Source organism: Tepidimonas fonticaldi (assembly GCF_001675355.1).
Lineage (GTDB): Bacteria > Pseudomonadota > Gammaproteobacteria > Burkholderiales > Burkholderiaceae_C > Tepidimonas > Tepidimonas fonticaldi.
Genome location: NZ_LZDH01000065.1, coordinates 56,049 through 110,788 on the forward strand (window position 1 = coordinate 56,049; position 54,740 = coordinate 110,788).

The window sequence follows — 54,740 nt, forward strand, 5'->3', positions numbered from 1 at the left end:
GCCGCCGACGAACTCGATGTCGAAATCCACGCCGCGGGTGTAGGCCACCACGCAGCCGGTATCGACCCGCAACAGCTCGCCCGCGGCCAGCGTGCGCTGGAGCACCGTGCCGCCGGAATGGCAGAAGGCCAGCCCATCCCCGTCGAGCTTTTGCATGATGAAGCCCTCGCCGCCGAAAAAGCCCGTGCCCAGCCGGCGCTGGAAGGCAATGCCCAGCGACACACCGCGCGCGGCGCACAAAAAAGCATCCTTCTGGCAAATGATCGTGCCGCCGTGCTGCTGGAGGTCGAAGGGGATGATCTTGCCGGTGTAGGGCGCGGCGAATGCGACGCTGCGCTTGCCGCTGCCCTTGTTGACGTACACGGTCGTGAACAACGACTCGCCCGTGATGAGCCGCTTGCCCGCGCCGAGCAGCTTGCCGAACAGCCCGCCCTGCGCCGCGCTGCCATCGCCAAACACGGTCTCCATCTGGATGCCGTCTTCCATGTACATCAGGCTGCCCGCCTCGCCGATCGCCGCCTCGCCGGGGTCCAGCTCCAGTTCCACCAGCTGCATGTCGTCGCCGTACAGGCGGTAGTCGATCACGTCCATGGCCATGGTTGTCGTCCTTTCATCGAAAATCAAAAATGATTGACTCAAGGTGCCGACTGGCCGGGGGCCAAGCCCCCTTCGACCGTCAGCGAAAACCGCAGTTGCTCGATCGGCGGGCAACCGTCCCGATCCGGCCGCCCCAGACGCACCGATTCGATCTGCAACCGACCGCGGCCATAACTGGCGATGCGCTCGGTGGAGGGCGGCTCGCGCATGTCGGCCACCGCCGGCGAAAAGATGAACTGTCGCGGATTTTCCGGCCCGGCCTCGGCCTGATAGGGGCGACTCTTGCAGCGTCGCGGATTCTTCATGAAGTGCCAGCCTTCGATCTCGCGCGGGTTGGGCTGAAAATGCAGCGGCGGGGTCAGCCGCGCCAGGTTGTCGGCCTCGGGCCGGCGCGGATCGGCCACCATGATCTCCCAGCCCCAGGGACGCGGCTCCAGCACCACGTCCAAGCCGTCGGGCAGGCGCTGCTGCCAGCGCTCGCCGGCCTGCAGCGTCGCACGCCAACGCAATGCATAGCGGGGAGCGCTCACACGTTCGCGCAGCTCATCGAGCGGCCAGCCGCCCGGATGGCTGGTCGATAGGGCGCGACCGTCAACGATGCGCACGGCGTGCTCACCGCAATGCGACAAGGCGTGGCCTTGGCCCGATTTGGCACCCGGCCCGTCGAGCGCCAGCACCCATTCGCTGCCGACCGGGAAATCCGCCAGCGGCGGCCGGCAGTTCGCCCCATCCCCCATGCCCACCACCAGCCCGCTGTCCAACAAACCACCGTGCCACAGCTCGAGCACTTGCACGACCATCTGCGCACGCGCGGGCTCATGACGCACGACCCGCGCACGCACGATCAACGGGGAACGGGCCGCCTGCTGCAAAAAATCACCTTCGTTGCTGCAGGAGCAGGCCGCCGCCGGCAACGGCGCCAGCCAGCCGGCGAGCAAGGTCAAAAGGCTCAACACGGCGCGGACGCTCCACCCCATGACAAGGCGTTCAAGGAGTCTGTAGTTCATCAGCCATACACCGGCAAAGCGCCTGGCGAGCGCCAAGCTGGGGACAGGCCTCGAGCGCCCGCTGGCGGGCATCGCGGGCCTGACGCTGCAGATCGGGGCGCAAGGCCGGATCGAGGTCCGGCGCTGCTAGCGCGGCGATCAGACGATGGGCTTGCAGCAGGTGCAGGAAAGGCGCCAGGGCGCTATCGGGCCGCTCGGCCAGCCACGCCTGCACGTAGCGCGCCTCCGTGAGCGGCGCCTCGGCCTTCCCTTCCCATTCGATGTGCAACGGAAACGCCGCGGCGAAGGCCTGGGCCAGCGCATGCACCTGCGCACCGAGCAGCCATTCGATCTGTGCGGCGAGCTGCGCGCGGCGCGCCGGCAGCGCCCGCTCGGGGCCGGCGGCGGACGGATCGTGCCACAAGGGCGAGGTGGCCGGCAGCGTGGCCAGATAGTCGCGCACGCAGGCCGACTGCGCGGCCAGCGGTTTCAGGTCGCTGGCCGGGCGCGCCGCGCGCAGCACGAAGTCGGCCAATCCTATCGGCGGCTCTGCATGCGCCAAGCCCGCCGCCAGCAGCAGCGCAAGCCATGCGGGGCCAAAGTGTTTCATCACGGCGACTCCCGCGTATCGCCATCGGCCCAGCGGCGCGAACCGAAGGTGAACATCGGCAACACCAGCGGCAGCATCCAGACCAACATCCAAGGTGTCAAGGCATCGCCAGATGGACGATCGCCAGCCAAGCCATGCCACGCCCAGAACACGGCCAGCAGCTCCAGCAGCAAGGGAGCCATCATCAGCCGCCAATACCGGGTTTGCGGATGGCGCCAGGGCGCGCCGCGCACCACCGCCAGCGCCGCCAGCAGCACGATCACCAGGCCGCCCAGCGCAACCGCCCATTTGGCCTGGATCGCAAACACCAAGGCAAGCGCTGCCACCCAGGCAAAGCCGCCGGCCCAGCCCAGCGACCAGCCCAGCTTTTCCCCACGCCTCGCGTCCATGTCTCGGCCCCTTTCGTCACGAGGTTTGCCATGACGGATTCTGAGACACTTTGGCCCGAAACGCGCGCCAGCGCCTGCCCCCACCGCCTCGATGAAAACCTTCCACAACCCCCACCACGCCCTGCATCAGGGCCGGCACGAGATGTTTCGCGGGCGCCTCGTTGCGTGTCACGAGGTGCCCGCGCGGCTGGACCATGTGCGCGCGGAGCTGCAGCGCCGGGCGCTGGGCAGCCTGCACGAGCCGGTGATCGACGATGCGGCGCTGGATGCCGCGATCGCCCGCGTGCACGACCCGCGCTACGTCGCTTTTCTGGCCCATGCCTGGGACGAGTGGGTGGCCCTGGACCCGAGCAATGCCCAGCGCGACGCCCTGCCCTCGGTGTGGCCGCTGGGCAACCCCCATGCCTTTCGGCGCGACCGCCCGCCGGCCAACTTTGCCGCGCGGCTGGGCCTGTACGCCTTCGACGCCGGCACGCCGTTGATGGCGGGGACCTGGACCGCCGCCCGCAGCGGCGCGGCCTGCGCGCTGGCGGCCGCCCGCGCCGTGCAGGACGGACAGCGCGCCGCTTTTGCGCTGACACGCCCGCCCGGCCACCACGCCGGCCCCGACTTTTTTGGCGGGTACTGCTTCCTCAACAACGCCGCCATCGCCGCGCAGGCGCTGCGGGATGCGGGCCGGGCGCGCGTGGCCGTGCTGGACATCGACTACCACCACGGCAATGGCACGCAAACCCTGTTTTACGAGCGCGCCGACGTGCTCACCGTGTCGCTGCACGGCGACCCCCAGACCGAATACCCGTTCTTCCTGGGACATGCCGACGAGCGGGGCGCCGGCCCCGGCGAGGGCTTCAACCTCAACCTGCCGCTGCCGCGCGGCACCGGCTTTCCCGCGTGGCGCGCGGCGCTGGAGCGCGCCGTTCGCGCCGTGGCGGACTTTCGCGCCGACGCTCTGGTGGTACCCATGGGCATGGACACGTTCGAGGGCGATCCGATCTCCGGCTTTTTGCTGCGCAGCGCCGATTACACGACCGTCGGGCGCCTGCTGGCCGAGCTGGGCTTGCCGACGGTCTTTACCTTTGAAGGCGGCTACGCGGTGGCCGAGGTAGGCATCAACGCCGTCAACCTGCTCGAGGGCTTTTGGCAGGCGGCCTGAGCCGCACCCCATCAGCGCGTCAGCGCGGCATAAAGCATCGGCAGCGTCTCCGGCAGGCGCTCGACCCGATCGATCACGCGGTAGTGCCGCCCCCCGAAAATGCGGCTCACATAGTCGTCGGCGCGCGGGTCCAGGCTGAGGCAAAAGGTCAGCACCCCCTGGCGCGCCGCCGCCTCGACGGCTTTGCGCGCGTCCTGTCGCAGGTACGAGGGATCGCGCACATCCACGTCGGCGGGCTCGCCGTCGGTCACCACCAGCAGCAGCCGTCGGCGCTGGGGCCGGCGGGCCAGGGCCGCCGTGGCGTGCCGGATCGCCGCGCCCATGCGGGTGGACAGCTGGCCCTGCATGCCGGCCAGACGCGCCTTGGCCAGATCGTCGTAGGGCTGATCGAAGTCTTTGAAGCGCCAGTAGTGCACATCGTGCCGGCCGTCGGAGCAAAAGCCGTGGATGGCAAAGGGATCGCCCACCTTCTGGATGGCGTCGGCCAGCAAGGCGCAGGCCGCGCGCGTGAGCTCCAGCACCGTGTGGGTCTGCCCCGCCACCCGGTCGTTGGTGGACTGGGACAGGTCCAGCAACACCAGCACGGCCAGGTCGCGCGTCTTGCGCACGTGGCGCATCATGATCCGGGGATCGGGCATGCACCCCAGCCGCAGGTCGGTCAGCGACGACAGGGCCGCATCCAGATCGATGTCGTCGCCGTCCTCCAGGGGGCGGATGCGCTGCACGCCCTGCGGCTGGAGCGCCTCCAGGATCCGCTTCATGCGTGCGATCAGGCGCCGGTATTCGAGCAGAATGCCGTCGATCACGGCCGGATCCCCGGACGGCGCCCGGCGCTCCTGCAGCGTCACCCAGGCCGGGCGTTCGAGCTGAATCTGGTGGTCCCACTCGCCGTAGTGCACGGGCGGCAGCACGGGCTCGCGGCCTTCGCTCTCGTTGTAGGACACGCCCAGGTCTTCGTAGGGGAAGAGCTCCGTGCCCAGCACCCAGACCTCCTGCGCGTCATCGCCCGCGGTCTCCACGTCCAGCTCGTTGACGAACTCCATCACCGACACATGCTTGCGCACCTGTCGCGGGGCGCCTTGGGCCATGGCGGCGGCGTGCTCGGCGTCCCACCCCACAAAGGCCCAGAAGTAGCGGTTGTCGTCGCGGTACACGACGGCCGACTCGTCCGCCCGCGGGCGGAACTCGGGCCCCTGGGCCAGCGCGCGGTAGTGGTGCGCCAGCGCCACGCCGATATTCCACGACACGGTGTTGTCGTACGGCTGGGCCAGGATGCGCGGCTGCGCGTCGGCCCACAGCGTGCGCCCCAGCGCAATCCAGGGGTGGTCGTCTGCATGGCCGGGGTCGATCAGCGCGCGCGCCAGTCGGTCCAACCAATCCCTCGCGGTCTCGGCTCGGCCGTTGGGCGTCACGGTGTGCAGCCGCGCCCACAGCGGCCGCAGACCGGGAAAGCGCGCCAGGGCCAGGGCTTCGACGCGCGCATCCTCCACCACGCCGATCAGGGCCATTTGCCACGGCGTCAGCCCCTCGGCCGAGCTGGACTGGCGGGTGAACACCAGATGCGCGGCGGCGTGCGCAGCGGCCGCGCGGTACAGCTCCGCCGCGGCCACCGTGCCGGCGGGCCCCTCGACCGCGTCGTAGGCATCGGGCAGGTGGATGATGCCGTCCTCGATGAAGGGGCGAGCGCCTTCGCGCTGCTCGAAATCGGCCGCCGTGGGCCGCAGATAAAAATCGCGCCCCCACAGCGCCCGCAGGTACATCTGGATGCGCCGCTGCACGTCCACCAACAGGGTGCCCTTGCGCTCCTGTTGCAGCATCGCCAGGGATTCGCGGGACTGCAGATCGAAGTACGCGGTCAGCTCCTCCGGCTGGGTGCGGTGCGCCTGCACGCCCCAATGCGCCCAGCGGCGCAAGCCCCCCAGGCTGAACTGCCCCAATAGCGTGTCGAGCCGGCCCAGCATGGGCCGCAAACCGCGCGGCGCCTGCGCCGCGAGCGTGCCCAGAAACTGCAGGTACTGCAAAAACAGCGCCGCATCGGCCAGCCGGCGCGCCGCCGTGGGTGCGGTCGACAACACCCGCTCGATCACCGCGCCCGAGGTTTTGGATGCCAGCCGCAGTGCGGCGCTGGCCAGCTCGGCCACGGCGTCCTCGCCCACCTCCCGCGCCACCTGCGGCGCGGCGTCGATCCAGGCCTCGACCACGGCGTCGCCGCGCCCCAGGCCCTGCAGCGCCACCGCGCCCCCCACATAGCGGTCCAGCCCGTGTGCCGAAAAGACCTTGGTGGCTTCGGTCCAGCGCTGCTCGATCCGCTGGCGTAGCCCCGACGGCAGTGCCGCGGCCTGCTCGCCCAGATCGTGCAAGGGGGCGCCCATGGCCGCTCAAAAAAAGGTCGCCACGGCCGCGTCGAGCGCGTCGCGCATGTCCGGGTCGTCCGTGATGGGGCGCACCAGCGCCACGCCACACGCCGCCAGGGGCGACACGCCCTGGGCGATCAGGCTGCCCGCATGGATCAACATGCGCGTGGACAGGCCTTCGTCCAGGCCGTGGCCCTTGAGGTTGCGCGCGCGCTCGGCAATCGCCACCAGCTTGTCGGCCACCTCGGCGCTCACCCCTGTCTCGTGGGCGACGATCTCCGCCTCCACCGCATGCTCCGGGTAGCCAAAGTCCAGCGCCCCGAAGCGCTGCTTGGTCGATTGCTTCAGGTCCTTCATCAGGCTTTGGTAGCCCGGGTTGTACGAGATGACGATCTGGAAATCCGGATGGGCCCGCACCAGCTCGCCTTTCTTTTCCAGCGGCAGCACGCGGCGGTTGTCGGTCAGCGGGTGGATGACGACCGTGGTGTCCTGGCGCGCCTCCACCACCTCGTCCAGGTAGCAGATGGCCCCGTGCCGCGCGGCCAGGGCCAGCGGCCCGTCCTGCCAGCGGGTGCCGCTCGCCTCGAGCAGAAAGCGGCCCACCAGGTCCGAGGCCGTCATGTCCTCGTGGCAGGCCACGGTGATCAGCGGCCGCGACAGCTTCCAGGCCATGTACTCGACGAAGCGGGTTTTGCCACAGCCGGTCGGGCCCTTGAGCATCATGGGCATGCGCACCGAGTACGCCGCCTCGAACAGGGCCACCTCGTCGGCCACGGGTCGGTAGTACGGCTGGCGCGTGACGCGGTAGCCAGCCAGAACGTCATCGGCCATGGCTCGGCACCCTCACACGGTCTTGCCGCGGTAGATGACCATCGAGGCGCCCTGCGACTGCTTGAAGTTGTCGTAGCCGATCAGGCGCACATGGTGGTCGGGGTTGGCGCGGTGGCAGGCCTCGGCCTCGGCCAGGATGCGGTCGATATCGGTCTCGCCAAACATCGGCAGCTTCCACATGTACCAGTACGAGTCCATCATGTACTGGGGCTCGGTGTGCTCGATGGCCGGGTTCCAGCCCCGGCTGACGATGTAGGCCACCTGTTTGCGGATCTCCTCCGCGCTCATCGGGGGCAGGTACGAGAAGGTCTCGAACTTGCGGCTGGCCGGGTCGGAGAGCCGGGAGTGGTAATCCATCACGTCGGACATGGCGTTTCCTTTCGCTGGGTGGGGGGACGGTCGAACGGTGGGGTCACTTGTGGGCGACGTCGAGCTTGTCCACGGTGTCGAACTCGAAGCGGATTTCCTTCCAGGTCTCCATCGCGATGCGCAACTCCGGCGAATGGCGCGCGGCCTCGGTGAGCACGGCCTTGCCTTCCTTCTCGACGGCGATGCCCTCGTTGCGGGCCTTGACGCAGGCCTCCAGCGCCACCCGGTTGGCACAGGCGCCGGCCGCGTTGCCCCAGGGGTGCCCCAGCGTGCCGCCGCCAAACTGCAGCACCGAGTCGTCGCCAAAGATGGACACCAGCGCCGGCATGTGCCACACGTGGATGCCCCCCGAGGCCACCGGCATCACCCCCGGCATGGAGCCGAAGTCCTGATCGAAGAAGATGCCGCGGCTGCGGTCCTCCCGGATGAAGCGCTCGCGCATGATGTCGATCCACCCCAGGGTGGAGGCGCGATCGCCCTCGAGCTTGCCGACCACGGTGCCCGAGTGCAGGTGGTCGCCGCCGGACAGGCGCAACGCCTTGGCCAGCACGCGGAAATGGATGCCGTGGTGCGGATTGCGGTCGATCACCGCGTGCATGGCGCGGTGGATGTGCAGCAGCACCCCGTTGCGGCGGCACCAGTTGGCCAATCCGGTGTTGGCGCAAAAGCCGCTGGTCAGGAAATCGTGCATGATGATCGGCATGCCCAGCGACTTGGCGAACTCGGCGCGCTCGTACATCTCCTCCGGCGTCGGGGCGGTCACGTTCAGGTAGTGCCCCTTGCGCTCGCCGGTCTCGCGCTCGGCCTTGTGGATCGCCTCGGCCACGAACTCGAACCGCTGGCGCCAGCGCATGAACGGCTGGCTGTTGACGTTTTCGTCGTCCTTGGTGAAGTCCAGCCCGCCGCGCAGGCACTCGTAGACGGCGCGGCCGTAGTTTTTGGCCGACAGGCCCAGCTTGGGCTTGATGGTGCAGCCCAGCAGCGGCCGGCCGTATTTGTTCATGATGTCGCGCTCGACCTGGATGCCGTGCGGCGGCCCGCCGCAGGTCTTGACGTAGGCGATGGGAAAGCGCACATCCTCCAGCCGCAGCGCGCGGATCGCCTTGAAGCCGAACACATTGCCGACCAGCGAGGTGAACACGTTGACCACCGACGCTTCTTCGAACAGGTCGATCGGATAGGCCACGAAGGCGTAGAAGCAGGTATCGTCGCCGGGCACGTCCTCGATGCGGTAGGCGCGGCCCTTGTAGTAGTCCAGGTCGGTCAGCAGGTCGGTCCACACCGTGGTCCAGGTGCCGGTGGACGATTCGGCCGCGACGGCGGCGGCGGCCTCCTCGCGGTCCACCCCGGGCTGGGGCGTGATCTTGAAACAGGCCAGGATATCCGTGTCCTTGACCGTGTAGTGCGGCTCCCAGTAGGTGCTGCGGTACTCCTTGACGCCGGCGTTGTAGGTTTTCGCGGCCATGCTGACTCCTCGGGCTGGTGGTTCGGTCGTCCCGCGATGCGGGGCTGGAACGGATTCTGGACGCCCAATTCGTTGATGAAAAGTAAAATATCAAAACGATATTGTTTTATTTGAATAAACATGAATCCCCGCCACCTCACCCTGCACCAGTTGCGCATCTTTCTGGCGGTGGCGCAACACGGCAGCTTTGCCCGCGCGGCCGAGGCCCTGCACCTGGCGCCGCCCACCCTGTCGCTGCAGGTCAAGCAGCTGGCGCAGACCGTGGGGCAGCCGCTGTTCGAGCAGATCGGCAAGCGCATCTACCTGACGGCGGCCGGGCACGCCATGGCCGATGCCTGCCGCGACATCGAAGACCGGCTGCAGCGGCTGGCAGAGGACGTGGCCGCCCTGCAAGGGGTGGAGCGCGGACGGCTGCGCCTGGCCATCCTCACCACGGCCAAATACGTGGTGCCCAAGCTGCTTGGGGGGTTTTGCGCGGCGCACCCGGGCATCGAAGTGGCCATGGTGGTGGGCAACCGCGAAACGCTGGTGCAGCGCCTGGCGCAAAACCAGGACGACCTCTACGTCCTGGGCCAGCCGCCGGAGCACCTGGACGTGGTGTGCGAGGCGTTTGCCGACAACCCCCTCGTGCCCATCGCCCCACCGGGCCACCCGCTGGCGGGCGTGCGCGCGATCCCGCCACAGCGGCTCGCGCAGGAGCCTTTCATCCTGCGCGAGCCGGGCTCGGGCACGCGGCTGACGACCGAGCGTTTTTTTGCGGCGCACGGGGCACGCCTGCGCACCCGGCTGGAAGTGGGCAGCAACGAAGCCGTCAAGCAAACCGTGGCGGGCGGGCTGGGGGTGGCCGTGCTGTCGGCACACACGGTGGCCGCCGAGCTGGCGCTGGGCGAGCTGATCGCGCTGGACGTGGCGGGCTTTCCGCTGCTGCGGCGCTGGCAGATCGTCTATCCGCACGGCAAGCGGCTGTCGCCGGCGGCGCTGGCCTTCAAGGCGTGGTTGCGGGACCACCGCCCGACGGCGGCGGTGCCGTCGCCCTCTGCGGCCGGATGAGCACCTCGTCGATGCGGCGGCCCTCGGTGGACCGCACCTCGAACACCCAGCCGCCGATCTCGACCCGCTCCCCCGGCGTCAGCAAGCGGCCGGCCACCATCAGCATCAGCCCGGCCACGGTGTGGTAGCGGTCCTTGTCCTCGTCGGGCAAGGCATCGATCTCGAGCCGGGCCTTGAGCTCGTGCACCGGCATGCTGCCATCGACCCGCCAGCTCCCGTCGGACAGCGGGGTGGCCCAGGCCTCCTGCGGCTCGTCGGCCGACAGTTCGCCCGTGATCGCCTCCAGCAGATCCAGCGGCGTGAGCATCCCCTGCACCACGCCGTACTCGTCCACCACGAACACCATGCGCATGGCGCGGGCGCGAAACTGCTCCAGCAACTCCAGCCCGCTCAGCGTCTCGGGCACGAAGGTCGCCGGCAGCGCGTCGCGCGCCCAGTCGGTCTCGCGCCCGCCGATCTCGTCCAGGGCCATCAGGTGCGTCAGCGCCACCACGCCTTGCACATGGTCCAGCCCGCCACGGGCCACCGGATACCACGAGTGCCCGCTCTGGCGCGCGCGGCGCAGCACCTCGGTCAGCGGCTCGCCCGCCTCCAGCCAATCGATGTCCGAGCGCGGCACCATCAGGCTGCCCAGCTGCCGGTCATCCAGCGCCAGCACATTGCGCACCATGCGGTGCTCCTGCCGCTCGATCACGCCGGCGCCCAAGCCTTCGCGCAAGCTGGCGTGGATCTCCTCCTCCGTCACCGCGCGGGCCGCGTCGGTGTCGATGCGCAGCAGACGTAGCACCGCATGCGTGGTGGCCGACAGCAGCAGCACGAAGGGCTTGGCCACCCGGGCCACACCGGCCATGGGCCGTGCCACCCAGCGCGCGACGGCCTCCGGGTAGAGCTGGCCGATGCGCTTGGGCACCAACTCGCCAAAGACGATTGTCAAGAACGTGATGGCCGCCACGACGATGGCCGTGGCGGACACCGAGGCCGTCACGTCGGACCACCCCCAACCGCGAAACCGGTCGGCCAGCCCGTCGCTGAACGCCGCCTCGCCCACGATGCCGTTGAGCATGCCGATGGAGGTGATCCCCACCTGCACGGACGACAAAAACTGCGTCGGGTTGTCCAGCAGTTGCAGTGCGGCGCGGGCCCCTTTGTCCCCCGCGTCGGCCAGGGCCGACAGTCGCGCCCGGCGGCTGGCCGCCAACGCCAGCTCGGACATGGCAAACGCCCCATTGAGCAGGGTCAGAAAGACGATCAGCAGGATATCCATAATGTGCGCCCATGGCACTGTACCTGATTGGCGACGTCCAGGGCTGCGACGGCGCGCTGCAGCACCTGCTGGACGAAATCGGCTTTTCCCCCAGCCGGGACCGCCTGGTCCTGCTGGGCGATCTGGTCAACCGCGGCCCGGCATCGCTGGCCGTGCTGCGCCGGCTGCAGGCGCTGGAGGGTTCGGCCGATGCCCTGCTGGGCAATCATGACCTGCACCTGCTGGCCGTCGCGGCCGGCGTGCGGCCGCCGCACCGCAACGACACGCTGGACGGCATCCTCGGCGCGCCGGACCGCGCGGCCCTGCTCGACTGGCTGCGCCAGCGACCGCTGGCGATGGCGCTGCACGGCTGGCTGCTCGTGCACGCCGGCGTGCTGCCGCAGTGGTCGGCGGCGCAGGTGCTGTCGCTGGCGGCAGAGGTGCAAGCCCTGCTGCGCGGGCCCGACCTGACCGACTGGCTGCACCAGATGTACGGCAACCAGCCCGACCGCTGGAGCGACGACCTGCAGGGCCCTGCGCGCTGGCGCGTCATCGTCAATGCCCTGACGCGGCTGCGCTTTTGCACCGCCGAGGGGGTGATGGAATTTGCCACCAAAGACAGCGCGGCCGACGCCCCCGCCGGGTACCTGCCGTGGTTCGACGTACCCGGGCGCCGCTGTGCCGGCACGCCAGTCGCGTTTGGCCACTGGTCCACCCTCGGGCCGCTGCAACGCGCGGACCTGCTGGCGCTGGACACGGGCTGCGTCTGGGGCGGGCAGCTCAGCGCGGCCTGCCTGCCGCACGCCCCCGTGGCGGACGCACGGCAGGTCGAAATCATCCGGATACCGTGTCCGCAGGCTCAGGCACCGGGTCGGGGGATGTGAGCGCCGGCAACGGCGCACGCAACAGGGCCGGCACCTTGCGCTTGGGCCGGATGTAGGCCGACAGGCCTTTGGGCGCGGGAGCCTTGGCCGGTTGCTCCCATTCCGGTTGGGCATCGGGCGGCAGGGACGGCTCGTACGGGCGGTCGTACAGCGGGTCTGCCGGCGCGCGCCGCTCGGCCGCCGGGCGCATCGGCCGGCCGGGACGCGCCGCAGGCTCGGCGCGCGCAGGTGCCTCACCGCCTTCGGCCTCGGGCGCCTGCCACAGGCGCTGGCCGTCGTTGTGGCGCGCAGGCCGGCCGCGCGGGCGGCGCTCGTCTTCGATCTCCAGCGGCTCGACCTCCGCCTTGCGGCCGATCAGCTTCTCGATATCCGCCAGGGAGCGGGCATCGCGACCGCTGACGAAGGAGATCGCCAACCCCGACGCGCCTGCCCGCCCGGTGCGCCCGATGCGGTGCACATAGTCCTCGGCGTTGAAGGGGATATCGACGTTGAAGACCGCGGGCACATCCTTGATGTCGAGGCCACGTGCGGCGACGTCGGTGCACACCAGCAGATCGACCTGCCCCTGCTTGAAGGCGTCGAGGGCTTTGAGACGCTCGTCCTGGCTTTTGTCGCCGTGCAGCGCCGCCACGCGCAGGCCGTCGCGCTCCAGCGACCGGGCCAGGCGCGCGCAGCCCAGCTTGCTGTTGACGAAGACGAAAGCCTGCTTGACCTGCTCCTGCCGCACCAGTTGCTTGAGCGCCTGGCGTTTGTCGTCCTCTTCCACCCGGTAAAAGCGCTGCTCCACGGTCGCCGCCGTGGTGTTGGCGCGCGCCACCTCGATCACCACCGGATCCTGCAGATAGCTCGATGCCAGGCGCTTGATCTCGGGCGAGAAGGTGGCGGAAAACAGCAGCGTGGTGCGCTGCTTGGGCAGGTAGGACAGGATGCGTTGCAGGTCGGGCAGAAAGCCGATGTCGAGCATGCGGTCCGCCTCGTCGAGCACCACATACTCGACCTGATTGAGCACCGCCGTCTTGGCCTCGATGTGGTCGAGCAGCCGGCCGGGCGTGGCGACCAGAATCTCCACCCCCTTGCGCAGTTCCTCGACCTGCGGCTTCATGTCCATGCCGCCAAAGACGACCGCGCTGCGCAGCGGGGTGTACTTGGCGTACAGCTTGACCTGCTGCGCTACCTGGTCCGCCAGTTCACGGGTCGGCAGCAGCACCAGGGCACGCACAGGGTGCCGCGCCGGCGAGGTGGACGTATTGGCGTGGCGCAACAGCCGTTGCAGCAACGGCAGCGAAAACGCCGCGGTCTTGCCGGTGCCGGTCTGGGCGGCGCCCATCACGTCACGGCCCTGCAGCACGACCGGAATGGCCTGTGCCTGAATGGGCGTCATGGTCGCGTAGCCCATCTCGGCCACGGCCCGGGCCAGCGGCTCGGCCAGATTCAGTTCGGAAAAAGCTTGTGTCATGTGGTGTTATTGTCGCACCGCAGCACGAAAGGCGCCACCGATGAACGACGAAGGGCCCTGCGGGCCCCTCGTTCGCACCGGTGGCGCACCCCGCACGGGCGGCACCTATCCGTCAGGCAAAGGACGGCGCGGGGTCGCTGGTCGGGCGCCCGTGGAAATCGGTCCAGCAGCGCCGCGTGAAGTCGTACAGCTTGCAGCGGCGCGCGGTGTCGAAGTACCAGCGCCAGCTGAAGCGCTGGATGATGATGCGCCCGGGCAGCATGTCCTCCAGCTTCTTTTGCGCCTGCTTGAGCTTGTACAGCGGCACGCTCATGTCCACATGGTGCGCGGTGTGCTCCATGATGTGGTGCATCAGCGCGCCGATCTTCAGCGGGAACTCCAGGTGCACCGTGGTCGACACGAACGGAGCCGCCTTGGCCCAGGCCACCTTGTCATCGTGCCATTGCACCGCTGGGTGCGTGTGATGCACGTACACCACGAAACCGATCATCGCGTTCCAAAACACGAACGGCACGACGAAGCCCATGACCACCTGCAGCCACACGGATTGCCCCGTGGCCAGCGCGGCCCCGACCATGCCGCCGATCCACAACAGCGCGACGCCCAGCACGAACACCCCGTCCCACATGAACTCGGGACGGCGCGTGCCCATGTAGGTCTTGCGCGGGAAGAACATGCGCAGCCACCACATCTCGATGAAGTAATACAGCGCGGGCCCCCAGCCGCTGCGGTAGATGCGCTCGAGCAAACGGCGCCCCGGCGACAGGGCATCGAACTCCGCCTTGGTCAGCGGCGCCCAGACGAAGTCCACCCCTTTCAGGTTGGTGTAGCCGTGGTGCACGACGTTGTGGCCGACCTCCCACAGGCTGTAGGGGGTGAGCGACGGGATCATCGCGATGCGGCCCAGCAGCTTGTTCAAGCCGCGGTGGGGCGTGTAGCTCTGGTGGCAGGCGTCGTGACCGATGATGAACAGCCGCCCGATGGTGAAGCCGGCCGCCAGCCCGCACAACAGCTTGGCCCACCACGCCTCGAAGGCAATGGTGCCGACGATCAGCGCCGCAAAAATCGCCCAATCCAGCACCAGCAAGGCGATCGCGATGGGCGTGCGGCGTTCGCCCAGCGGTGTGATCCAGCCACGGATGACCTTGCGGTGGGGCAACGGCTGCCCCGGGGGGATGGGTTGGGACGCCTCGGGCGCGGACACGATTTCGGTGGCGGACATGACAAATCGTTGGGACAGGGCTGACGCTGATGAGCCGGCGCAAGTATGCCCGATGATGCCTGCCCCCGTTTGATACAGGTCAAGCGACAACCGCCGATATCACCGCGCTGTTGCGTTCCCCACAAAGACCCACCGCGTCTTATAATGGCAGGCTTTGCTGGCAACATCCACCAATCCCAGAAGGAATTCAGCCCATGGCAACCAAGTCGAAGAAGTCGCCGCGCCTGGCCTCCGGCCGCAAGCGCGCGCGCCAAGACGTCAAACTCAACGCCCACAACGCGTCGCTGCGCTCGCAGTACCGCACCGCCGTCAAGAAAGTGGAAAAGGCCGTCGCCGCCGGCGACAAGGCCAAGGCCACCGAGCTTTTTGCCCAGATGCAATCGATCGTCGACTCCGTCGCGGACAAGGGCATCTTCCACAAGAACAAGGCCGCTCGCGACAAGAGCCGCCTGTCGGCCAAGGTCAAGTCCCTGGTCGCTGCGTCCGCCTAAATCCCGGACACCCTCGCCCGGACCCCGCCGGCGGCCAGCCGGCCGGAATGTCCGCCTTGGAACGGGTGCGCTGCCAGCAAAACCCCATCTCAACGCCGCCGTGGCCTACGCCCGGCGGCGTTTTTCATGGGGCACGCGTCATGGGGCGCGCAGATCCGAAAAACGGCGGCAGCGCGGATCAGCCGCGCGGCGGATCGGGCAGCAGACAGGCCTCGGTCACGACCAGGTCGTTGTCGCGCGCAAACCCCATCACGAAATCCCATGCCCGCTCGTCGTAGTCGCGCAACGCGCGGTTGACGACGACGCACTTGACGCCATTGATGACGGTGGGGATCACCCAGGGCGAGTAGCACAGGTGGGCGCCGTGCCCCTGCGCGGCCTGGGGATGAAACGGACTCATCACGCCCGCCAGGCGCTCGGCCCAGTCGCTGGGGCGAAACGTGCGGCCACTGCGCGTGACCCCCTGGATGAAGATTTCTTGGGCGTTGGGCGTGACCATCGCGCGGACGGCCGCGGCCGGTGGGCGCGCGGCGACAGGGAGGGTGGGTGGACGACCCCGAACACGGGGCGGAGGTGGCGCGAGGATCGCCCGGCCACGTGGAAAATTGTATCTTATATAAGACTTCGCCGCGTCCATCGCGGGTCCGCCAACCATCGACGGGCAGGCCCTAGAATCGCGCTTTCCCCGGCTGGCCCCTGCCCAACCCTTCACGCTGGATGCCCATGAACGCCACCCCTGCCCCGACCGAGCCGCACGTGATGTCCACCTACGGACGCGTCCCGATCCTGCTGACGCACGGGCGTGGCTGCCGGGTGTGGGATGCCGACGGCCGCGAGTACCTCGACGCGCTGGCCGGCATCGCGGTCAACACGCTGGGCCACGCGCACCCGCGGCTGGTGCGCGCGCTGCAGGACCAGGTGGCGCAACTGATTCACGTCAGCAACTACTACCACCACCCCTGGACCGAGCCGCTGGCCGCCGCCCTGTGCGAGCGCTCCGGCCTGGACAAGGTGTTTTTCTGCTCCAGCGGGCTGGAGGCCAACGAGGCGGCGCTCAAGCTCGCCCGCAAGTTCGGCCACGACAAGGGCATCGCCCGGCCGCAGATCGTCGTGTACGAGCGCGCCTTCCACGGCCGCTCGATCGCGACGCTGTCGGCCACCGGCAACCCCAAGGTGCAGGCGGGCTTCGAGCCGCTGGTGGAGGGATTCATCCGCGTGCCGATCAACGATCTGGAGGCGCTCAAGCGCGCCACCGACGGCAATCCCGACGTCGTGGCGGTGTTCTTCGAGGCCATCCAAGGCGAAGGCGGCGTGCACCCGCTCGAGCCGGACTACATGGCCGGCGTGCGTGCCCTGTGCGACGAGCGCGACTGGCTGCTGATGATCGACGAGGTGCAGTGCGGCATGGGCCGCACCGGCAAGTGGTTCGCCCACCAGTGGGCCGGTATCCGGCCCGACGTGATGCCGCTGGCCAAAGGGCTGGGGTCGGGCGTGCCGATCGGCGCGGTGGTGGCCGGTCCGCGCGCGGCCCAGATCTTTCAACCCGGCAACCACGGCACCACCTTCGGCGGCAACCCGCTGGCCACGCGCGCGGGGCTGGAGACCATCCGCATCATGGAGGACGAGGGCTTGCTCGACAACGCCGCCGCCGTGGGGACGCACCTGCACACCCAGCTCTGGGCCGAGCTGCACGGCCTGCCCGGCGTGCGCGAGGTGCGCGGCAAGGGCCTGATGATCGGGGTGGAGCTGGATCGCCCCTGCGGCGTGCTGGTCAACCGCTGCGCGCAGGCCGGGCTGCTGCTGTCCGTGACCGCCGACCGGGTGATCCGCCTGGTGCCGCCGCTGATCCTGTCGCGCGCCGAAGCCGACGAGATCGTGGCCAAGCTGGTGCCCCAGGTGCGCGCCTTCCTGAACGAGACCTCCGCATGAAACACTATCTGCAATTCAAGGACCTGCGCGCGGACGAGTACGCCTATCTGTTCGAGCGGGCAGACTTCATCAAGCGCAAGTTCAAGGCCGTCGAAAAGTACCAGCCCTTCGCCGATCCGGACCGCACGCTGGCGATGATCTTCGAGAAGGCCAGCACGCGCACGCGCGTCAGCTTCGAGGCCGGCATGTACCAGATGGGCGGCTCGGTGGTGCACCTGACCACCGGCGACAGCCAGCTCGGCCGCAGCGAGCCGATCGAGGACACCGCGCGCGTCATCAGCCGCATGGTGGACCTGGTGATGATCCGCACCTTCGAGCAGAGCAAGATCGAGCGCTTCGCCGCGCACTCGCGCGTGCCGGTCATCAACGGCCTGACCAACGAGTTTCACCCGTGCCAGATCCTGGCCGACCTGTTCACCTGGCTGGAGCACCGCGGCCGCCGCAGCGACGGCACACTGGATCCGGGCGCGCTGCGCGGCATCACAGTGGCCTGGGTCGGCGACGGCAACAACATGGCCAACACGTGGCTGCAGGCGGCGCAGATCCTGGGCTTTCGCGTGCACATCAGCACGCCGCGCGGCTACGAGGTCGACCCGGCCGTGGCCGGCGTGCCGCGCGGCGACTTCTGGCAGGTGTTCGACGACCCGATGGAAGCCTGCCGCGGCGCCGACCTCGTCACCACCGACGTGTGGACCAGCATGGGCTACGAGGCCGAAAACGAGGCGCGCCAGAAGGCCTTCGCCGCCTGGCGCGTGACGCCGGCGATGATGGCGCAGGCCAAGCCCGAGGCGCTGTTCATGCACTGCCTGCCGGCGCACCGCGGCGAGGAGGTCGACGCCGAGGTCATCGACGGCCCGCAATCCGTCGTCTGGGACGAGGCGGAAAACCGCATGCATGTGCAGAAGGCGCTGATGGAATACCTGCTGCTCGGCCGGCTGTGAGTGCGATGAGCGAGTGTCAGCGTTGCGGCGCATGCTGCGCCTGGTTCCGGGTCGATTTTTCGGTGTACGAAACGCAGGACGGCGGCGGCCAGGTGCCGGACGGGCTGACCGTGCCCGTCACTGGCACCACCGTGCGCATGCGCGGCACCGACCACTGGCCCCCGCGCTGCACCGCCTTGGCGGGGCGCGTGGGCGAACAGGTGGCCTGCGGCATCTACGAGTGGCGACCCTCGCCCTGCCGCGAATTCGCCGAGGGCAGCGACGCCTGCCAGCGCGCGCGGGCACGTCACGGTCTGCCGCCGGTACCGCCTGCCTGATCGCCGGACTGACCGCCCGCCACCGATGGGCCGGCGGGGCGACCGATCACAGACGGCGCTTGGCCGGTATCCCTTGTTCCAGCGCCTGCTCGATGCGGCGGCACAGGGTGCGCAGCACCTCGATGCGCGACCACAGCTTGTCGTCCGACGCCACCAGATGCCACGGGGCGACCCGGGTCGAGGTACGGTCCACCATGTCTTGCACCGCCCGTTCGTACTGCGGCCATTTGTCGCGGTTGCGCCAGTCCTCCGGGGTGATCTTGAACTGCTTGTGAGGCGTGGCCTCGCGCTCGCGAAAGCGGCGCAGCTGCTCCTGCGGCGTGATGGCCAGCCAGAACTTGACGATGATCACCCCCGCCTCGGTCAATTCCTCCTCGTAGGCGTTGATCTCGCCATAGGCGCGCATCCAGTCGGCCTCGGCGCAAAAGCCCTCCACCCGCTCCACCAGCACCCGCCCGTACCACGAGCGGTCGAAGATGACTGCGCGGCCATGCGGCGGGATGTAGCGCCAAAACCGCCACAGATAGGGCTGGGCGCGCTCGTTCTCGTTGGGGGCCGCAACGGGCACCACGCGGTAAAAGCGCGCATCCCAAGCCGCGGTCAGGCGGCGGATGGTGCTGCCCTTGCCCGCGGCATCCATGCCTTCGAACACCACCACCAGCGAGCGGCCGCGCAGGCGCAGATCGCGGCTCAATCCGTTGAGCCGGCCCTGCCAGCGCTCCAGCAGGCGCTCGTAGCGCTCGTGCGTCAGCCGCCGCCCGTAGTCCTGCGCCTTGAGCAGCGTCACGTCGTCGCCCGGCGCCTCGATCACGCTGGCGGGCAACGGCCCCTGGGGCGGCACGGGCGACGCCGGCGCCGCCGCGTGGCGCAGCACCGACAGCAGATGCCGCCCCGCCGTCAGATGGCGGTAGGCTTCGTCGCTGCCTTCGATGACGATCCACGGCGCTTCGCCCAGGCTGGTCTTGCGCAGCGCCTCGTCGCTGGCGTCGATGAAGTCGTCGTAGCGTTTGAGGTTCGCCCTTTCTTGCGGGCCGATGCGCCACGCCGTGCGGGGGTCGGACGCCAGCGCCTTCAGGCGCGCTTTGGCCGCCTGCCGGGACAGGTGAAACCAGAACTTCACCAGCACCACGCCCTCGGCCGTCAGCATGCGCTCGAACTGGCGGATGCGCTCCAGCCGGTGGGCGAAATGGTCGCGGCTGTCGCGCCCCTCGACCCGCGCCAGGATCGGATCGGTGTACCACGAGCCAAACAAAATCCCGATGCGCCCTTTGGGCGGCAACACCTGCCAAAACCGCCACATCTCGGGCCAGCGGCGGTCTTCGTCGGTCATGGCGCCGAACGCCTCGGTCCGTATGTGCCGCGGGTCCATCCAGGCGTTGAGCGTGTTGACCGTCTCGCTGCGCCCGGCCCCGTCCACGCCGTTGATGAGGATGACCACGGCGCGGGTGCCGCGGCGCAGCAACTCGTATTGGGCATCGAGCAAGGCGGCCCGCAAGGCCGGCACTTCGGCTTTGTAGGTGGCGCGGTCGATGCGGTGGCCGATTTCGGCCGAATCAAACATGGCGGTCTCCCTCCGTGATCGGCGTGACCATGTTATACCCTACCCAGTCACGCCGAATCGCCTATAATAAAGAGCTTTGCTGGCAAAACCCCGTCGGCCGTGATCACCTTGAAGACGGGGAACCCCTGCCAGGCAAGCCGGCGTCGGGTCTGATCTTCCCCACGTGCGGCCCTGGCACACCATGGAAACCATTGGCCAATGACCACCATTCGCGTTAAAGACAACGAACCGTTCGACGTCGCCCTGCGCCGCTTCAAGCGCACGATCGAGAAGCTGGGCCTGCTCAATGAGCTGCGCGCCCGCGAGTTTTACGAAAAGCCCACCGCCGAGCGCAAGCGCAAGAAGGCCGCGGCCGTCAAGCGCCACCTCAAGCGCGTGCGCTCGCAGCAGCTGCCGCAGCGTCTGTACTGATCGACCGGACGCGACGGCCGGCAACGGCAGATCCTGGCCCGCTGCGCCCGGTTTTGCCTGCCGTTCCCGGCCGACCCCAAAGCCCGCCAGAGGACGCTCCGGCGGGCTTTGTTGCTTGCTCACGACACCCTAGGACTGGACACCCCATGGCACTGAAGGACCGGATCACCGACGACATGAAGACCGCCATGCGCGCCAAGGACAGCGCGCGTCTGGGCGCCATCCGCCTGCTGCTCGCCGCGATCAAGCAAAAAGAGGTCGATGAGCGCGTGACGCTGGACGATGCGGGGGTGATTGCGGTCGTGGACAAGTTGCTCAAGCAGCGCCGCGACTCCATCGCCGCTTACGAACAAGCCGGCCGCACCGACCTGGCCGACAAGGAGCGCGCCGAGGCCCAGGTGCTCGAGGCCTATCTGCCCGCGCGGCTGGACGCCGCGGCGATCGCTGCGGCCGTGCAAGCGATCGTCGGCCGCGTCGCCGCCGACCTGGGCCGCTCGCCCACCCCCGCGGACATGGGCAAGGTCATGGCCTTGGCCAAGGCCGAGCTGGCCGGGCAGGCCGACATGGGCCAGGTGTCGGCCGCGGTCAAGGCCGCCCTGGCGGGCTGACCTCCGACGCGCTGCGCATGGGCGCCGCCCCAGCCTTTGCTGCGGACGCCCCGATCGGGGTGTTCGACTCCGGGGTGGGCGGCCTGTCGGTGTTGCGTGAAATCCGGGCTCGCCTGCCGGCCGAGCGGCTGATTTACGTGGCGGACTCGGGGCACGCGCCCTACGGCGACAAATCGCCCGCCTATGTGCAGGCCCGTGCCGAGCACATCCTGGCCCAGTTGCGGCACGCCGGCTGCAAGGCCGTCGTGGTCGCCTGCAACACCGTCACCGGGCTGTCGATCCGCGCCTTGCGCGAACGCCATCCGGACTGGCCGCTCGTGGCCATCGAGCCGGCCGTCAAACCCGCGGCCGCCCTTACCCGCAGCGGCGTCGTCGGCGTGCTGGCGACCCGCAACACGGTGAACAGCCCCGGACTGGCGCGCCTGATCGCGGCGCATGCGGCCGGCGTGCGGGTGCTCCCGCAAGCCTGCCCGGGCTGGGTGGAGCGCGTCGAACGCGGCGAACTCGACGGCCCCGACACCGAGGCTGCGGTCGCACAGCGCGTGCGGCCGCTGCTCGCGGCCGGGGCCGACGTGCTCGTGCTCGGGTGCACGCACTACCCTTTCCTGCGCCCGGTGATCCAGCGCATCGCCGGTCCGGACGTCACCGTCCTGGACCCGGCCCCCGCGGTCGCGCGCGAACTGGCGCGCCGGCTCGACGAGGCCCACCTCACCACGCCCGGCGCTGCCCCCGGCGACGTCGTGTTTTGGACGAGTGGCGACCTGGCCCAGACGGCACGCGTGATCGGGCTGCTGTGGGGGCAGGCCGTACAAGTGCTGCGCCTGCCCGACGGCGCCACATAACCCCTCAATACCCCTGCTCTGCGCACGGCTTTGTGAATCCGTCCACGACAGATCGCCTTCGGCCCTAAGCTCAGGCCTTCCGCCCACTGCGGGCAGTGTGGACGCTGCAGGAGGTTTTGCGCATGGACAGACGGTCGTTTTTGGGTGCCGGCATCGCCGCCACCGGATGGCTGGCCCTGGGGTCGGCGTGGTCGCAACAGGGCGCCCCCAATTTGGGGGCCCCCGCCCTGCCCTCGCCGGGCATGCGCCGCATCCGGCTCGGCGCCTTCGAGATCATCGCGCTCAACGACGGCGCCTTGCGCCGCCCGCTGGGTGAGGAGTTCGTGCGCAATGCCCCGCTGGAGCAGGTCAAGGCCCTGCTCGCCTCGCAGAACCTGCCCACCGATTACGTGGACATCCCGTTCACCGCCTTCCTGGCGGTGACGCCGGCAGGCAAGTTCCTGTTCGACACTGGCTTTGCCGACAACGGCCCGCCCACGACCGGCCGCCTGCGCGACAACCTGGCGGCCGCCGGCTACCAGCCGGAAGACGTCGACCACGTCGTGATCAGCCACTACCACGGAGACCACATCAACGGGGTGCGCCTCAAGGACGGCCGCCTCACCTTCCCCCGCGCCAAAATCCACGTTCCGGCACCGGAGCACGCGTTCTGGATGGACGACGCGCGCATGGCCGGCGCGCCGCAGGCGATGCAAGGTGCCTTTCAGGCCGTGCGACGGGTGTTCGGCGGTCTGCCGCCCGACCGGCTGGTGCCTTTTCAGCCCGGCGCGGAGCTGGCACCCGGCATCCGGGCCGAAGCGGCCTTCGGCCACACGCCCGGCATGTGCGTTTTCACGCTGCGCTCCGAGGGCCAGGGCTTCATGTACATGGCCGACACGGCCAACATTCCGTCCCTGTTCGTGCGCAACCCGGACTGGTCGGTGGTGTTCGACATGGATGCGGACCTGGCCCGGCAGACGCGGCGCCGCATCTACGACCAGATCATCCGCGACAAGCTGATGGTGGGAGGCTTTCACTTCCCCTTCCCCGCCCTGGGGCACATCGAGGCCGCCGGCAGCGGCTATCGGTTCAATCCGGTGGCTTGAACCTGGGCCGGTCTACATCGCCTTGAAGCGGGCGGCGTACAGCCGGCTGACACCCACGCGCTGCGCCAGTCCGTGCAGGCGCAAGAAGAGCCGCCCGGACTCGTCTCGCTCGGCCACGTCGATGGCGTCCGCCCGCACCACCGTACCCCGATGCACCTGCCAAAACTCGTGCGGGTCCAATCGGGGCAGCAGGTCCTTGAGCGGCATCCGGATCAGGTATTCCCGGTCTGCGGTGAGCACGCGCACATACTTGTCGGCGGCGTCGAAGGCGAGCACGTCGGCAATCGGTACCGGCCGTACCGTAGCGCCCGGCGTGCCAGGCAGAGCGCACATCAGGGTTCGCAACGGGGTGCGGTCGGCGCCGCTCGTCGACGTGGCACTGGTCGGCCCGCGGGCCCCGACCAGGGCGCTGGCCAGGCTGGCGAGGCGCTGCAGGGTTGCCTCCAGCACCGCCTCTCGCTCCGCGACCGTCACGGGGCCGTCGAAGGTGAGGCCGGGTCCGAGTGCGCGCCCTCGGCCCCAGTCGCGCAGTTTGTCCACCGTCTTGCGCAGGCGCTCCGGCTGCACCGGCTTGAGCAGGTAGTCGATGGCCTGGGCCTCGAACGCCTGGACCGCATACTGGTCGTAGGCGGTGACGAAGACCACGGCCGGAAACGGCCGTGCCCCCGGCCCGGCCGTGGGCCAGCGCTCGGCCAGCGCCGCCGCGGCCTCCAGCCCACTCTGCCCTGGCATGCGGATGTCAAAAAACACCACATCCGGCATCGATTCCAGCGCCTGTTCGACGGCAGACAACCCGTCGGACACCACCGCCACCACCCGCAGCTCTGGCCATACACGTGCCAATTCGGCCTGCAGGCTGGCCGCCAGCAACGGTTCATCCTCGGCAATCAGCGCGGTCGGCGCGGCAACGTTCCCCATGGACTTTCCTCTCCCTCAAAGCGCCAGGGACGGGCGCACGCCATCCCCGGACGTCGGCGGCCGCACCGGCAGGCGTACACGCGCCACCGTGGTCGGTCCGGGCTCGGCCAGCAGTTCCAGTCCCGCCTGGGCACCGTAACAGGCGGCCAGACGCGCCCGCACCTGTTCCAGGCCAAAATGCGTCCCCGTCGATGCCGCGGGCGGTGCGTCGCCACCCGCCGGATCAAACCGCCCTCCGGAGTCGCGCACCTCGATCACCAGCATGCCGTCGGGCCCGTCCACCGCCGCACGGACCTCGATCCATCCCCCTTGCACCACCGGCTCCAGCCCGTGGCGGATGGCGTTCTCCACCAGGGGCTGCAACAGCAACGGGGGTACCGGCACAACCTGCAGCGCCGGGGGCAACAGCAGACGAAAACGCAACCGGTCGCCCATGCGCACCTGCATCAGCTCCAGATAATCCTGCACCCGCTCGAACTCCTGCGCCAGCGGGTGCCAATCGGTGCGCGATCCGCTCAGCGTCGCGCGCAAATAGCGGTTCATCCGATCCACCATGCGCTGCGCCGCTGCCGGGTCCACCCCGATCAAGGCGCGCAGGTTGGCCAGGGTGTTGAACAGCATGTGGGGGTCGAGCTGGGCCTCCAGCAGCTTGAGGCGGGCTTCACTCGCCTGCCGCTGTGCCTCGACCTCGGCCAGACGCGCGCGGGCCAACAACTCGCGCGCCACGAACACGTAGGTGGCCACGCCGCCCGCCACCAGCGAAATCAGCAACATGCGCAGCGTCGTCGTTGGCGCCGCGCGCCAGGTGTGCCCGAGCGGATGACCCAGCAGGCCGTCGGCCACGATGCTGCCAACGGCGTAGCCCAACGGCACGGCTGCGATCACCCACGCCGCCGTCGGCAGCGGTCGGATCGCACCGCCAAAGCGTTGGGACATCCCGTACAGCCCGCCATCGATCAGTGCCCAGATGCTCAAGCCGATGCACTGCGCAGCAAGCAGATTGCCCCACAGGCCGTAGGCGTCGCCGCGTGGCAACAAAACCCCGATCAGGGCATTGAACGCCACGACCACCAGCAAGCGCACCGGCCACCGGGGACGACGGGAACGGGTCAACCAGGCCATCACGGCAGTATGCCCAAGCTTGTGCGTGCGTGGGACACGGACACACGCCACACGCGCCTCGCGGGCCAACCCCGTCCCCGGCATCACACCCAGCCGCTGTGGGGGCCAGCCCGATCCGCAGCCAGGGCCAAGCGCCACAAGCGGGTCGCACGAGCGGCAAACACCCCGCTGAAGCCACCGTACAGCGCGCTGACCAGCGGGACGAAGACCGCGTCGAGCGCCAGTGCCGGCTGCACGGACAATGCCGCCGCGACGGCAAACTTCGCACAAAACACGCCCATCATCAGCAGCATGGGGACGACGCTGCCGGGCATCACCAACCGGCGTCGCGCCGCGTCATAGCGAATTGGCGAGCTGGCAGGCTGGCGCACGAACCAGACGAACAGCACCACCGCGCTGCCCAGCCACAACAGCACCGCAACGGCCGAGGGCCCGAAGGCGGACAGCACCCCCTGGAGTGACAGGCCGGTCATCGCCATGGCCAATGCGGTCACGCGCATGAGGCTGAGTTCGTGGGTGAGCATCTGCCGCAAGCCCAACCAGATCAACAGCCCCAGCACGGCGAATACCCATGCGGGGGTGTGCGTCAGAATTTGCCATCCCATGACGGATCTCCTTTCAAAACGGTCGCTTGATAACAGGGGCCAAGGTCACAGCCAGCCCAGCCACTGGCCCCAGACCAGTTGGCCCAGGTAGCGCGACGGCAGCAGGGTGAAGCCACCGGCGACGATGCAGGCGCCGACGTACAGTTGCTGCATGGCCAGCCGGTGCCCGGCGATGTTGCGCCGCGCCAGTTGGCGAAAGGCCACCCACAGCCCACCCGCGGTCACCGGAATCAGCAGGTGGATGGGCGTGTACCCCGCCACATTGGGCAGTTCGAAATCGCGAATGAACAGCGCCGAGATAGCCGTGACGATCATCAAGGTGACCCATGCGTACCCGAAGGCACGGTGCAGGCGGGGGCGCGCGGCGCCGGCTCGGCGCGTCCACAAGGCGACCGGGCCAATGACCACGGCGGCCAGCGCGGCGCTGAGATGAATGGCGATGGTGGGGGTGAGTTGCATGACGCAGGCTCCTGGTTGGGTCACGATGTGACGCGCACTGTGCCGACCTGCGCCGGCGACCGCCAGCCGTATGCGACAGAATGCCGGCCACGGGCGCCAAACGCCTTCGCGTCGGCGTGAAATGCCGGCATGACCCTCAGCCTTCTTGCGTTGTCCCCTCTGCATGGAAATGATTTTTTTGGTGCTGGCGCTGGGCGCCGGCCTGCAGGTCGCCAAGGTTCGCGAACAGCAACAGCGCATTCGCTTGCTCGGCCGCTACTTGCAGCCCTACCGTATCGAACGCCTGATGGAAACCCTGCTGGACGGTTACCTGCGCGCCCTGGGCGAGGACGACCCCGCCCGGCGCGACCAGATCTGGGCCCTGCTGACCACAGCCGAAACCGAGCTGCGGGACCAGGTCCGCCAACTGGCCGCCGATGTCGAGCAGATCTGGCCGGACGATGCCCTGGTCAGCACCCTGCCCATCGCGCTGCCGCGTGCGCACAAACTGTTTCCACGGGCCACCTTCGATCTGCGCCGCGCCCTGGCCATACACGCGGCGGGCATCGAGGCCGTCGTGGCCAACCAGGCCGGGCTGGCCCGACGGGATCAGGCCTACATGCTGAGCGCGGAAATGCTGCTGTTGCAGCACACCTGCCACTGGTTCTGCCGCTCGCGCACCGTGGCCACGGCGCGCATGCTGGCCCGGCACAAAACCGACCACGCGCAACTGGTGCAGGCGGTCTCCCCGCAAACGCGCGACGCTTACCGGCGGCTCATCGGGCGGTAACACGCATGGCCCACGTGCGCCGCGGGCTACTTGGGAGAGGGTCCGAGGGCGGCGTCGCGACGAGCGGTGCCGCCCCAATGCCAAAAACGGCACGCCGAATCACGACGAGCGGCGCCGTCCCAATGCCAAAAACGGCACGCCGAAAAACGAAAGCCCGCTCGCTGGCGGGCTAAGTTGTTGATTTTCCTGGTGGGTCGTGCAGGATTCGAACCTGCGACCAACGGATTAAAAGTCCGCTGCTCTACCGACTGAGCTAACGACCCACTTTGCCGCTACAACCGCGTTTGCCTGTTGTAGCGAAAGCACGCATTATAGCCGAAATTTCTCGCCTCTCCGGGGCCGATGCCCTGGCGCCGTCAGCCGCGGCCGGCCGCCACGGCATCCAGGACCCAACCCGCGGCACACAGGCCGAAGGTGGCCGTCACCGACACGCTGGAGCCGTATCCGTGGCAATTGAGCGACCCATCCCCTGCGCCGTCCACGGCGCACGCGGGATCCGGCGGCGCGACGGACTCCCGGCTGAAGACCGCCATCACGCCCATGCGCCCCTGACGCGGCGCACCGTGCCATTTGCGCAGGCGCTGGCGCAGCTGCGCGAGCAGCGGGTCGTGGGTGGCCTCGGCAATGTCGGCAATCTCCACCCGGTCCCCGCGCCGCTTGCCCCCTGCGGCGCCGGCGGTGATGAACAGGCTGCGCGTCTGCAGCGCCCAGGCGGCCATGGCGGCCTTGGCCGCCATCTGGTCGCAGGCGTCGATGACGGCGAAAGGCCCGTGGGCGCCTTGGTGCGCCTGCGCCTGGCGCAACAGGCCCGCCCAGTTGTCCGGAGTCACGAAGTCGTCGATGGCGCACACCTGGCAGCCCGGATGGATGGCCGCGATGCGGGCGCGCATGGCCTCCACTTTGGCCTGTCCATACGTGCCCTCCAGGGCATGGATCTGCCGGTTGGTGTTGGACTCGGCGACGTGGTCCAGATCGATCAGGGTGAGGCGGCCCACGCCACTGCGGGCCAGAGCCTCGGCCGCCCACGACCCCACCCCGCCGATGCCGACGACGATGACGTGCGCGTCGAACAGCCGCTGCGCGCCCTGCGGACCGTACAGGCGCCGCAGCCCCCCAAAGCGCCGTTCGACATCGGGCGCGTCCAGCGCCGGGGCGGCGGTGGCAGCCTCAGTCACGCTCGAGCAACCAGAGTTGGAAGCGCAACCCACCCAGGGCGCCGGTCACGATCCCGGCAAAGGCGATCGCGCTGGTGACGCTCAGCGTCGACAGACCCGACAAGCCCTGCCCCACGGTGCAGCCCATGGCGGTGACACCGCCCACCCCCATGCACAAGGCACCCACCAGATGCAGCGCCGTGTCGCGCGTGCCGGCAAACCCTTCCCAGCGGAACGACCGGCTGACCACCGCATGGGCAAACGCCCCCGCCACCACCCCCAACACCGACACCACGCCCAGGGTCAGCACCTTGTTCTTGTCGCTGAAATAAATCAGCCAGTCGAGGGTATACGCCATGGGCGCGGTGAAGGTCAGGGCCTCCATGCGGCCGCTGTTGGTCGCCAGAAAGACCGGCTCCAGCGTCTCCGGGTGCTCCGCCACGAAACCGAGCCGGCCCGACACCCACCACATCCCGACCACCGTGGCCCCGATGCCCAGCCCGGCCAGCCACGCGTCGGGGGACCGGCGGAAGCCCTCGCCCAACGCAGCCCACACCATCAGCGCCAGCCCCAGGCCCCCGCCAATCACCCACGCGGCGGTGGAGGCGTCCCAGCCCAGCAGGGGGGCCAGCCAACTGGGCAGTGCGCTGCCCGGCTGCATCTCGATGGCGATGCGATCCACCGTGCTGTCGCGCAGCACGGCCGTGATCCCGCGCAGGGTCGCAAAGGCCGCCACCCCCATGACGAAGAACACGACCACGGCCTTGAGGCTGCCGCCCCCGATGCGCACCAGCGTCTTGCTGCCGCAGCCCGAAGCCAGCACCATGCCAAAACCGAACAGCGCCCCGCCCACGAGCGCGGACAGCCAGATCACGCGCCCGCTGTAGTAAATCGTCTGGGTGGGGTCGATCCACCCCAATGCCGCCATGGCGTGAAAGCCCAGCATGGCCACCCCGATGGCCATGACCCACATGCGCATGCGGGTCCAGTCGCCCATGTTCACGATGTCGCTGATGGCCCCCATGGTGCAGAAATGGGTGCGGTGCGCGACGGCGCCAAAAAGAGCCGAAACGGCGAAGGCCGCCCAAAGGACGGTGGTGTACAGGGATTGGAAAGCAGCAAGATCCATGGTGCGAGAGCGTTTGCGGGCCCGATTCTACGGGCCCGCGTCCGCCAGGGTGCGCGGAGGCCTGCCGCAGGGCGGCCGCCGCGCGGGCGCCCCCTGGGTTCACCGCAGACGCGCCAGACGCTCGCGGGCGGTGGCCGCGGCCTCGGTATCGGGGTAGCGCTTGATGAGCGCCTGCCACGTGGCGCGCGCGGCCTTGGGGTCTTTGAGTTCGAGCTGGCAGCTCGCGATGGCGAGCATCGCCTCGGCCGCCCGAGGGTGCTCCGGCGACTGGTCGATCAGCCGCTGATAGCTGTCGATGGCCGTGCGGTACTGGCGGTCGGCATACAGGGCGTTGCCCTGCCAGTACAAGGCCAACGGCGCGTAGCCACTGCCCGGGTAGCGCGCCAGAAAATCCCCATACAGCTTGGCCGCTCGCGGAAAATCCGACGCCCGCAGGGCCGCCATGGCGCCCTCGAAGGCGGTTTTCTCGTCCGGGCGTGCGGTGAATTCGGTGCCGTCCACCGTGACCTTGGTGGGCTCCAGCGCGCGCAGGCGCTCATCGAATGCGGCCAGGGCGTCGCGCTGCTGGCGCTGCAGATCCGCCAGGTCGCGCGCCAGGCGCTCCTGCTGCCCCCGCAGCGTCGCCAGCTCGCGGCGCACCGCTTCGATTTGGTTGACGACATCGAGCACCCCGCGGCGCGCGGTGTCGCCGCCGGACTGCAGCTCCTGCAACTGGCGCTCGGTGGCTTCGAGGGCTTGGCGCTGGGCCTCCACGCGGCTGCGCAAATCCAGGATGGCGCGGCGCGCCTCGTCGTCGCTGAACAGCGCATGCGCGGGCAGGGCCGCCGCGGCGAGCACGGCGCCGCCCACCCAGGCGGCCAGCGCCGTCCGCCAGCGGCGCACCGGCAAACGTCCTGCGGCGGCGGACCGGGCGAAGCGGGTATGGCTCATGGCGCGGAATCAGCGGTAGGCCAGCTCGACACGGCGATTTTGGCTCCAGGCCTCTTCGCCGCTGCCCTGCACCGCCGGCTTCTCCTTGCCGAAGCTGACCGCCTCCATCTGTGTCTCCTGCACGCCCATCAACGCCAGAGCACGGCGCACGGCGTCGGCGCGTTTTTGGCCCAGGGCCAGGTTGTACTCGCGCCCGCCGCGCTCGTCGGTGTGGCCTTCCAGGACCACGCGGCGCTGGCGATCGGCGTTCAGAAAGCGCGCATGCGCCTCCAGCGTCGCCACGAACTCGGGCTTGACGGTGTAGGAGTCGAAGTCGAAGTAGATGATGCGCGCGACATTGGCCGGCGGCTGCCCCACGCCGGGCTGCTGCGTCTGCACGGGCACCACGGTGCGGCTGTCCACCGCGCCGCTGCCCGCGCCACCGGCACCACCCCCCGCGCCGGCCGCACCGACCGGGGTGGGCGACCGATCGCTGACGGGGGCGCTCTCGTCCAGCTTGACGCTGGAGCAGCCAGCCAGCACGGAGGCGGCCAGCAGCGCCGCACCCGCGCGGACCGCGTGACGTTGCCAGAAGTGACGAACAGGGGTTTTCATGGTGGATTGCGGAAGTGAAAAAGTCAAAGAAAAAGAAGCCGGCCGGCGCGCCCGTGCCATCAGGCCAGGAACGGCCCCCAATCGGGCTCGCGCACGCTGCCCGCTGCCGCCAGCCGCGTCTTGATGCGTCCGTCCAGGGTGGTGGTCATCAGCGACTCGCGGCCCTGCACGCGCGTGGCATAGATGATCAGGCGGCCGTTGGGCGCAAAGCTCGGGCTTTCGTCGGCGTTGGTGTCGGTCAGCGAGGTGACGGTTCCGCTGGCCAGATCCATCAAGCGCAGGCGATACGCATCCCCGATGCGGGAGACGAAGGCCAACTGCCGGCCGTCGGGGCTGACCGCCGGGGAGATGTTGTAGCCCCCCTCGAAGGTGACGCGCGTGACCTCACGCCCATCCGGGGTCATGCGGTAGATCTGCGGCGAACCACCCCGGTCGCTGACGAAATAGACCGCCTTGCCGTCGGGGGCAAAGGCGGGCTCAGTGTCGATGCCGCCGGTCTGGGTGATGCGCTGCGGCTGGCCGCCGTCCAGGTCGAGCGCGTAGATCTGCGAGCTGCCCGCCAGGGTCAGCGTGGCGTACAGGCGCCGGCCGTCGGGCGACCACGCCGGCGCGCTGTTGGAGCCGCGGAAACTCGCCAGCAGCCGGCGCCGGCCGGTGGCGATGTCGTGCGCGTAAATGACGGGCTTGAGCGATTCGAACGACACATAGGCAAGCTGCGTGCCGTTGGGCGACCACGCGGGGGAGATGATGGGCTCGCGGCTGGTCAGGGCGGGCTGGGCATTCTCGCCATCGGCATCGGCCACCCAGAGCTGGTGACGGTCGCCGTTTTTGGTGACATAGGCGATGCGCGTGGAAAACACACCCCGCTCGCCAGTGAGCTTTTCGTACACGTAGTCGGCAATGCGGTGCGCCGCCAGCCGCAGGTCGGCCGCGCTCACGGGGTAACTCAGCCCCCCCAGGTCGGTGCCGCGCACCACGTCCCACAGGCGGAACCGGACGTCGAAACGGCCATCCGCCAGCCCGCGCACGCTGCCGGTGATCAGCGCATCCGCCCCCTGGGTGCGCCAGGGTCCGAGGTCCGGACGCGAGGCCTCGTCCAGCCCCGCGGGGCCGCCCGCAATCTGGCGGAGCTGGCCGCTGCGCACCAGGTCGGCCGCGACGATGGCCGCCACGTCCTGCGGCAGGCCGGAGGGCACCCGAAACGGCGCGACCGCGAACGGAATCTGCTGCACGCCGACGCCGGTCACCTCGACCCGGAACTGGGCGGCTGCCGGCGCCGACCAGGCGGCCAACGCACCGGCCGCAGCCGACGCGAGCAGCCCGCGGCGCGACAGCGGAGCGAACGACGGGGACGGCGCAGTGCCGCGTTCCAGACCGGACAAGGGGGTGCCGAAGCGATCGAGGAGCGTCATCGAAACGGTGGTTGGCGGTCGGACGATGAGACGAACACGCCACCGCGTCGTGCGCGGTGGGTGCGGGAAATCTGTGCGGGAAATGCGCGGTACGGCGGATAATACCGGAAGCGTCACCGTGGCCCTGGGTGTCGACCACCCCCAAGAAAGTTCCCGCCGCAACGGCCCCGCTCCACCGCCCGCCTTGTCGACCACAGCGCCCGACCCCTCCCCATCTGCCGCCGGCCCCGAAGGGGCCAGGGCTGGCGCGCGCGTGCGCGACCGGCTGCGGCGCCTGTGGCCGTACTTTCGCCCCGCGCGGGCGGGGGTGGGTATCGCCGCCCTGGGGGCCCTGTTGGCGGCGCTGACCGAGCCCGCCATCCCCGCCCTGCTGAAGCTGCTGCTCGACGAAGGGTTCATCGCGGGCGGCCTGCCCCTGTGGACGGTCCCCGTGGCGCTGATCGGCCTGTTCGCGCTGCGCGGGGTGGCCACCTTCGTCGCGCAGTACGGGCTGGCCTACACCACCAACGGGGGCATGGTGGCGCTGCGGCGCGCCATGTTCGAGCGGCTGGGCGAGGCGGACCTGCGCTTGTTCGCCGAACAAAACGCCAGCCGCCTGTCGAACACCCTGGTCTACGAAGTGCAAAACGGCGCTGGGCAGCTCGTCGGCGCGCTGCTGACCCTGGTGCGCACCGTGCTCACGATCGCCGCGCTGCTGGCCTATCTGCTGTGGCTCAACTGGCAGCTCACGCTGATCGTGCTGGCCATGTTCCCGCCGCTGTCCTGGGGCATGAAGGCGCTGTCGCGCCGGCTGTACGGCGTGACCCGACGCAGCCAGGCCGCCACCGACGAACTGGCCTATGTGGTCGAGGAAAATGTGCTGGCCCACCGGCTGGTGCGGCTGCACGGCGCCCAGGCACAGCAACAGCGGCGGTTTGCGGCCCTCAACGCCGCGCTGCGCGGCCTGGCGCTCAAGAGCACGGTCGCGGCCGCGGCCATGACGCCGCTGTCGCAGATCCTGGCGGCCACGGCCTTGTCGGCCGTCATCATGGTGGCGCTGCACCAGGCCTCCGGCGGGGTATCGGTCGGCAGCTTCGTCGGCTTCGTGACGGCGATGTTGATGCTCGTGACGCCGATTCGCCAGCTTGCGGACATCGCCACCCCGATCACGCGCGGGCTGGCTGCGCTGGAACGCGGGGTGGCGCTGATCGAGGACACGCCGGTGCAAAGCGGCGGGCAGCACGACGGCGGGCGGGCGCTGGGGCGCATCAGCCTGCAGGACGTGTGGGTGCGCTATGCGGGCCAGCCGGGCGCGGCAGTGCGCGGCGTGTCGCTGGAGATTGCGCCGGGCGAGGTGGTGGCGTTCGTCGGCCCGTCCGGATCGGGCAAGACGACGCTGATCAACCTGCTGCCGCGCTTCGTCGCCCCCAGCCACGGCACCGTCCGGCTCGACGGCGTGGATGTGCGCGAGTGGGATTTGCGCGCCCTGCGGCGGCAGTTTGCGATCGTCAGCCAGGACGTGGTCATGCTCAACGACACGGTGCTGACCAACGTGGCGCTGGGCGACGACCACCCCGACGAGGCGCGCGTGCGCGCCGCGCTCGAGGCGGCCAACCTGGGCGACTGGTGGTCGACACTGCCGCAGGGCCTGCAGACCGTCGTGGGCCACAACGCGGCCCAGTTGTCCGGCGGGCAACGCCAGCGGCTCGCCATCGCGCGCGCGATTTACAAGGATGCGCCGGTGCTCATCCTGGACGAAGCCACCTCCGCCCTGGACAACGAATCCGAGCGCCTGGTGCAAGAGGCCCTGGGCCGGCTGATGGCCGGGCGCACCACGCTCGTGATCGCGCACCGCCTCTCGACCATCGCCCATGCCGACCGCATCGTCGTGCTGGAGGCCGGGCGGGTGATCGAGCAGGGCCGCCACGGGGAACTGCTGGCGGCCGGCGGGCTGTATGCCCGGCTCTACGCCCAAGGCAGCGGCGGCTGGCTGGACGATGGCGAAAGCCCCGTCGTCGCCGCCGAAGACGCGGCCTGAGCCGCCGACCGCCCGCTCACATCAGCACGATGTCGTACTGCTCCTGCGTCATGGTGCTTTCGCTCTGCAGCGAAATGGGCTTGCCGATGAAGTCCGACAGCCCCGCGAGGTGTTGGCTTTCCTCGTCCAGGAAGCGCTCGACCACCTGCGGCGCGGCGATGATGCGGAACTCGCGCGGGTTGAAGGCGCGCGCCTCGCGCAGGATCTCGCGCAGGATGTCGTAGCAAACGGTGCGCGTGGTGCGCACCCGGCCGCGCCCGTCACAGGCCGGGCAGGTTTCGGTCAGCATCTGCGCCAGCGATTCGCGTGTGCGCTTGCGCGTCATCTCCACCAGCCCCAGTTGCGAGAAGCCGCCGATCATCGTCTTGACGCGGTCGCGCGCGAGCTGCTTGCGCAGCTCGGCCAGCACGGCGTCGCGGTGGTCGTCGCGCACCATGTCGATGAAATCGATGATGACGATGCCGCCCAGGTTGCGCAGCCGCAATTGGCGCGCGATGGCCTGGGCCGCTTCCAGGTTGGTGCGAAAGACCGTGTCGTCGAAGTTGCGCGCCCCGACGAAGCCGCCGGTGTTGACATCGATCGTCGTCAGCGCCTCGGTCTGGTCGAACACCAGATAGCCGCCCGATTTGAGATCGACGCGGCGCCCGAGCGCGCGCTCGATCTCCTCGTCCACATGGTATTGGTCGAAGATGGGCCGCTCGCCGCGGTAGAGGACCAGCCGGTCCGCCACCTGCGGCGTGTACTCCTGGGCAAACGCCTGCAGGGCCGCAAACTGCTCGCGCGAATCCACCTGGATGGAGCGCGTCTGCGGCCCGGCCAGATCGCGCAGCACCCGCTGCACCAGGGTCAGGTCCTCGTGCAGCAGCGCGGGGGGCGCCACCTGCACCGCCCGCTCGCGGATGCGGGCCCAGGTCTTGCGCAGGTAGGCGATGTCCTCGGCCAGTTCTTCGTCGCTGGCGTCCTCGGCATTCGTGCGCAGGATGAAGCCGCCTCCGCCGTCGCCCACCAGGGCGAGCAGGCGTTGGCGCAGCGCCTCGCGCTGGGCCGGCGGGATTTTCTGCGACACGCCGACGTGCCCGTCCTGGGGCAGAAACACCAGCAGCCGCCCCGCGATGCTGATCTGCGCGGTCAACCGCGCGCCCTTGGTGCCGATCGGGTCCTTGAGCACCTGCACCAGGATCGACTGCCCCTCGAACACCTGGCGCTCGATGGGGGGCATGCTGGGGGCCTCGGGCTCGCCCGCGCGCGCCGGGGCATGGCGGGCGTTGATCTGCGGCAGCAAATCGGCCACGTGCAGAAACGCCGTGCGCTCCAGCCCGATGTCGATGAACGCGGACTGCATGCCGGGCAGCACCCGCTGCACCCGCCCGACATAGATATTGCCCACCAGACCGCGCTCCAGCGCGCGCTCCAGCAGCACCTCCTGCACCGCCCCCTGTTCGATCAGAGCGACGCGGGACTCCTGCGGGGACCAGTTGATGAGGATGTCGTGCTGGGCCATGGTGGCCGACAGCTTACCGCAGAGACAGACCGGCGCGGCGCAGCAGCTCGGCCGTCTCGTACGCGGGCAGGCCCATGATGCCGGTGTAGCTGCCGGTGATGCGCCGCGCCCACAGACCGGCGCGGCCCTGGATGCCATAGGCGCCCGCCTTGCCGAACGGCTCGCCGGTGGCGATGTAGGCCGCAATGTCCTCCGCCGTCAGGGGCTTGAAGGTGACCGTCGAGCGGTTCACCGCCAGCCACTCGCGCCGTCCCCGCGCGACCGCCACCGCGGTGAGCACCTGGTGGCGCCGGCCCGACAGGCGCTGCAGCATGCAGGCGGCGTCCGCGGCATCCGCCGGCTTGCCGAGGATGTCGCCCCCGTCCGCCACGGTGGTGTCGGCACACAGAACCAGACCGGCCGGCCAGCCCCGGCGCTGGCGCCGGGCCTCCGCCGCCCGCAGCTTGAGGCGGGTGACGCGCCGCACATAGACCAGCGGTGCCTCCCCGGGCTGCACGCACTCCAGCGCCTCGGGGTCCTCGTCGGCATCCGGCAGCAGCGGCACGGCGGTCACGCCCCATTGCTCCAGCAACTGGCGGCGGCGTGGGCTTTGCGACGCCAGGTACACCCATGGGCGGTCGTCGGTGGGCAGGTCGGGTCGGGCCTCGGTCATTCGCGGTGGTAGGGGTGGCCGGTGTTGATGGACCACGCCCGGTAGAGTTGCTCGATGAGCAGCACGCGCGCCAGGGCGTGCGGCAAGGTCAGGTCGGACAGGCGCAGCCGGTGCTGGGCGGCCTGGCGCAGCGCGGGATCCAGCCCGTCCGGCCCGCCAATCACGAAAGCGACATCGACGCCGTCGAGCTGCCACTGCCGCAGGCGCTGCGCCAGCTCCTGCGTGGTGCAGCGGTCGCCGCGCTCGTCCAGCACGACCAGGCGGGCGCCTTTGGGGCAGGCGGCCTCCAGGCGCTGGCGCTCGGCCGCCATCAGCGCTTCCGGGGGTTTGCCGCTGGTGCGCGGCTCGGCCTTGACGGTGCGCAGATGCACCCGCGCCTCGGGCGGAAAGCGTTTGGCGTAATCCTCGTAGGCCGCCTCGGCCCAGTCGGGCATGCGCTGGCCCACGGCCAGCAAATGCCACTTCATGCGGCGTCGTCGGCCGCCGGGCGGCGGCGCCGCGGCACGGACGCCCGCGGGGCGGTGGCCCCGGCCGCCGACGGGGTGGCGGCACGCGGGGCCGCCCGGCGCAGGCGCACCGGCTTGCCGCCCCAGATCTCTTCCAGCCGGTAGTACTGGCGGATGGCGGGCTGCATCACATGCACGACGGCCGAGCCGCAATCCACGATGATCCACTCGCCATTGTCCTCGCCCTCCACCCGGGGTTTGGCAAACCCGGCCTCGGCCACTTTGTCGCGCACGCTGGCGGCCAGCGCCTTGGTCTGGCGGTTGGAGGTGCCGCTGGCGATGATGACCCGCTCGAACAGCGGCGTGATCGCCTCGGTGTTGAAGACTTGGATGTCCTGGGCCTTGACGTCCTCGAGGCCGTCGACGATGGCGCGCTGGAGTTTCTGGATCTGGCGTTGGGCGGCGGTGTCGGTCATGGAATCGGTGTATCAAGCGGCCGGCCCGTGCGTCGCAGCATAGAGCCGATGGTCGGAAATATACCGCGCGACGGCAGGCGGCACCAGCGCCGCCCCATCCGGGGCGGGGGTCGCGTCACGGGCGCCGGATGGCCGGTTGGCCTGGCGCCACTGGTCGCGCACGGCCGTGGCGCTCAGATCCGTCGGGGGCAGATCGAGCGCGACGAACGGCAGCCCCACCTGGGCCAGATCGGGCAACGGCGCACTACCCCCGACCAGCGGCCGGTTGGCCACGGCCACCGTCGCCCAGCGCAGAATGTCCTCCCAGCGCCGCCAGGTGCGAAAGGCCAGCCACTGATCGGCCCCCATCACCACGAACAGCGCCGCCCCGGGATGCTCGGCGCGCAGCTCGGCCAGGGTGTCCACGGTGTACGTCGGGCCGTCGCGAGCGATCTCTCGCCCATCCACCACCACCCCGGGCAAATCGGCAAAGGCCAGGCGGCACATGGCCAGCCGGTGCCGCGCGTCGGTCAGGGGGCGCGCCTTGTGCCAGGCCTGTCCGGTGGGCAGGATCAGCAGGGTGTCGAGCGAGAGTTGCCGCAGCGCCGCCTCGGCCAGGGCCCGGTGCGCCCGATGGGGCGGGTCGAATGCGCCGCCGTACACACCGATGCGGCGCGCAGCGGGGGCGCACACGGGGGCAGAACCGGTCACAGCCAGTCGCGGCGCACCAGAAATTCGGTCAACAGCCGATGCTCGGGCGTGCCGGGCTGGGGCCGCTCGTTGTACGACCAGCGCACCAGCGGCGGCATGGACAGCAGGATGGACTCGGTGCGCCCGCCCGACTGCAACCCGAAGTGCGTGCCCCGGTCCCAGACCAGGTTGAACTCGACATAGCGGCCGCGGCGGTAGAGCTGGAACTGGCGTTCGCGCTCGCCGTAGGGTGTGCCGACGCGGCGCTGCACGATGGGCAGGTAGGCGTGCAAAAAGGCGTCGCCCACGGCGCGCGTCATCGCAAAACCGCCCTCGAAGCCCAGCTCCGAAAAGTCGTCGTAAAAAATCCCGCCGATGCCGCGCTGCTCGCCGCGGTGGCGCAGGCAGAAGTAGTCGTCGCACCAGGCCTTGAAGCGCGGGTATTTGTCCGCGCCGAAGGGCACCAGCGCCTGCGCGCAGGTGCGGTGGAAGTGCACCGCATCCTCCTCGAAGCCGTAGTAGGGCGTGAGGTCCATGCCGCCGCCGAACCAGCTCACCGCCTCGCCGCCGCGGGCCGGGCGCGCCGTGATCATGCGCACATTCATGTGCACGGTGGGCACATACGGGTTGCGCGGATGGAACACCAGCGACACGCCCAAGGCCTCGAACGGCGCGCCAGCCAACTCGGGCCGGTGCTGCGTGGCCGACGGGGGCAGCTTGGGGCCGCTGACGTGCGAAAACCCACAGCCGGCGCGCTCGAACACCTCGCCGCCTTCCAGGATTTGCGTCACGCCGCTGCCCTGCAGCGCCTCCCCCGGCGCCTTCTCCCAGGCGTCGGACAGGAAGGAGCGGCCGTCGATCTCGGAAATGGCGCTGGTGATGCGCTGCTGCAAGCCCAACAGGTATTCGCGCATCTGGGTCACGGGCTCGTGGGCCATGGTTGCCTCCTCAGGGGGCGCGGTGGGCGGCCGGCCTGCCCGGCCGCGGGCGCGTTCAGCCGGCCTGACGCGCCAGCGCGCGGTGGCCAATGTCGTGTCGGTACTGCATGCCGTCGAAGGCGATGCCGCGCACCAGCGCATACGCGCGGTCGCGGGCCGCGGCGACGTCGGCCCCCAGCGCGGTGGCGCACAGCACGCGCCCGCGGCTGGTCACCAACTGCCCCTGCTGCAGCGCGGTGCCCGCGTGGAAGACGACGGCATCCGCCGCGTCCGCCGGCAGCACGGTGACGACATCCCCCTTGCGGGGCGTGAGCGGGTAGCCGGCGGCCGCCACCACCACGCCCAGAGCGACGCGCGGGTCCCAGTCCAAGGAGATGGTATCCAACCGCCCATCGGTCGCCGCCAGCAACACCTCCACCAGGTCGCTGCGCAGGCGCATCAGGATGGGCTGCGTCTCCGGGTCGCCCATGCGGCAGTTGAACTCCAGCGTCTGGATGCTGCCGTCCGGCGCCACCATCAACCCCGCATACAAAAAGCCCGTGTATGGCGTGCCCTCGGCCGCCATGGCGCGCACGGTCGGCTCGATCACCTCGCGCAGGGCGCGCGCGTGCACCGCAGGCGTGACGACGGGCGCGGGCGAATACGCGCCCATGCCGCCGGTGTTGGGCCCGGCGTCGCCGTCCAGCAGCCGCTTGTGGTCCTGGCTGGTGGCCAGCGGCAGCACATGGGTGCCATCCACCAGCACGATGAAGCTGGCCTCCTCCCCTTGAAGGTAGGACTCGATGACCACACGCGCGCCCTCGGCGTTGTGCTGCACGCCCAGGCGGTTGTCCACCAGCATGAAGTCGATCGCCTCGTGCGCCTCGGCGGCCGTCATGGCCACGACCACGCCCTTGCCCGCCGCCAGGCCGTCGGCCTTGACGACGATGGGGGCGCCCACCCGGTCCACGTAGGCGTGCGCCGCCGCAGGGTCGGAGAACGTCTCGTGCGCCGCGGTAGGGATGCCGTGGCGCTGCATGAACGCCTTGGCAAAGGCCTTGGAGCTTTCGAGCTGCGCGGCCGCCTGCGTCGGGCCGAAGATGCGCAGGCCCGCGGCGCGAAAGACGTCCACGATGCCGGCGGCCAGCGGGGCTTCCGGCCCCACCACGGTCAGGCCGATGCGGTTGGCCAGCGCCCAGTCACGCAAGGCCGCGACGTCGGTGATGGGCACATTGACCAGATCCGGATCGCGCGCGGTACCGCCATTGCCGGGCGCGACGAACACCTGCTCCGCGCGCGGGGATTGTTTGAGCTTCCACGCCAGCGCGTGCTCGCGGCCGCCGCCGCCGACGACCAGCACCCGAATGCGTTCGTTCATTCCGGCAGTTCCGCGTTGTGGAAGACGTCCTGCACGTCATCCAGGTCTTCGATGGCGTCGAGCAGCTTTTGCATGCGCTGCGCGTCCTCGCCCTCCAGCACCACGGAGTTGGAGGGCCGCCAGGTGATGTCGGCCATCGCGGGGGTCAGCCCCGCGGCCTGCAGCGCGTCGCGCACGGCCTCGAACTGCGCCGGCGCGGTCAGCACCTCGATCGAGCCGTCCTCCTGCGTGATCACGTCGTCGGCGCCGGCCTCCAGGGCGACTTCCATCACCTTGTCCTCGCTGGTGCCGGGCTCGAAGACGATCTGGCCGCAGTGCTGAAACTGGAACGCCACCGACCCCTCGGTGCCCAGGTTGCCGCCGTGCTTGCTGAAGGCATGGCGCACCTCGGCCACGGTGCGCACGCGGTTGTCGGTCATGCAGTCGACGATGACGGCCGCGCCGCCGATGCCGTAGCCCTCGTAGCGCACCTCTTCGTAGTTGACGCCCTCGAGGTTGCCGGTGGCCTTGTCGATGTTGCGCTTGATGGTGTCGGCCGGCATGTTGGCGGCCTTGGCCTTGTCGATGGCCAGCCGCAGGCGCGGGTTGGCGGCCGGGTCACCGCCGCCCTGGCGGGCGGCGATCATGATCTCGCGCACCACGCGCGTCCAGATGCGCTGGCGCTTCTCGTCCTGGCGCGCCTTGCGGTGCTGGATGTTGGCCCACTTGGAATGTCCTGCCATGCAAACCTCGTCGATTCCGTCGCGATAATCGGGTCAGGCTGACCGTTGGGGGTAGCCCGCTATTCTACGCGGCCCCCTGCTGCGGCCTGCCGCCAGCGATTCCAACCCTGCCCTCACGCCCCGGACACCCCGCCATGACCGAGCCGATCCTGATCGCCCGCCGCGACGCCGTCGAGTGCCTGCTGCTGCCCGACAAGGCCAACCGCCACGGACTGGTGACCGGCGCCACCGGCACCGGCAAGACCGTCACGCTGCAGACGCTGGCCGAGGGCTTCTCGCGCCGGGGGGTGCCGGTGTTCATGGCCGACGTCAAGGGCGACCTGACCGGCATCAGCCAGCCCGGGCGCATCGAGGGCAAGCTGGCCCAGGTGCTGGCAGACCGCGGCATCACACCACCGCCGCCCACCGCCTGCCCGGTGACGCTGTGGGACGTGTTTGGCGAGCAGGGCCACCCGGTGCGCGCCACGATCAGCGACATGGGCCCGCTGCTGCTGGCGCGCATGCTCGGCCTCAACGACACCCAGGCCGGCGTGCTCAACCTGGTGTTCAAGATTGCCGACGACCAGGGCCTGCTCCTGCTGGACCTGAAAGACCTGCGCGCAATGCTGCAGCACGTCGGCGACAACGCCCGGCAGTTCACCACCGAATACGGCAACATCAGCGCGGCCAGCATCGGCGCCATCCAGCGCGGGCTGCTGGCGCTGGAACAGCAGGGGGCGGACCGGTTTTTTGGCGAGCCGATGCTCGACATCGCCGACCTGATGCAGACCGTGAACGGCCAAGGCGTGGTCAACATCCTGGCCGCCGACAAGCTGCTCAACGCGCCGCGGCTGTACGGCACCTTTTTGCTATGGCTGCTGTCGGAGCTGTTCGAAGCGCTGCCGGAGGTGGGCGACCTGGACAAGCCCAAGCTCGTGTTCTTTTTTGACGAGGCGCACCTGCTGTTCGAAGACGCCCCCAAGGTGTTGGTGGAGCGAATCGAACTGGTCGTGCGACTGGTGCGCTCCAAGGGCGTGGGCGTGTACTTCGTCACCCAGAATCCGCTCGACATCCCGGACAGCGTGCTGGGCCAGTTGGGCAACCGCATCCAGCACGCGCTGCGGGCCTTCACCCCGCGCGACCAGAAGGCCGTCAAGGCCACCGCACAGACGATGCGGCCCAAGGCGGGGCTGGACATCGAGGCCGCGATCACCGAACTGGCCGTGGGCGAGGCCCTGGTGAGCCTGCTCGATGCCAAGGGCCGACCGAGCGAGACCGAGCGGGTCTGGGTCATGCCCCCCGGCAGCCGCCTGGGGCCGGTGACGCCGCAGGAGCGCCAGGCGCTGCTGCGTGGCTCGCTGGTGGCGGGGGTGTACGACCAGGCGGTGGATCGCGAAAGCGCCTACGAGCGGCTGCGCGCCAGCCACCAGGGCGCTCAGCCGCCGCGCGACGGTGCGGGTGCCGCCGGCTCGACGGCCGCCGCGCCCCGGTCGGCACCGGCCGATTCCACCGGCCTGGGTGCCCGCGTGGGCGAGGTGCTGTTTGGCCGCACCGGCCCGCGCGGCGGGCAGCACGACGGGCTGGTCCAGGCGGTGGTCAAGACCGCGGTGCGCGAGATTGGCGCCAACCTGGGCCGGCAGCTCGTGCGCGGGCTGCTGGGCGGCCTGGTCGGCGGCAGCACCCGGCGGCGCTGAGCGGCGTCGGCAGCCGCCCCCGGGTTTGTGCCCTCCCCGTCGGGCACGGCGTCGGCCTACACTGGGCGCCCATGCATCGGCACTGCAGGAGACACACGGAATGACCGCCTGGCTGGCCCTCGCCGGGTGGGCCCTGGCCATCGCGCTGGGGGCCGGCTGGTGGCGCGAGCGGCGGGCGCGGGATCGCGCCCGCACCTTGCTGCAAGAGGAGCAGCGCTGGATCTCGGAGCTGTTCGACCGGCTGGACATCGCGCACTGGCAGCGCAACCTGGACACGCAGGCACTGTGGTGGTCGGATGTGTTCCGGCGCATGCACGGCATCGCACCGGACGAGCCGGCCGAACGCGAACGCTCGCTGCGCCAGTTGGTCCCGGAAGACCGCGAGCGGGTGCATCGCGTGTTGGAAGAGTCTTACGCACGCGGCAGCGGGGAGGCGGGCTACCGGATCCAGCAGCCGGACGGCCGCATCACCCACCATATGCTGCGCATCGTCGTGACGCGCGAACCGGCCACGGGGCAGCGCGTCGCATTTGGCGTCAACCTCGACATCAGCGAGCGGGCGCGGCTGGAGGCGGCGCTGCGCGAGCGATCGGCATACCTGGAAGCCATCGTGCAAAACCTGCCGATGGGCTTGAGCGTGTTCGACCGCCAGCTCAAACTGCGGGTCTGGAATGCGGAATTCGGGCGCGTGCTCGACTTGCCGCAGGAGCTGCTCTACGACGGGGTGGACTTCGACGACCTGATCCGGGTGCCGGCCCAGCGCGGCGAGTACGGTGCGGTGGATCCGGAGCAGGCGGTGGCCGAACGCCGGCGCCTCGCGCTGCAATTTCGCGCCCACCGGCTGGAGCGCACCCGTCCCAACGGCCGCACGCACCTGGTCATTGGCGAGCCGATTCTGCGCGATGGCGAGGTGGTGGGCTTCGTCACCACCTACACCGACATCACCGAGCAGAAGCAGGAGCGCGAGCGGCTGGCGCAGGCGCGCGACATCCTGCGCACGCTGGTGGACAACATTCCCGTCGGCGTCTCGATGGTCGATCGGGAGTTGCGCATGCAAGTCTGGAACGACCGCCTGCTCGACCTGCTGGACCTGCCCCGACCGCTGTTCGAGCGGCCCGATCTGACCCTGGTCGATGTGCTGCGCTACAACATCGAGCGCGGCGAATACGGCGCGCAAACCGACCCGCACCGCCTGCTTGCGGAGATGCGCGAGCGCGCCCTGCGTTTCGAGCCGCACGAGTTCGAGCGCGTCCGCCCGAATGGCCGGGTGCTGCATGTGCGCGGCCAGCCGCTGGCGACGGGCGGCTTCGTCACCGTGTACACCGACGTCACCGAGCGCCGCGCCGCCCAGGACACCATCGAGCGGCTGGCGCGCACCGACGCCCTCACCGGCCTGACCAACCGGCATGCACTGCCGGTCGCGCTGGACCAGGCGCTGGCCGCGGCCGAGCGCGACGGCCGACCCCTGGGCGTGCTGTTCATCGATCTGGACCGCTTCAAGGCCATCAACGACTCTCTGGGCCACGAGGCAGGCGACCAGGTGCTGGTAGAGGCAGCGCAGCGGCTGCGCTCCCGCCTGCGGGCCAGCGACATCGTCGCGCGCATCGGTGGCGACGAATTCGTCGTGGCCTTGACCGGCATGCAGGACGAAGCCGACGCCGCGCGGGTTGCGTTGCAGATCGTGCAAGCCATGTCGGAGCCCTTCACCGTCGACAGCGGGGCCCATGGGGTGCTGCGCGCCTATGTCACGCCGTCGATCGGCATCGCCTCCTTCCCACGCGACGGGCGCCGTGCCGCGGAGCTGCTGCGGCTGGCCGACATCGCGATGTACCACGCCAAGGGCGATGGCGGCGCGGGGTGGCGCTACTACACCCCGGCCATGAACGAACAGGTCCTGCGCCGCATCGACCTGGAGGCACGCCTGCGCGAGGCCATCGCGGGCGACGCCCTCGAGCTGTACTACCAGCCCATCCACGCGCTGAGCGACGGGATGCCGCTGCTGGGCTTCGAGGCCCTGCTGCGCTGGCCGCAGGCGGATGGCGAAGTGCTCTCACCGGCCGCCTTCGTGCCGATGGCCGAGCAGTCGGCCGACCTGATCGAGGCGCTGGGCCGCTGGGTGTGCACGGCGGTCGCCCGCCAGCGGCAGCGCTGGCAGCAGCTGTACCCGGAGTGGCCGCTGTTGCTCAGCATCAACCTGTCGGCGCGCCAGTTCGACCGCGAGGGGCTGGCCGAGCGCATCCGCGACGCGTTCGCCGCGGCCGACCCTGAAGGTGCCGCAGCTGCGCTGCCCCTGCTCGGCATCGAATTCGAAATCACCGAAGGGGCCATGATGCGCGACCCGCGGCGCGCCGAAGCCGAGCTGTCGCGCCTGCGCGAGCTGGGCGCACGCATCGCGATCGACGACTTTGGCACGGGGTACTCGTCCCTGGCCTACCTCAAGCACCTGCCGATCGACCGGCTCAAGATCGATCGCACCTTCGTGCGGGATGTGGCCGACGACGCGGACGATGCCGCCATCGTCACCGCGGCCGTCGCCTTGGCGCACCGCCTGGGGCGCGAGGCGGTGGCCGAAGGCGTGGAGACGGCCGCGCAACTGCATGCGCTGCGCCAGATCGGCTGCGACGCGGTGCAGGGCTTTGGGCTGGGGCGGCCCATGCCGGCCCTGCAGGTGGGTGGCCATCTGCAGCGCGTGGCGCGCGGCGAGCACCTGGCGCTGTGGCGGGCCGCCGGTCAGTCCTCCGGCGCCAGCGAGGCGGCGTAGTCCATCAAATCGGCCAGGATCGCCTGCGCGCGCTCGTCACCGCGCTCGACGGCGCCTTCGGCCAATGCATCCAGCCGCTCCAGATAGGCCGGCAGCGGTGCAAAGCCCCCAGTGCCGTCCATCAATCGAGCGCGGCAGTGGTCGCGCCAGCGCAAGCGCTCATCGTCGCGCAGCGACTCGGGGTGGTTGCGGGCGCGGAAGCGAAACACCAGCTCCGGCAGCCGCGGATCGTCGAACCCCGCCCGCTGCCACGCCGGATCGGCGGGGTCGAGCTGGCGCAGCCGCGCCAGCCGCCGGCGGTCCTCGTCACCGACGAAACCGTCGTAGAGCGCCCCGTCCACATCCGCCGGCCCGGCAGGCACGTCGCGCCCGAACAGCGCGGCCCACAGCGCGCCCAGATCGGGCAGGCCGGCCGCGTAGGCGGCGTGCCGCTGGATGAGCCCCAAATCCAGCCCGAAGCGCTCGGCGGCGCCATCCTGCAGCACCGCCGGGTTGCTGACCACCATGGGCGAGCGGTTGAGGTGGATGCTCTTGAGCGGCAGCCGCCGCACCCCTTCGGGCAAGTCCGCCTGGCGGGTGAACAGGCGCAGGCGGGCTTCCTCCGGCCGCAAATCGATCAGCTCGCGCGGATCGTGGGCCAGATCCCAAGCCAGCAGCTCGTTGCGGTTGGACGGGTGGCTGGCCAGCGGCCACATCACCGCCAGGCAGCCCCGCTCGGTGGAAAACTGGCCCGACACATGCACGAAGGGGCGTGCCTGGCCCGCCAGCGCGGGCAGGCCCAGCACCTGCATCACGCGATCGCGCCGGTGCAACCCAAAGGCGTAGTCGAACAGCCGGGGCTGGCGCTCGCGGATCAGGCGCGCCACCGCCACCGTGGCCAGCACATCCGACAGGGCGTCGTGCGCCTGGGTGTGGGCGAGGCCGTTCGCCGCCGTCAGATCCTCGAGGCGAAAACTCGGCCGTCCGTCGGGGTGGCGCGGCCACTCGATGCCTTGCGGGCGCAGCGCCCACGTCATGCGCACCACGTCCAGCACATCCCAACGGCCGCAGCCGTTGCGCCACTCCCGGCCGTAAGGATCGAGCAGATTGCGCCACAACAGGTGGCGCGTGAACTCGTCGTCGAAGCGGATGGAGTTGTAGCCCACACCGACGGTGCCCGGACGCTCCAGCTCGGCCAGGATGGACTCGGCAAAGGTGCGCTCGCTGACGCCGCGGTCCAGACAGGTCTGGGGCGTGATGCCGGTAATCAGGCAGCTTTCCGGGTCGGGCAGATAGTCCGGTGCCGGGCGACAGTACGCAATGAGGGGCTCGCCGATGGGGTTGAGCTGGGCATCGGTGCGCAGACCGGCAAACTGGGCGGGCCGATCCCGCCGGGCGTCGGCGCCGAAGGTCTCGTAGTCGTGCCAAAAAAAGGTGTGGGCGGTCTGGGTCACCCGGACATGGTAACCGGTGCGCCGCGCTGGTCATGTCGGGTCACGTCGGCAACATCGGGGCACGCGGCCCCACGGGGCGTGGATTGGCGTACAGTGGGGCCATGCCGCCTAAGCCCCCGACTGCTCCTGCACCAGAGACCCTCCACACCGCCGTCGCCCCCTGCCCCTTGGGGGACGTGCGGGTCGCCGTCAGCCCGGCCGGCCTGTGCGCCGTCGCGCTGGGTATGCCGGACGACGCCTGGCGGGCCGATCTGCGCCGGCGTTTTCCCCGCGCGGCCCTCGCGGACGGTCAGGACACGCACCGCGCGTGGGCGGACGCGGTCGCCGCGCTCATCGAAGTCCCTGCCCAGGATTTCGCCCTGCCGCTGGACCTCCGCGGGACCGCCTTCCAGCAGCGCGTTTGGGCGGTGCTGCGCACCATTCCCCCCGGCCAGACCCTCGGCTACGGCGAGGTCGCCCGCCGTCTGGGCGCCCCCCGTGCCACGCGAGCCGTGGCGCAGGCCTGCGGCGCCAACCCGCTGGCGGTGGTGATTCCGTGCCACCGGGTGATCGCCAGCGACGGCCGCCTCACCGGCTACCGCTGGGGGCTGGAACGCAAGCGCGCGCTGCTGCAACGCGAGGGGGCACAGCCACGCGCCTGACCCCGCCCACGGCCCGGGGCTGGCCCGGGGCGGGTGCATCAGTCGGCCGTGGCCTCCTCCGGCTCGGCCGGTTCGGCCTTGCGGTCCTTCTTCGGCATCGGCTGGATGTCGAGCTTGACCTGCGGCTCGCCGCCGCCCTCGGGCGTCTCGACGTCCACCGTCAGGCGCCCGCCGTCCACCAGCCGGCCGAACAGCAGCTCGTCCGCCAGCGCCCGCCGGATCGTGTCCTGGATCAGGCGCTGCATCGGGCGTGCGCCCATCAGCGGGTCGAAGCCCTTCTTCGCCAGGTGCTTGCGCAGCGCGTCGGTGAAGGTGACCTCGACCTTCTTCTCGGCCAGCTGCTGCTCCAGCTGCAGCAGGAACTTGTCCACCACGCGCAGGATGACCTGCTCGTCCAGCGGCTTGAAGCTGACGATGGCGTCCAGCCGGTTGCGGAACTCCGGCGTGAACAGGCGCTTGATGTCGGCCATCTCGTCACCGGCCTGACGCTGCGTCGTGAAGCCGATGGTGGACTTGTTCATCGTCTCGGCGCCGGCGTTGGTCGTCATGATGATGATGACGTTGCGGAAGTCGGCCTTGCGCCCGTTGTTGTCGGTCAGCGTGCCGTGGTCCATCACCTGCAGCAGCACGTTGAAGATGTCCGGGTGCGCCTTCTCGATCTCGTCGAGCAGCAGCACGCAGTGCGGCTTCTTGGTGATGGCTTCCGTCAGCAGCCCGCCCTGGTCGAAGCCGACGTAGCCCGGCGGCGCGCCGATCAGGCGGCTGACCGCGTGGCGCTCCATGTACTCCGACATGTCGAAGCGGATCAGCTCGATGCCGAGGATGTAGGCGAGCTGCTTGGCCGCCTCGGTCTTGCCGACGCCCGTGGGGCCGCTGAACAGGAACGCCCCGATCGGCTTGTCCGGCTTGCCCAGGCCCGAGCGCGCCATCTTGACGGACGAGGCCAGGGCCTCCAGCGCCTTGTCCTGGCCGAACACCACGGCCTTGAGGTCGCGCTCCAGGTTTTGCAGCTTGCCGCGGTCGTCGCTGGACACGCTGGCCGGCGGAATGCGCGCGATCTTGGCGACGATCTCCTCGATCTCGGCCTTGCCGATGGTCTTTTTGCGCTTGGATGGCGCGACGATGCGCTGCGCCGCCCCGGCCTCGTCGATGACGTCGATGGCCTTGTCGGGCAGGTGGCGGTCGTTGATGTACTTGGCCGACAGCTCGGCCGCGGCCTGCAGCGCCGCGGCGGCGTACTTGACGCTGTGGTGCTCCTCGAAGCGCGACTTCAGGCCCTTGAGGATCTCGATGGTCTGCTCCACCGTGGGCTCGACCACGTCCACCTTCTGGAAGCGCCGCGACAGCGCCGCATCCTTCTCGAAGATGCCGCGGTACTCGGTGAAGGTGGTCGCGCCGATGCACTTGAGCTGGCCGCTGGACAGCGCGGGCTTGAGCAGGTTGGACGCATCCAGGGTGCCGCCGGAAGCGGCGCCCGCCCCGATCAGGGTGTGGATCTCGTCGATGAACAGGATGGCGTTGGGTTTGTCCTTGAGCGCCTTCAGCACGCCCTTGAGGCGTTGCTCGAAGTCGCCGCGGTACTTGGTGCCCGCCAGCAGCGCGCCCATGTCCAGGGAATACACCGTCGCATCGGCCAGCACGTCGGGCACGTCCTTTTGCACGATGCGCCAGGCCAGCCCTTCGGCGATGGCGGTCTTGCCCACGCCGGCCTCGCCGACCAGCAGCGGGTTGTTCTTGCGCCGGCGGCACAGAATCTGGATCACCCGCTCGACCTCGTAGTCCCGCCCGATCAGGGGATCGATCTTGCCGTCCTTGGCCGATTGGTTGAGGTTCTGGGTGAACTGCTCCAGCACCGACGCCTTCTCGTTGCCCTTGGCCTCGCCGGCCTCCTCGTTTTCGGCGGCGCTGCCCTCGCTGGACTTGGCGGGCTCGGGCGACTCGCCCTTGCGGATGCCGTGCGCGATGTAGTTGACCACGTCCAGCCGGGTGATGCCCTGCTGGTGCAGGTAGTACACCGCGTGCGAGTCCTTCTCGCCAAAGATGGCCACCAGCACGTTGGCGCCGGTGACCTCTTTCTTGCCGTTGCCGGTGGACTGCACATGCATGATGGCGCGCTGGATCACGCGCTGGAAGCCCAGCGTCGGTTGCGTGTCCACCTCGTCCGTCCCCGCCACGGTGGGCGTGTTGTCCTTGATGAAGGTGGTCAGCGACTTGCGCAGATCGTCGATGTTGGCGTTGCAGGCGCGCAGCACCTCGGCGGCGCTGGGGTTGTCCAGCAGCGCCAGCAGCAGATGCTCGACCGTGATGAATTCGTGCCGCTGCTGCCGGGCCTCGACAAAGGCCATGTGCAAGCTGACTTCAAGTTCCTGGGCAATCATGGGGCACTTCCTTCACTTCGGGGTTCAACTGTAGCGCGATGCATCCACCGGCACACTCGGGTATGTGGGGCGGAGTTCTCGTTATTCAACGGGTTCCGCCACGCACTGCAGCGGATGCCCCGCGGCCCGTGCGGCCTGGGTGACCTGTTCGACCTTGGTGGCGGCGACATCGCGGGTGTAGACGCCGCACACGCCGCGCCCGTGCACATGGATCTTGAGCATGATCTGGGTCGCCGTCTCGCGGTCCTTGTTGAAAAACTCCTGCAGCACGCGCACGACGAACTCCATCGGCGTGAAGTCGTCGTTGAGCAGGACGACCTGGTACATCTTGGGCGGCTGCACGCGCTGGCGGCGACGCTCCAACACCACCGCATCGCCGCCACCGGGCACGCTCGGGGTCAGATCGGGTTGTTTTGGTGTCGTGGCCATGGCAATCATTCTGCAATAAATTCGGCACCCCCACATGGGGTGCGGCCTGGCCGTCCGTCGCCCAAAAAGCACCGCCGCCCCAGGGGGCGGCGGCAGCGTGGGTCGCCAGGGATTACGCCCGACCGGCGCGGCGGACGGCGCGGGCACGTCCCGGCCCGCGCAGCGATCACATGTGGTCGATCATGACCTGGCCGAAGCCCGAGCACGACACTTGCGTGGCACCTTCCATCAGGCGCGCGAAGTCGTAGGTGACCTTCTTGCTCTGGATGGCCTTTTCCATGCTGCTGATGATGAGGTCGGCCGCCTCTTTCCAGCCCATGTGGCGCAGCATCATCTCGGCCGAGAGGATCTCGGAGCCGGGGTTGACGTAGTCCTTGCCGGCGTACTTGGGCGCCGTGCCGTGCGTGGCCTCGAAGCAGGCGACCGAGTCGGACAGGTTGGCGCCCGGGGCGATGCCGATGCCGCCCACCTGCGCCGCCAGCGCGTCAGAGATGTAGTCGCCGTTGAGGTTGAGCGTGGCGATCACCGAGTACTCCGCCGGGCGCAGCAGGATCTGCTGCAGGAAGGCGTCGGCGATCGAGTCCTTGACGACGATGTCCTTGCCCGTCTTGGGGTTCTTGAACTTGCACCACGGACCGCCGTCGATCGGCTCGGCGCCGAATTCGCGCTGCGCCAGCGCATAGCCCCAGTCACGGAAGCCGCCTTCCGTGTACTTCATGATGTTGCCCTTGTGCACGAGTGTCACGCTGGGCTTGTCGTTGTCGATCGCGTACTGGATGGCCTTGCGCACCAGGCGCTCGGTCCCCTCGATGGACACGGGCTTGATGCCGATGCCCGAGGTCTCCGGGAAGCGGATCTTGGTCACGCCCATCTCTTCGATCAAAAACTTGATCAGCTTCTTGGCCTTGTCGCTCTGCGCCGGGTATTCGATGCCGGCGTAGATGTCTTCCGAGTTTTCGCGGAAGATGACCATGTCGGTCTTTTCCGGCTCCTTCAGCGGCGAGGGCACGCCCTTGAAGTAGCGCACCGGGCGCAGGCAGACGTAGAGGTCCAGTTCCTGGCGCAGTGCAACGTTGAGCGAGCGGATGCCGCCACCGACCGGGGTGGTCAGCGGGCCTTTGATGGAAACCACGTATTCCTTGAGGGCGTGCAGGGTTTCCTCCGGCAGCCAGACGTCGGGCCCGTAGACTTTGGTGGACTTCTCGCCCGCGTAGACCTCCATCCAGTGGATCTTGCGCTTGCCGCCGTAGGCCTTGGCCACCGCCGCATCCACCACCTTGATCATCACCGGGGTGATGTCGAAGCCGGTGCCATCCCCCTCGATGTACGGGATGATCGGGTTGTCCGGCACGTTGAGCGACATGTCGGCGTTGACGGTGATCTTTTGGCCTTCAGCGGGCACGTGGATGTGCTGATACATGAGCGGGGTCTCCGTAGGGCGTAATGCGGCACAGCACCGGGTGGGCGCTGGGCTCTAGAATCGATTCTATCGACAAAACCTCCGTGGACCTGACGCCATGCCTGCCCCGCTCCGCCTGCCGGCCGCCCTTCACCGCCGCCCTTGGTCGGGCCGGCGGCAGCGCGGTCGGCGCCCGGTAGGCGCGGGATTCTGGGCGGTGCTGGCGCTGGCCGTGGGGCTGTGCGCGACTCCGGCGGCGGCGGTGCAGCCCCCCGCCGCCGAGCGGGCTCAGACTGCCCAGACGGACTTGCCGCGCGTGTCGCTGCGCGCCGGAATGCACCTGATCGATGCCCAGGTGGCGCTGACGCACGAGCAGCGCTCGATCGGCCTGATGTGGCGACGGGAGCTCGCCCCCAACGAAGGAATGCTGTTCGTCTTCGAGGCGCCGGCCGTGCAGTGCTTTTGGATGCGCAACACCTATGTGCCGCTGACGGCAGCCTTCGTCGCGGACGATGGCCGCATCGTCAACCTGGCAGATATGCGCCCGCTCGACGAGACCAGCCACTGCTCGCGCGAGCCCGTGCGCTATGTGCTCGAGGTCGCGCAGGGCTGGTTTGCCAAGCGGGGCATCGGCCCCGGCTTTCGGCTGGCCGGCGGGCCGTTTGGCGGGCGTTGACGGACGCCGCCCTGGCTTCGCCACCCCGGCAGGAACGACGAAGGGGCGGTCGAGCCGCCCCTTCGGAAGCCCGGCCCCGTGTCTGAGCGGGGCCGGGGCGTCGCGCCGTCAGGCGTAGTTGGCCTGCGCGAATTCCCAGTTCACCAGCTTGTCGAGGAAAGTCTCGACGAACTTCTGGCGCAGGTTGCGGTAGTCGATGTAGTAGGCGTGCTCCCACACGTCCACCGTCAGCAGCGCCTTGTCGGCGGTGGTCAGCGGCGTGCCGGCGGCGCCGGTGTTGACGATGTCGACGCTGCCGTCGGGCTTCTTGACCAGCCAGGTCCAGCCGGAGCCGAAGTTGCCGACCGCGCTCTTGACAAAGGCCTCGCGGAAGGCGGCATAGCTGCCCCACTTGGCGTTGATGGCCGCCGCCAGCGCGCCGGTCGGCTCACCGCCGCCGTTGGGCTTCATGCAGTTCCAGAAGAAGGTGTGGTTCCAGACCTGCGCGGCGTTGTTGTAGATCGGGCCGGGATTGGGCGCCTTGCGGATGATGTCCTCCAGCGCCATCGACTCGTACTCGGTGCCCTTTTGCAGGTTGTTCAGGTTGACCACGTAGGCGTTGTGGTGCTTGCCGTGGTGGTACTCCAGCGTCTCCTTGGAGTAGTGCGGCTCCAGGGCGTCGATGGCAAACGGCAGGGGGGGCAGCGTGTGTTCCATGGCGTGTCCTCTTTGGGGTTGTGGTCGAATCGTCGGATTGTAGGGAAGGGCTATGGCAGCCGCATGGCAGGCTCGCCGTGTCCCCGGAGGCGGCGCGGGATCCCGGCCGCGCGGTCGCGGCCGCGGGATCAAGGCGCCGGCTCGGCATGCACGGCGCTCACCCGCACATCCAGCCGTCCTGCCGCCAGGGCCACGTGGAGGGGGGCGTCCTGCGCCGTCTGGTCGGCGCGGGTGACGACATGGCCCTGGGCGTCGGTGACCAGGGCGTAGCCCCGCTGCAGCACCAACTGGGGGTCCAACAGGGCCAGTTGGGCGCCCCAGCGCTCCAGCCGCAGCCGGCGCCGCTCGGTGTCGCGTCGCCCTGCGGACTGCCACGCCTGCTCCAGCCGCAGCAGGTGTTGGCGTTGCCGGTCGATGCGCAGCGCCAGCGCCCGCTCCAGCCGGTGCTCGTGCGCCTGCAGGCGGGCGCGCTCGCGGGCGGTCAGGGCGGAGGGCCGCCCCAGCCGCTGCGCCAGCCGGTCCAGGTGCTGCGCCTGATCGTCGATCCGGCGCCAGAGCGCCGCGCTCAGGCGCTCGGCCTGGCGCTGCAGTGCCTCGCGCAGCGTGGCGGCGGCGGGGGCGCACAGTTCGGCCGCCGCGGTCGGCGTCGGCGCCCGTACATCCGCGACGAAGTCCGCCAGCGTCACATCCGTCTCGTGCCCGACGCCGCAGACGATGGGCATGGGCGCCTGGGCCATCGTGCGCACCAAATCGGGGTCGTTGAAGGTCCACAGGTCTTCCAGCGAGCCGCCGCCGCGCACCAGCAACAGCACGGCCGGCGCTCCGGTGTCGCGGTGGTCCTGGTAGGCACGGCGCAACGCGGCACACAACTGGGCCGGCGCATCCGCTCCCTGCACCGCGGCGGGGTACAGCCGCACCGGCAGATGCGGCACCCGCCGCGCCAGGGTGGTGGCCACGTCGCGCAGGGCCGCTGCGTCGAGCGATGTGACGACCCCGACGCTCGCCGGAAACGCCGGCAGCGGCCGCTTGCGCGCCGACTCGAACAGGCCTTCGGCCTGCAGCGTGGCCTTCAGGCGCAAAAACCGCTCGTACAAATCCCCCTGCCCCGCCAGCCGGACGCGCTCGACCACGAGCTGCAGATCCCCGCGCGGGGCATACACATCCAGCCGCCCCAGCACCTCGATGCGCAGGCCGTCGCGCAAAGCGACGGCGCTGGCCTCTGCCGCGCGGCGAAAAAACGCGCAGCGCAACTGCCCCTGCGCGTCCTTCAGCGTGAAGTAGGCATGGCCGCTGCCGGCGCGCAGGTAGCCCGCCACCTCGCCGCTCACCCGCACGGGGTTGAAGCGCGCCCGCAGCGCGTCGGCGACGGCCGCCACCAAGGCCCCGACGGGCCAGGCGGGCTCGTCGCCCGACGGCGGCCAAGGCGATCCGCTCATGGGGTTGCCCACAGTTCGCCCCCGCCAGCGGCGCGTGGGTCACAGCCCGGATGACACCTGAACGTCATCGCCAAGTCCTTGTAAAAACACAGGTTTTTTACTCAATCAGAGGAGACTCGAGATTCACAGGCTGTCCACATCCAGTCAATCCCAAGGGCAGCAGACGGGTTGCACACAAGCTTATCCACAGGCCGGGTGACCACATGGACTGGGCGGCCCCACGCGCCCGCCCCACAGGGCCTGCTTCATAATGCGCGCAGCGACCGCCGCCCAGGAGAACCCCCTTGTTGTCGATCATACAAGCCGCCGGCTGGCCCATTTGGACGCTGATCGCGTGCTCCGTCCTCGGTCTGACGCTCGTCATCGAACGCGCCATCAGCCTGCGAACCAGCAAGATCGCGCCCCCCCAACTGGTGGACGAAGCCATCCAGGCCTCGCGGCATGGCGTCCCCCCGCCCACCGTGGTCGATCAATTGGCCGACAACTCGCTGCTCGGCTCGGTGTTGGCCAGCGGATTTCGCACCCTGCAGGCCAACCCCCGCGCCACCGAGGCC

Annotated in this window: 53 protein-coding genes, 1 tRNA gene and 1 pseudogene (2 of these 55 cut by a window edge); 18 read left to right on the forward strand and 37 right to left on the reverse strand. The window is 69.6% G+C overall.

What is annotated here, in order from left to right:
* The 4 genes in view from A9O67_RS10505 to A9O67_RS10520 are tightly spaced (at most 38 nt apart) and all read right to left on the reverse strand, a layout consistent with a single transcriptional unit that may run on beyond the window.
* Positions 1 to 597, reverse strand: partial view of a TIGR00266 family protein gene (locus tag A9O67_RS10505; RefSeq protein ID WP_068610100.1) — the 5' portion only. 198 nt of this gene lie to the left of the window's left edge; only the first 597 of its 795 coding nucleotides appear in the window; its start codon is at positions 595 to 597; the stop codon falls past the left edge of the window.
* 38 nt (positions 598 to 635) lie between these two features.
* Entirely contained in the window at positions 636 to 1,574 is a 939-nt protein-coding gene (locus A9O67_RS10510) for a hypothetical protein (RefSeq protein WP_197484477.1), read from the reverse strand.
* A gap of 10 nt (positions 1,575 to 1,584) precedes the next feature.
* Positions 1,585 to 2,193, reverse strand: coding sequence for a hypothetical protein (locus tag A9O67_RS10515; RefSeq protein WP_068610104.1), 609 nt, complete (start codon positions 2,191 to 2,193; stop codon positions 1,585 to 1,587).
* Entirely contained in the window at positions 2,193 to 2,582 is a 390-nt protein-coding gene (locus tag A9O67_RS10520) for a hypothetical protein (protein WP_068610107.1), read from the reverse strand. The genes A9O67_RS10515 and A9O67_RS10520 overlap by 1 nt, the downstream gene beginning before the upstream one ends.
* Before the next feature lie 91 nt (positions 2,583 to 2,673).
* Here A9O67_RS10520 and A9O67_RS10525 point away from each other — a divergent pair, with 91 nt between their 5' ends.
* Positions 2,674 to 3,735: a histone deacetylase family protein gene (locus A9O67_RS10525; protein WP_068610108.1), complete on the forward strand. Its 1,062-nt coding sequence runs from the start codon at positions 2,674 to 2,676 to the stop codon at positions 3,733 to 3,735.
* Between the two features lie 11 nt (positions 3,736 to 3,746).
* On the opposite strand, the gene A9O67_RS10530 is transcribed toward A9O67_RS10525, so the two are convergent.
* The 4 genes from A9O67_RS10530 to A9O67_RS10545 are packed head-to-tail and all read right to left on the reverse strand — an operon-like array spanning position 3,747 to position 8,754.
* Entirely contained in the window at positions 3,747 to 6,107 is a 2,361-nt protein-coding gene (locus A9O67_RS10530) for a nitric oxide reductase activation protein NorD (RefSeq protein WP_068610110.1), read from the reverse strand.
* Between the two features lie 6 nt (positions 6,108 to 6,113).
* Positions 6,114 to 6,920: a CbbQ/NirQ/NorQ/GpvN family protein gene (locus tag A9O67_RS10535; protein WP_068610112.1), complete on the reverse strand. Its 807-nt coding sequence runs from the start codon at positions 6,918 to 6,920 to the stop codon at positions 6,114 to 6,116.
* 12 nt (positions 6,921 to 6,932) lie between these two features.
* Complete coding sequence (locus A9O67_RS10540) at positions 6,933 to 7,289, reverse strand: ribulose bisphosphate carboxylase small subunit (protein WP_068610114.1); 357 nt, start codon at positions 7,287 to 7,289, stop codon at positions 6,933 to 6,935.
* Between the two features lie 43 nt (positions 7,290 to 7,332).
* Positions 7,333 to 8,754 carry a form I ribulose bisphosphate carboxylase large subunit gene (locus tag A9O67_RS10545; RefSeq protein ID WP_068610116.1) on the reverse strand — a complete coding sequence of 474 codons (1,422 nt, stop codon included), beginning with the start codon at positions 8,752 to 8,754 and terminating at the stop codon, positions 7,333 to 7,335.
* A gap of 120 nt (positions 8,755 to 8,874) precedes the next feature.
* On the opposite strand from A9O67_RS10545, the gene A9O67_RS10550 reads away from it, so the two are divergent.
* Positions 8,875 to 9,804: a LysR family transcriptional regulator gene (locus A9O67_RS10550; RefSeq protein ID WP_068610118.1), complete on the forward strand. Its 930-nt coding sequence runs from the start codon at positions 8,875 to 8,877 to the stop codon at positions 9,802 to 9,804.
* On the opposite strand, the gene A9O67_RS10555 is transcribed toward A9O67_RS10550, so the two are convergent.
* Positions 9,740 to 11,068 (reverse strand): hemolysin family protein, encoded by a 1,329-nt coding sequence (locus A9O67_RS10555; RefSeq protein ID WP_068610120.1) that lies wholly within the window; start codon positions 11,066 to 11,068, stop codon positions 9,740 to 9,742. The two genes, A9O67_RS10550 and A9O67_RS10555, sit on opposite strands and share 65 nt — an antisense overlap.
* A gap of 11 nt (positions 11,069 to 11,079) precedes the next feature.
* Here A9O67_RS10555 and A9O67_RS10560 point away from each other — a divergent pair, with 11 nt between their 5' ends.
* Positions 11,080 to 11,931 carry a symmetrical bis(5'-nucleosyl)-tetraphosphatase gene (locus A9O67_RS10560; protein WP_068610122.1) on the forward strand — a complete coding sequence of 284 codons (852 nt, stop codon included), beginning with the start codon at positions 11,080 to 11,082 and terminating at the stop codon, positions 11,929 to 11,931.
* Here the strand turns inward: A9O67_RS10560 and A9O67_RS10565 are convergent.
* Positions 11,882 to 13,387 (reverse strand): DEAD/DEAH box helicase, encoded by a 1,506-nt coding sequence (locus A9O67_RS10565; RefSeq protein WP_068610124.1) that lies wholly within the window; start codon positions 13,385 to 13,387, stop codon positions 11,882 to 11,884. The genes A9O67_RS10560 and A9O67_RS10565 overlap by 50 nt on opposite strands.
* Positions 13,388 to 13,499: 112 nt before the next feature.
* On the reverse strand, positions 13,500 to 14,609 hold the full coding sequence (locus A9O67_RS10570) for a fatty acid desaturase (protein ID WP_068610126.1): 1,110 nt from the start codon (positions 14,607 to 14,609) through the stop codon (positions 13,500 to 13,502).
* Between the two features lie 194 nt (positions 14,610 to 14,803).
* Here A9O67_RS10570 and rpsT point away from each other — a divergent pair, with 194 nt between their 5' ends.
* Positions 14,804 to 15,100 carry a 30S ribosomal protein S20 gene (gene rpsT, locus A9O67_RS10575; RefSeq protein WP_068610128.1) on the forward strand — a complete coding sequence of 99 codons (297 nt, stop codon included), beginning with the start codon at positions 14,804 to 14,806 and terminating at the stop codon, positions 15,098 to 15,100.
* Positions 15,101 to 15,278: 178 nt separating this feature from the next.
* Here the strand turns inward: rpsT and A9O67_RS10580 are convergent, their stop codons facing one another.
* The gene (locus A9O67_RS10580) at positions 15,279 to 15,599 is read right to left on the reverse strand and encodes a DUF3579 domain-containing protein (protein ID WP_068610130.1); all 321 of its coding nucleotides are present in this window, start codon (positions 15,597 to 15,599) and stop codon (positions 15,279 to 15,281) included.
* 224 nt (positions 15,600 to 15,823) lie between these two features.
* Here A9O67_RS10580 and A9O67_RS10585 point away from each other — a divergent pair, with 224 nt between their 5' ends.
* From A9O67_RS10585 to A9O67_RS10595, 3 genes are read left to right on the forward strand one after another with little or no spacing between them, the layout of a single operon-like run.
* Positions 15,824 to 17,029, forward strand: coding sequence for an aspartate aminotransferase family protein (locus tag A9O67_RS10585; protein WP_068610132.1), 1,206 nt, complete (start codon positions 15,824 to 15,826; stop codon positions 17,027 to 17,029).
* Positions 17,026 to 17,970, forward strand: coding sequence for an ornithine carbamoyltransferase (gene argF, locus A9O67_RS10590; RefSeq protein WP_068610134.1), 945 nt, complete (start codon positions 17,026 to 17,028; stop codon positions 17,968 to 17,970). The genes A9O67_RS10585 and argF overlap by 4 nt, the downstream gene beginning before the upstream one ends.
* 5 nt (positions 17,971 to 17,975) lie before the next feature.
* On the forward strand, positions 17,976 to 18,287 hold the full coding sequence (locus tag A9O67_RS10595) for a YkgJ family cysteine cluster protein (protein ID WP_068610136.1): 312 nt from the start codon (positions 17,976 to 17,978) through the stop codon (positions 18,285 to 18,287).
* Between the two features lie 46 nt (positions 18,288 to 18,333).
* Here A9O67_RS10595 and pap read toward each other — a convergent pair whose 3' ends face one another.
* Entirely contained in the window at positions 18,334 to 19,848 is a 1,515-nt protein-coding gene (gene pap, locus A9O67_RS10600) for a polyphosphate:AMP phosphotransferase (protein ID WP_068610138.1), read from the reverse strand.
* 198 nt (positions 19,849 to 20,046) lie between these two features.
* On the opposite strand from pap, the gene rpsU reads away from it, so the two are divergent.
* The 4 genes from rpsU (at position 20,047) to A9O67_RS10620 (ending at position 22,794) form a co-directional block, all read left to right on the forward strand.
* Entirely contained in the window at positions 20,047 to 20,259 is a 213-nt protein-coding gene (rpsU, locus tag A9O67_RS10605; protein WP_068610140.1) for a 30S ribosomal protein S21, read from the forward strand.
* Positions 20,260 to 20,405: 146 nt separating this feature from the next.
* Entirely contained in the window at positions 20,406 to 20,867 is a 462-nt protein-coding gene (locus A9O67_RS10610; RefSeq protein WP_068610142.1) for a GatB/YqeY domain-containing protein, read from the forward strand.
* A gap of 17 nt (positions 20,868 to 20,884) precedes the next feature.
* Positions 20,885 to 21,709: a glutamate racemase gene (gene murI / locus A9O67_RS10615; protein WP_068610144.1), complete on the forward strand. Its 825-nt coding sequence runs from the start codon at positions 20,885 to 20,887 to the stop codon at positions 21,707 to 21,709.
* Positions 21,710 to 21,831: 122 nt separating this feature from the next.
* Positions 21,832 to 22,794, forward strand: coding sequence for an MBL fold metallo-hydrolase (locus A9O67_RS10620; protein WP_068610627.1), 963 nt, complete (start codon positions 21,832 to 21,834; stop codon positions 22,792 to 22,794).
* A 12-nt stretch (positions 22,795 to 22,806) separates the two neighbouring features.
* On the opposite strand, the gene A9O67_RS10625 is transcribed toward A9O67_RS10620, so the two are convergent.
* The 4 genes from A9O67_RS10625 to A9O67_RS10640 all read right to left on the reverse strand — a co-directional run bounded on the left by A9O67_RS10625 (position 22,807) and on the right by A9O67_RS10640 (position 25,898).
* Positions 22,807 to 23,712, reverse strand: a complete 906-nt coding sequence (locus tag A9O67_RS10625) for a LytR/AlgR family response regulator transcription factor (protein WP_068610146.1) — start codon at positions 23,710 to 23,712, stop codon at positions 22,807 to 22,809.
* Between the two features lie 15 nt (positions 23,713 to 23,727).
* Positions 23,728 to 24,825 (reverse strand): sensor histidine kinase, encoded by a 1,098-nt coding sequence (locus A9O67_RS10630; protein ID WP_231960325.1) that lies wholly within the window; start codon positions 24,823 to 24,825, stop codon positions 23,728 to 23,730.
* A 92-nt stretch (positions 24,826 to 24,917) separates the two neighbouring features.
* A complete protein-coding gene (locus tag A9O67_RS10635; RefSeq protein ID WP_068610150.1) occupies positions 24,918 to 25,439 on the reverse strand; it encodes a DUF6622 family protein in 522 nt (173 codons plus the stop codon).
* 45 nt (positions 25,440 to 25,484) lie between these two features.
* A complete protein-coding gene (locus tag A9O67_RS10640; protein WP_068610152.1) occupies positions 25,485 to 25,898 on the reverse strand; it encodes a DUF2306 domain-containing protein in 414 nt (137 codons plus the stop codon).
* Between the two features lie 163 nt (positions 25,899 to 26,061).
* Between A9O67_RS10640 and A9O67_RS10645 the strand changes: the two genes are divergently transcribed.
* Complete coding sequence (locus A9O67_RS10645; protein ID WP_068610154.1) at positions 26,062 to 26,667, forward strand: hypothetical protein; 606 nt, start codon at positions 26,062 to 26,064, stop codon at positions 26,665 to 26,667.
* A gap of 187 nt (positions 26,668 to 26,854) precedes the next feature.
* Here A9O67_RS10645 and A9O67_RS10650 read toward each other — a convergent pair.
* The 6 genes from A9O67_RS10650 to tolB all read right to left on the reverse strand — a co-directional run bounded on the left by A9O67_RS10650 (position 26,855) and on the right by tolB (position 31,886).
* Positions 26,855 to 26,930, reverse strand: a tRNA-Lys gene (locus A9O67_RS10650).
* A gap of 93 nt (positions 26,931 to 27,023) precedes the next feature.
* Positions 27,024 to 27,842 (reverse strand): tRNA threonylcarbamoyladenosine dehydratase, encoded by an 819-nt coding sequence (locus tag A9O67_RS10655; protein WP_068610157.1) that lies wholly within the window; start codon positions 27,840 to 27,842, stop codon positions 27,024 to 27,026.
* The gene (locus A9O67_RS10660) at positions 27,835 to 28,950 is read right to left on the reverse strand and encodes a YeeE/YedE family protein (protein WP_068610159.1); all 1,116 of its coding nucleotides are present in this window, start codon (positions 28,948 to 28,950) and stop codon (positions 27,835 to 27,837) included. The genes A9O67_RS10655 and A9O67_RS10660 overlap by 8 nt, the downstream gene beginning before the upstream one ends.
* Before the next feature lie 99 nt (positions 28,951 to 29,049).
* Entirely contained in the window at positions 29,050 to 29,880 is an 831-nt protein-coding gene (ybgF, locus tag A9O67_RS10665) for a tol-pal system protein YbgF (protein ID WP_068610161.1), read from the reverse strand.
* A gap of 9 nt (positions 29,881 to 29,889) precedes the next feature.
* The gene (gene pal, locus A9O67_RS10670; RefSeq protein WP_068610163.1) at positions 29,890 to 30,474 is read right to left on the reverse strand and encodes a peptidoglycan-associated lipoprotein Pal; all 585 of its coding nucleotides are present in this window, start codon (positions 30,472 to 30,474) and stop codon (positions 29,890 to 29,892) included.
* A 59-nt stretch (positions 30,475 to 30,533) separates the two neighbouring features.
* Positions 30,534 to 31,886 (reverse strand): Tol-Pal system beta propeller repeat protein TolB, encoded by a 1,353-nt coding sequence (gene tolB, locus A9O67_RS10675; protein WP_068610166.1) that lies wholly within the window; start codon positions 31,884 to 31,886, stop codon positions 30,534 to 30,536.
* Positions 31,887 to 32,070: 184 nt separating this feature from the next.
* Between tolB and msbA the strand changes: the two genes are divergently transcribed.
* Positions 32,071 to 33,903 (forward strand): lipid A export permease/ATP-binding protein MsbA, encoded by a 1,833-nt coding sequence (msbA, locus tag A9O67_RS10680; protein WP_408033414.1) that lies wholly within the window; start codon positions 32,071 to 32,073, stop codon positions 33,901 to 33,903.
* 16 nt (positions 33,904 to 33,919) lie between these two features.
* On the opposite strand, the gene rng is transcribed toward msbA, so the two are convergent.
* The 8 genes and pseudogenes from rng to A9O67_RS10720 all read right to left on the reverse strand — a co-directional run bounded on the left by rng (position 33,920) and on the right by A9O67_RS10720 (position 40,664).
* Positions 33,920 to 35,404 (reverse strand): ribonuclease G, encoded by a 1,485-nt coding sequence (rng, locus tag A9O67_RS10685; RefSeq protein WP_068610170.1) that lies wholly within the window; start codon positions 35,402 to 35,404, stop codon positions 33,920 to 33,922.
* Positions 35,405 to 35,417: 13 nt separating this feature from the next.
* The gene (locus A9O67_RS10690) at positions 35,418 to 36,056 is read right to left on the reverse strand and encodes a Maf family protein (RefSeq protein ID WP_068610173.1); all 639 of its coding nucleotides are present in this window, start codon (positions 36,054 to 36,056) and stop codon (positions 35,418 to 35,420) included.
* Entirely contained in the window at positions 36,053 to 36,523 is a 471-nt protein-coding gene (gene rlmH / locus A9O67_RS10695; RefSeq protein ID WP_068610175.1) for a 23S rRNA (pseudouridine(1915)-N(3))-methyltransferase RlmH, read from the reverse strand. The genes A9O67_RS10690 and rlmH overlap by 4 nt, the downstream gene beginning before the upstream one ends.
* Positions 36,524 to 36,621: 98 nt before the next feature.
* Positions 36,622 to 36,978: pseudogene (gene rsfS, locus A9O67_RS10700) on the reverse strand (ribosome silencing factor); the annotation flags it as partial.
* 12 nt (positions 36,979 to 36,990) lie between these two features.
* Positions 36,991 to 37,650, reverse strand: a complete 660-nt coding sequence (gene nadD, locus A9O67_RS10705) for a nicotinate (nicotinamide) nucleotide adenylyltransferase (RefSeq protein WP_156682307.1) — start codon at positions 37,648 to 37,650, stop codon at positions 36,991 to 36,993.
* A gap of 14 nt (positions 37,651 to 37,664) precedes the next feature.
* Complete coding sequence (gene hemF / locus A9O67_RS10710) at positions 37,665 to 38,585, reverse strand: oxygen-dependent coproporphyrinogen oxidase (RefSeq protein ID WP_068610177.1); 921 nt, start codon at positions 38,583 to 38,585, stop codon at positions 37,665 to 37,667.
* 55 nt (positions 38,586 to 38,640) lie between these two features.
* On the reverse strand, positions 38,641 to 39,930 hold the full coding sequence (gene purD, locus A9O67_RS10715; protein ID WP_068610631.1) for a phosphoribosylamine--glycine ligase: 1,290 nt from the start codon (positions 39,928 to 39,930) through the stop codon (positions 38,641 to 38,643).
* Positions 39,931 to 39,938: 8 nt separating this feature from the next.
* Entirely contained in the window at positions 39,939 to 40,664 is a 726-nt protein-coding gene (locus A9O67_RS10720; protein WP_068610179.1) for a YebC/PmpR family DNA-binding transcriptional regulator, read from the reverse strand.
* 134 nt (positions 40,665 to 40,798) lie between these two features.
* Here A9O67_RS10720 and A9O67_RS10725 point away from each other — a divergent pair, with 134 nt between their 5' ends.
* Both A9O67_RS10725 and A9O67_RS10730 read left to right on the forward strand, forming a co-directional pair.
* On the forward strand, positions 40,799 to 42,337 hold the full coding sequence (locus A9O67_RS10725) for a helicase HerA-like domain-containing protein (protein WP_068610181.1): 1,539 nt from the start codon (positions 40,799 to 40,801) through the stop codon (positions 42,335 to 42,337).
* Between the two features lie 100 nt (positions 42,338 to 42,437).
* Positions 42,438 to 45,098, forward strand: coding sequence for a sensor domain-containing protein (locus tag A9O67_RS10730; protein ID WP_068610182.1), 2,661 nt, complete (start codon positions 42,438 to 42,440; stop codon positions 45,096 to 45,098).
* Here the strand turns inward: A9O67_RS10730 and sbcB are convergent.
* Positions 45,068 to 46,531, reverse strand: a complete 1,464-nt coding sequence (sbcB, locus tag A9O67_RS10735; RefSeq protein WP_068610184.1) for an exodeoxyribonuclease I — start codon at positions 46,529 to 46,531, stop codon at positions 45,068 to 45,070. The two genes, A9O67_RS10730 and sbcB, sit on opposite strands and share 31 nt — an antisense overlap.
* Positions 46,532 to 46,632: 101 nt before the next feature.
* Between sbcB and A9O67_RS10740 the strand changes: the two genes are divergently transcribed.
* On the forward strand, positions 46,633 to 47,172 hold the full coding sequence (locus tag A9O67_RS10740; protein ID WP_197484478.1) for a methylated-DNA--[protein]-cysteine S-methyltransferase: 540 nt from the start codon (positions 46,633 to 46,635) through the stop codon (positions 47,170 to 47,172).
* Between the two features lie 38 nt (positions 47,173 to 47,210).
* On the opposite strand, the gene clpA is transcribed toward A9O67_RS10740, so the two are convergent.
* From clpA to icd, 3 genes are all read right to left on the reverse strand, one after another.
* Positions 47,211 to 49,550: an ATP-dependent Clp protease ATP-binding subunit ClpA gene (gene clpA / locus A9O67_RS10745; RefSeq protein ID WP_068610188.1), complete on the reverse strand. Its 2,340-nt coding sequence runs from the start codon at positions 49,548 to 49,550 to the stop codon at positions 47,211 to 47,213.
* Positions 49,551 to 49,631: 81 nt separating this feature from the next.
* Positions 49,632 to 49,988: an ATP-dependent Clp protease adapter ClpS gene (gene clpS, locus A9O67_RS10750; protein WP_068610190.1), complete on the reverse strand. Its 357-nt coding sequence runs from the start codon at positions 49,986 to 49,988 to the stop codon at positions 49,632 to 49,634.
* A 157-nt stretch (positions 49,989 to 50,145) separates the two neighbouring features.
* Positions 50,146 to 51,399: an NADP-dependent isocitrate dehydrogenase gene (icd, locus tag A9O67_RS10755; RefSeq protein ID WP_068610192.1), complete on the reverse strand. Its 1,254-nt coding sequence runs from the start codon at positions 51,397 to 51,399 to the stop codon at positions 50,146 to 50,148.
* A 97-nt stretch (positions 51,400 to 51,496) separates the two neighbouring features.
* Here icd and A9O67_RS10760 point away from each other — a divergent pair, with 97 nt between their 5' ends.
* A complete protein-coding gene (locus tag A9O67_RS10760; protein ID WP_082955528.1) occupies positions 51,497 to 52,054 on the forward strand; it encodes a DUF192 domain-containing protein in 558 nt (185 codons plus the stop codon).
* A 108-nt stretch (positions 52,055 to 52,162) separates the two neighbouring features.
* On the opposite strand, the gene A9O67_RS10765 is transcribed toward A9O67_RS10760, so the two are convergent.
* Both A9O67_RS10765 and xseA read right to left on the reverse strand, forming a co-directional pair.
* Entirely contained in the window at positions 52,163 to 52,750 is a 588-nt protein-coding gene (locus A9O67_RS10765; RefSeq protein WP_068610196.1) for a superoxide dismutase, read from the reverse strand.
* 128 nt (positions 52,751 to 52,878) lie between these two features.
* Positions 52,879 to 54,186: an exodeoxyribonuclease VII large subunit gene (xseA, locus tag A9O67_RS10770; protein WP_068610198.1), complete on the reverse strand. Its 1,308-nt coding sequence runs from the start codon at positions 54,184 to 54,186 to the stop codon at positions 52,879 to 52,881.
* A gap of 284 nt (positions 54,187 to 54,470) precedes the next feature.
* Here xseA and A9O67_RS10775 point away from each other — a divergent pair, with 284 nt between their 5' ends.
* On the forward strand, positions 54,471 to 54,740 hold the beginning of the coding sequence (locus A9O67_RS10775) for a MotA/TolQ/ExbB proton channel family protein (protein ID WP_068610201.1). 366 nt of this gene lie beyond the right edge of the window; only the first 270 of its 636 coding nucleotides appear in the window; its start codon is at positions 54,471 to 54,473; the stop codon falls past the right edge of the window.

Coding starts and splice junctions, on each gene's coding strand:
- A9O67_RS10570 (WP_068610126.1), bottom strand. CDS start 14,609: ATGTCCGCCACCGAAATCGTGTCCGCGCCCGAGGCGTCCCAACCCATC.
- rng (WP_068610170.1), bottom strand. CDS start 35,404: ATGGCCCAGCACGACATCCTCATCAACTGGTCCCCGCAGGAGTCCCGC.
- A9O67_RS10530 (WP_068610110.1), bottom strand. CDS start 6,107: ATGGGCGCCCCCTTGCACGATCTGGGCGAGCAGGCCGCGGCACTGCCG.
- A9O67_RS10545 (WP_068610116.1), bottom strand. CDS start 8,754: ATGGCCGCGAAAACCTACAACGCCGGCGTCAAGGAGTACCGCAGCACC.
- A9O67_RS10540 (WP_068610114.1), bottom strand. CDS start 7,289: ATGTCCGACGTGATGGATTACCACTCCCGGCTCTCCGACCCGGCCAGC.
- A9O67_RS10595 (WP_068610136.1), top strand. CDS start 17,976: ATGAGCGAGTGTCAGCGTTGCGGCGCATGCTGCGCCTGGTTCCGGGTC.
- A9O67_RS10725 (WP_068610181.1), top strand. CDS start 40,799: ATGACCGAGCCGATCCTGATCGCCCGCCGCGACGCCGTCGAGTGCCTG.
- A9O67_RS10610 (WP_068610142.1), top strand. CDS start 20,406: ATGGCACTGAAGGACCGGATCACCGACGACATGAAGACCGCCATGCGC.
- clpA (WP_068610188.1), bottom strand. CDS start 49,550: ATGATTGCCCAGGAACTTGAAGTCAGCTTGCACATGGCCTTTGTCGAG.
- A9O67_RS10730 (WP_068610182.1), top strand. CDS start 42,438: ATGACCGCCTGGCTGGCCCTCGCCGGGTGGGCCCTGGCCATCGCGCTG.
- A9O67_RS10740 (WP_197484478.1), top strand. CDS start 46,633: ATGCCGCCTAAGCCCCCGACTGCTCCTGCACCAGAGACCCTCCACACC.
- A9O67_RS10635 (WP_068610150.1), bottom strand. CDS start 25,439: ATGGGATGGCAAATTCTGACGCACACCCCCGCATGGGTATTCGCCGTG.
- A9O67_RS10585 (WP_068610132.1), top strand. CDS start 15,824: ATGAACGCCACCCCTGCCCCGACCGAGCCGCACGTGATGTCCACCTAC.
- icd (WP_068610192.1), bottom strand. CDS start 51,399: ATGTATCAGCACATCCACGTGCCCGCTGAAGGCCAAAAGATCACCGTC.
- pap (WP_068610138.1), bottom strand. CDS start 19,848: ATGTTTGATTCGGCCGAAATCGGCCACCGCATCGACCGCGCCACCTAC.
- A9O67_RS10525 (WP_068610108.1), top strand. CDS start 2,674: ATGAAAACCTTCCACAACCCCCACCACGCCCTGCATCAGGGCCGGCAC.
- rlmH (WP_068610175.1), bottom strand. CDS start 36,523: ATGAAGTGGCATTTGCTGGCCGTGGGCCAGCGCATGCCCGACTGGGCC.
- A9O67_RS10535 (WP_068610112.1), bottom strand. CDS start 6,920: ATGGCCGATGACGTTCTGGCTGGCTACCGCGTCACGCGCCAGCCGTAC.
- A9O67_RS10720 (WP_068610179.1), bottom strand. CDS start 40,664: ATGGCAGGACATTCCAAGTGGGCCAACATCCAGCACCGCAAGGCGCGC.
- rpsT (WP_068610128.1), top strand. CDS start 14,804: ATGGCAACCAAGTCGAAGAAGTCGCCGCGCCTGGCCTCCGGCCGCAAG.
- A9O67_RS10520 (WP_068610107.1), bottom strand. CDS start 2,582: ATGGACGCGAGGCGTGGGGAAAAGCTGGGCTGGTCGCTGGGCTGGGCC.
- A9O67_RS10580 (WP_068610130.1), bottom strand. CDS start 15,599: ATGGTCACGCCCAACGCCCAAGAAATCTTCATCCAGGGGGTCACGCGC.
- A9O67_RS10660 (WP_068610159.1), bottom strand. CDS start 28,950: ATGGATCTTGCTGCTTTCCAATCCCTGTACACCACCGTCCTTTGGGCG.
- xseA (WP_068610198.1), bottom strand. CDS start 54,186: ATGAGCGGATCGCCTTGGCCGCCGTCGGGCGACGAGCCCGCCTGGCCC.
- murI (WP_068610144.1), top strand. CDS start 20,885: ATGGGCGCCGCCCCAGCCTTTGCTGCGGACGCCCCGATCGGGGTGTTC.
- A9O67_RS10765 (WP_068610196.1), bottom strand. CDS start 52,750: ATGGAACACACGCTGCCCCCCCTGCCGTTTGCCATCGACGCCCTGGAG.
- argF (WP_068610134.1), top strand. CDS start 17,026: ATGAAACACTATCTGCAATTCAAGGACCTGCGCGCGGACGAGTACGCC.
- A9O67_RS10640 (WP_068610152.1), bottom strand. CDS start 25,898: ATGCAACTCACCCCCACCATCGCCATTCATCTCAGCGCCGCGCTGGCC.
- A9O67_RS10690 (WP_068610173.1), bottom strand. CDS start 36,056: ATGACCGAGGCCCGACCCGACCTGCCCACCGACGACCGCCCATGGGTG.
- rpsU (WP_068610140.1), top strand. CDS start 20,047: ATGACCACCATTCGCGTTAAAGACAACGAACCGTTCGACGTCGCCCTG.
- hemF (WP_068610177.1), bottom strand. CDS start 38,585: ATGGCCCACGAGCCCGTGACCCAGATGCGCGAATACCTGTTGGGCTTG.
- A9O67_RS10550 (WP_068610118.1), top strand. CDS start 8,875: ATGAATCCCCGCCACCTCACCCTGCACCAGTTGCGCATCTTTCTGGCG.
- A9O67_RS10510 (WP_197484477.1), bottom strand. CDS start 1,574: ATGGGGTGGAGCGTCCGCGCCGTGTTGAGCCTTTTGACCTTGCTCGCC.
- A9O67_RS10620 (WP_068610627.1), top strand. CDS start 21,832: ATGGACAGACGGTCGTTTTTGGGTGCCGGCATCGCCGCCACCGGATGG.
- clpS (WP_068610190.1), bottom strand. CDS start 49,988: ATGATTGCCATGGCCACGACACCAAAACAACCCGATCTGACCCCGAGC.
- A9O67_RS10555 (WP_068610120.1), bottom strand. CDS start 11,068: ATGGATATCCTGCTGATCGTCTTTCTGACCCTGCTCAATGGGGCGTTT.
- pal (WP_068610163.1), bottom strand. CDS start 30,474: ATGAAAACCCCTGTTCGTCACTTCTGGCAACGTCACGCGGTCCGCGCG.
- A9O67_RS10565 (WP_068610124.1), bottom strand. CDS start 13,387: ATGACACAAGCTTTTTCCGAACTGAATCTGGCCGAGCCGCTGGCCCGG.
- A9O67_RS10625 (WP_068610146.1), bottom strand. CDS start 23,712: ATGGGGAACGTTGCCGCGCCGACCGCGCTGATTGCCGAGGATGAACCG.
- tolB (WP_068610166.1), bottom strand. CDS start 31,886: ATGACGCTCCTCGATCGCTTCGGCACCCCCTTGTCCGGTCTGGAACGC.
- A9O67_RS10760 (WP_082955528.1), top strand. CDS start 51,497: ATGCCTGCCCCGCTCCGCCTGCCGGCCGCCCTTCACCGCCGCCCTTGG.
- A9O67_RS10515 (WP_068610104.1), bottom strand. CDS start 2,193: ATGAAACACTTTGGCCCCGCATGGCTTGCGCTGCTGCTGGCGGCGGGC.
- A9O67_RS10645 (WP_068610154.1), top strand. CDS start 26,062: ATGGAAATGATTTTTTTGGTGCTGGCGCTGGGCGCCGGCCTGCAGGTC.
- ybgF (WP_068610161.1), bottom strand. CDS start 29,880: ATGAGCCATACCCGCTTCGCCCGGTCCGCCGCCGCAGGACGTTTGCCG.
- A9O67_RS10560 (WP_068610122.1), top strand. CDS start 11,080: ATGGCACTGTACCTGATTGGCGACGTCCAGGGCTGCGACGGCGCGCTG.